This window comes from Sideroxyarcus emersonii (genome assembly GCF_021654335.1).
In the GTDB taxonomy this organism is placed as follows: Bacteria; Pseudomonadota; Gammaproteobacteria; order Burkholderiales; family Gallionellaceae; genus Sideroxyarcus; species Sideroxyarcus emersonii.
Genome location: NZ_AP023423.1, coordinates 172,273 through 228,395, shown reverse-complemented (window position 1 = coordinate 228,395; position 56,123 = coordinate 172,273). Strand labels below are relative to the sequence as shown.

Here is a 56,123-nt window from a genome sequence, read left to right as displayed (position 1 = left end):
TGACCACCACCGGCATGACGGGAAATGCCGCCGGCGTCTCATCCCCGGCCAGCGTCTTTGCCAAGGCGCGGGCGGCATGCATGATCGGCAGCACGAATGGCAGCACGCGGCCGTCGATCTCGGCGCAATCGCCCAGCGCGTAGATGTCGCGTTCGCTGCTGCGCAGTTTCGCATCCACCACGATGCCGCGGTTCACCGCCAGCCCGGCTGCTTTGGCCAGCCCGGTGCGCGGACGCAGGCCGACCGCCGAGAGCACCAGGCCGGTTTGCAGGCGCGAACCGTCGGACAGGGTCAGCGCATAACCTGCTGGCGCTGCGTCCACCCTGCTCACCGATACGCCGAAGCGCCAATCCACACCCAGCGCGGCAAACGGCTGCACTAGCTGCGTTCCCGCCAGCTCCGGCATCAGGCTGGCGAGCGGATAAGCGCCGGGATCGATGACGCTGACGGCAACGCCGGCAGCGGCCAGATCGTTGGCGAACTCACAGCCGATCAGGCCGCCTCCCATGATGGCGATGTGCTTCACGCCCTGCATGGCGGCACGGAAACGCGCGTAGTCGGCGATGTCGTTCACCGACAGCACTGCATCGGCGGCATCGCCCTGCAGCGGGATGCGGATCGGATCGGCGCCCGCTGCCAGCACGAGGCGGTCGTAGGCCAGCACGCCATGGCTGGTGTGCAGGCGCTTGTTCGTCGCGTCGATCGCGTTCACTTCGCAGCGGCTGCGCAATTGGATGCCAAGCTGTCTGGCCATCTGCGCAGCCGGCGTCTGCACCAGCCCGGTCGCATCCTTGCGCTGGGCATAGGCGTTCGACAGCATCGGCTTGGAATAGAAATCGCCGTCATCGCGCGACAGCAGCGTGACCGCGATGTCGCCATCCAGTTTGCGCAGTTCGCGCACCACGGTGTATCCCGCCAATCCGCTGCCCAGCACCACGATTGATTCCATTTCATCTCTCCCTTCAGTGGTTGAAAAACCTGGCGAGCGCCGTGCAACGCCGCAGATGACCACTGCAGCAGTTTTGCTGCCCGCTAAATTTCGACCATCTCGAAATCGGCCTTTGCCACCCCGCAGTCCGGGCATGCCCAGTCCGCCGGTATGTCTGCCCATGCCGTGCCGGGTTTGATGCCCTCTTCCGGCAAGCCGGCCTTCTCGTCGTAGATGAATCCGCACACCACACATTGCCATGTCTTCATTTCATTCTCCTTTTCATTCGTGGATATCAAGCCGTGATCTTCGCCAGGACTGCGCGGTACTGGTTGGCATGGCGCTCTTCCACCCTGGCCAGCGCTGCGAATCGCTTGGCCGCCTTTTCCAGTGTCGTCTTGAACAACTCGGCATGCTCTTTCGATTCGGCGATCTGCTGCACGATCTCCGCGCTTGCCGCCGCATCGCCTTCCTGCTGTGCCGTCTTGAGGAAGCCGGGATACATCTCGGTGTACTCGTAGGTCTCGCCTTCGATCGCCATCTGCAGGCAACGCTGGGGACTCATCTCGGCTTTCGGGTAGAGCAGGTCGAGGTGGCCGAGGGCATGCTGCACTTCCTGGTCGGCGGTTTCCTCGAATACCCTTGCCGTTGCCTCGTCGCCTGCCGCGCGCGCGATCCTGGCGAAATAGCGGTACTTGATATGCGCCATCGATTCGCCGGCAAATGCCGCTTCAAGATTGGCCATGGTTTTGATCTCCGGTCGTTTCATGTTGCTCTCCTGTCGGTTGGTTGATGACGTGGCTGCTGCCCACGGACGCAATGTAGGCTTCGCCAGGCCATCAATCCAATTGATTGTTCAAACCCGGTTGATTTATTATGCAAATCATCAAGGAGGGCGTCATGACACTCAACGAACTGCGCTTCATCGTCGCCGTGGCACAGGAGCTGAACTTCCGCCGCGCGGCAGAGAAGTGCTTCATCAGCCAGCCCGCACTGTCGCTGGCGATACAGAAACTGGAAGAAGAGCTGGGCCTGAAGGTGTTCGAACGCGGCAAGAGCGACGTCACACTCACCCCGGTCGGCACGGCCATCGTGGAACAGGCGCAGCGCGTGCTGGAAGAGGCCGAGCGCATCCGCGAGATCGCCGCTCAGGGCAGGAACCAGCTTGCCGCCCCGTTGCGCGTCGGCATCATCCATAGCGTCGGCCCCTACCTGCTGCCCGATCTCATTCCGGCGCTGAAGAAGGTTGCGCCGCAGATGCCGCTGGAAGTGGAAGAGAACATCACCGAGAACCTGGATACGTTGCTCCGCAACGGCAAGCTGGATGTCATCGTGATCGCATTGCCGTTCGGCGATGCGTCCATCCTCACCCATCCCTTATATGACGAACCGTTCGAGGTGGTGGTCAATTCCGACCACCGCTGGGCGGATCGGCGCAGCATCAAGGCGCCCGAGCTGGCGGAGGAAAAAGTGCTGGTGCTGAATTCCGGACACTGTTTCAGCAACCAGGTTGCCGAAGCCTGCCCCGACCTCAGCCGCAAGGGGGCGGAGGTGCAGCAAGGCACTTCGCTGGAAACCATCCGCAACATGGTCGCTTCCGGCCTGGGCATCACCGTGCTGCCCGCCTCGGCCAACAGCACGCGCTATCGCAGCAAATTGCTGCGCGTCATCCCGTTCGCCAAGCCGGCGCCTTCGCGGCGCATCGCGCTGGCATGGCGCAAGAGTTTTTCCCGCACGCAGGCCATCGAGGCGCTGGCGCAGGCTGTCGGTCAGGCCAAAATCACCGGCATCCACCACTTGCCATGATCGGCTGAAGCTCATGGGGGCAAAAAGAGGACAACAAAAAGCCCGCTTGATTGCAAGCGGGCTTTTCGGGAGATTGCGCTGGCTTATTTGGCCAAGCCCAGGACAAACTCGACCAGCTCCTTGATCTGATCCTGCTTCTTGCCGGCCGGATCGTTCGGCGTCATCGCCATGGAACCCCAATTGCCCGAACCGCCCTGGGAAACCTTCATGACCAGGCCGTCGACCAGCGGATATTCCTTGCCCTTGAAGGTATAGCTGGTGGCGCCCTTGTATTTCTTGGCGACATCCATGAAAGCCGGGCCAACCAGCTTCTTGTCCAAGGCGTGGCAAGCGACGCAGTTATTCTTCTTGGCCAGTTCCGGCATGTCGGCCGCCATTGCGCTGCCTGCGACCATCAAACCTGCTACTGTCATGCTAACGATGATAGATTTCATAATTCCCCTGTTGATTAAGTGATTAAGTTGAAGAAAACGAAGGTTATTTACCTTCTCTTATCCACTTTCGTTCGAAGTGGCGATGCATCCCGGATTCTCTTTTGCCTCCAGGCAACGAACCCGAAAAAACAATGTAACAGAACGTCAAGAAGATGTGAAGTATTGGTCAAGCAAATGTAAATTTTCGCTGCGGCCGCGCCGGGCAAACAGCCTGCGCTTTCAACGGGTTCTGCATCAAAGGATATCGTCCCCCTGCCCCGGGCAGGATAGCTGCAACGAGGTTGCCGTATACTTGGCTTTCGGCGATGATGGAAACAGCCTCGATATGATGATCGCCCGCAAATACCTCTACCTGATCGCCCTCGCCCGCGAAAAACATTTCGGCCGCGCCGCGGCTGCCTGCCACATCTCGCCATCGACGCTCTCGGCCGCGATCAGCGATCTTGAAGCAGAGCTGGGCGTCGCCGTGGTCGAGCGCGGCAAGCATTTCACCGGCCTCACTCCCGAAGGACAATGCGTGGTCGACTACGCCCATCGCATGGCCGCAGCAGAGGAAGGCATGCGGCAAGAACTGGACAGGTTGCGCCACGGCCTCAGCGGACATCTGCGGTTGGGGGTGATCCCGACCGCACTGACCGTGGTCGCTTCCCTCACCTCCGCCCTCTCGCGCCGCTACCCACTGGTGACGATCGAGGTGCTGTCGCTTTCCACCAGCGAGATCCTGGCGCGCATGCAGGATTTCGAACTCGATGCCGGCATCGTCTATGTCGAGTCCGGACAGGCAGTGCGCCAGTTGTTGACGGTGCCGTTGTGGAACGAAAGCCATGTGTTGCTGACGCCATCCGGCAGCCCATTCGAAGGTCGCGACAGCGTAACCTGGCTGGAAGCCGTGAAAGTGCCGCTATGCCTGCTCACGCCCGACATGCAGAACCGCAAGACCATCGATGCGGTTTTCGCCGGGCTCGATTGCAAAGTCCTGCCAACCGTGGAAACCAATTCCATCGTCAGCATGCTGGCGCACGTGTGTTCCGGCGCCTGGTCTTCCATCATGCCGCACAGCGTGCTCGACCTGATCGGTATCCCCGAGGGCGTCAGGGTATTGCCACTGGTCGAACCGGCTGTGGCCTGGACTACCGGACTTGTCGTGCCGCAACGGGAACCCCGGCCGCCGATGATCGAAGCCCTGCTGGCAGAAGCGCATTACCTGAACGATTCGTTCGCCAAAGACGAATAGGCCTTCAGTATTTCCCACTTTCATCTGCAGTTTGGTTGTCGTACCTTGAATTCAGGGGAGATAATCCGTACCGCCACAAATCGTACCAACCTGCCCCGCTTCGCTGGTACGAGGGATTCTTTTAATAACAAACGGAGGAGACTACATGGAAAGCGTCATTGCTTCAGCTGCACCGGCGGCGCCCGGCTTTTTAGACAGAGAGCGCACCATCGCCAAACCCGGTTTCAATCGCTGGCTGGTCCCGCCGGCAGCCCTGGCGATCCACCTGTGCATCGGCATGGCCTATGGTTTCTCGGTGTTCTGGTTGCCGCTTTCCAAAGCGATCGGCATCACACAGCCTGTCGTTTGCCCGCAGGACATGAGTTTTTTTGCGCAGGTGTTCGCCACCACCTGCGACTGGAAGATCTCCATGCTGGGCTGGATGTTCACCCTGTTCTTCGTCTTTCTCGGCTTGTCGGCTGCCCTGTGGGGCGGCTGGCTTGAGCACGCAGGTCCGCGCAAGGCCGGCGTCGTGGCAGCCTTCTGCTGGAGCGGCGGCCTGATGATCTCGGCCGTCGGCGTGATCACCCACCAGATCTGGCTGCTCTGGCTGGGCTCCGGCGTCATCGGCGGCATCGGCCTCGGCCTCGGCTATATCTCGCCGGTATCGACCCTGATCAAATGGTTCCCCGACCGGCGCGGCATGGCCACCGGCATGGCGATCATGGGTTTCGGCGGCGGTGCCATGATCGGCGCGCCGCTGGCGGACAAGCTGATGAAGTATTTCGCCACGCCCACCTCGGTCGGCGTGTGGGAGACCTTCGTGGCCCTGGGCGCGATCTATTTCGTGTTCATGATGGCCGGCGCACTCGGCTATCGCGTGCCCGACCACAACTGGAAGCCCGCCGGCTGGCAGCCGCCGGCCGAACCTTCCGGCAAGAGCATGATCACCGACCGCCACGTGCATCTCGATGTGGCCTGGAGGACCCCGCAGTTCTGGCTGATCTGGTCGGTGCTGACGCTGAACGTGACCGCCGGCATCGGCATCATCGGCATGGCTTCGCCGATGCTGCAGGAGGTCTTCGCCGGCAAACTGATCGGCGTCGACCTTGCCTTCAACGACCTCAATCCTGCCCAGAAAGGCCAGATCGCGGCCATCGCCGCCGGCTTCACGGGCCTGCTATCGCTGTTCAACATCGGCGGCCGGTTCTTCTGGGCATCGCTGTCGGACAAGCTCGGGCGCAAGATGACCTATTCGATCTTCTTCCTGCTCGGCTGTGCGCTGTATGCGTCCATCCCGGGGCTGGCTGCGGCGGGTAGCCTGGCGCTGTTCGTCGCCTTCTTCTGCGTCATCCTGTCCATGTACGGCGGCGGTTTCGCCACGGTGCCGGCCTACCTCGCCGACATGTTCGGTACCAAGATGGTCGGCGCCATCCATGGTCGCCTGCTGACTGCCTGGGCGACCGCCGGCGTGCTTGGCCCGGTGCTGGTGAACTACATCCGCGAATATCAGCTCGATCACGGCGTCGCCCGCGCCGACGCTTATTCCATCACCATGTACATCCTCGCCGGCCTGCTGGTGCTGGGTTTCATCTGCAACTGGCTGGTCAAGTCGGTGGCCGAACATCACTACATGACGGAAGCGCAGCTGCAGGAAGAAAACAGGTTGGCCAACGATACCCACCAGCACTTCGCGGAGGACGTCTCGGCGCTGGCCCATGAAGCGAGCCACAGCTGGAAGGTCGCGCTGGCCTGGCTGGCGGTATGGATCCCGCTCGGCTGGGGGATCTGGATGACGCTGCAGAAAGCGGCCGTCCTGTTCAAGTAGCAAACGGCAGCAACGAGCCTGGAACCGGGCTCGCAGCGGGGAGGACGGGACGGTCCTCCCCGGCCGACCAGCCACCGACTGGCATCCGGCTTTAACGTCACTTGAAGAAATCGCTGCGCATCCAACGCTAGCCAGGAATCACCGCCATGAACACCACTTTGAACACCATCTTTGCCAGGCACCAGCATCGGGATGGCGCACTGCTGCCCATCCTGCACGACATCCAGCATGAGCTCGGTTACGTGCCGGACGAGGCGGTACCGCTGATCGCCCGTGCGCTCAACCTCTCGCGCGCCGAGGTGCACGGCGTGATCACTTATTATCACCACTTCCGCCGGACCCCGCCGGACAGACATGTCGTCCACGTGTGCTGTGCCGAAGCCTGCCAGGCGAACGGCAGTGAAGCCCTCGCCAACCACGCGGCGGCGCGCCTGCAACAGGGCGACATCGCCATGGAGCCGGTCTATTGCCTCGGCCTGTGTTCCATCGGCCCCGCCATCCAGATAGACGAGACGACGTTGCACGCGCGCGTCACGCCGGAGAAATTCGATGCGCTGATAGCCGCGCTGGGAGAACAATCATGAGCGTCACCGTTTACGTCCCCGGCGATGCCGCCGCACTGGCGCTCGGCGCCGATGAAGTCGCCGCCGCCATCGCGACGGCAGCCGCACAGCGCGGCCTGAAGCTGCGCATCGTGCGCAACGGCTCGCGCGGACTGTTCTGGCTGGAGCCGCTGGTGGAGGTTGCCACCGCGCAAGGACGCATCGCCTACGGGCCGGTGACGGCAGCCGATGTGCCCGGCCTGTTCGCCGCAGATTTCACCGCCGGCGGCAAACATCGGCTGCGCCTGGGCGACATCGCTGCCGTGCCCTATCTGGCCCGCCAGCAGCGCGTCACCATGCACCGTGTCGGCGTGATCGACCCGCTCTCGCTGTCCGATTACCGCGCGCACGGTGGCGGCAAGGGGCTCGAGATCGCGCGCAGCCTGGCGCCCGCCGAGATCGTGCGCATGGTCACCGATTCCGGCCTGCGCGGCCGCGGCGGCGCAGCCTTCCCCACCGGCATCAAATGGAAGACCGTGCTCGATACCGCCTCTGCGCAGAAATACATCGTGTGCAATGCCGACGAAGGCGATTCGGGCACCTTCGCCGACCGCATGCTGATGGAAGGCGATCCCTTCTGCCTGATCGAGGGCATGGCGATCGCCGGCCTCGCCGTCGGCGCAGACAAGGGCTACATCTACGTACGCTCCGAATATCCGCATGCCATCGCGGCGCTGAATGCTGCGCTCGACAACGCAGGCGGCTGGCTAGGCGATTTCCGCATCGAGGTGCGCAAGGGTGCCGGCGCCTATGTGTGCGGCGAGGAGACGGCCTTGCTGGAGAGCATCGAGGGCAAGCGCGGCATCGTGCGCAGCAAGCCGCCGCTGCCCGCCATCTCGGGCCTGTTCGGCCGGCCGACGGTAATCAACAACGTCATCACGCTGGCCAGCGTGCCGGACATCCTGGCGCAGGGTGCCGCGTACTATCGCGACTTCGGCGTTGGCCGTTCGCGCGGCACGCTGCCGTTCCAGCTGGCCGGCAACGTCAAGTACGGCGGCCTGATCGAAGTGCCGTTCGGCTGCACCCTGCGCGAACTGCTGTATGACTACGGCGGTGGCTCGCGCTCCGGCCGTCCGTTGCGTGCCGTGCAGGTGGGCGGCCCGCTCGGCGCCTACCTGCCAGAATCCCAGTTCGACACGGTGCTGGACTACGAAGCCTTCGCGGCGGTGGGCGCCGTGCTCGGCCACGGCGGCATCGTTGCCTTCGACGACACGGTGGATATGGCCAGGCAGGCGCGCTACGCCATGAAGTTCTGCGCCATCGAATCGTGCGGCAAATGCACGCCCTGCCGCATCGGCTCCACGCGCGGCGTCGAGGTCATCGACCGCATCCGCGCCGGGGCGACCGAACAGATCCCGCTGCTGCGCGACCTGTGCGACACCATGACTGCGGGCTCGCTGTGCGCGATGGGCGGCATGACACCGTACCCGGTACTGTCCGCACTCAATCATTTCCCGGAGGACTTCCAATGAACGACATCGATTACGGCACCCCTGCGGTCGTCGCCGACCGCAACGTCACTCTGGACATCGACGGTATCGCGGTTACCGTACCCGCGGGCACCTCGCTGATGCGCGCAGCCGTGCAGGCGGGCGCGATGATCCCCAAACTGTGCGCCACCGACTCGCTGGAGCCGTTCGGCTCCTGCCGCCTGTGCCTGGTGGAGATCGAAGGCCGGCGCGGCTATCCGTCCTCCTGCACCACCCCTGCCGAAGCCGGCATGAAGGTGCGCACGCAATCGGCCAAACTCGCCGAGCTGCGGCGCAACGTGATGGAGCTGTACATCTCCGACCATCCGCTCGACTGCCTCACCTGCGCCGCCAACGGCAACTGCGAACTGCAAACCATGGCCGGCACCGTGGGATTGCGCGAGGTGCGCTACGGCATTGCGGGTACCAACCATTTCACCGATGCGCGGAAGGACGAATCCAACCCCTACTTCACCTACGATCCGGGCAAGTGCATCGTGTGCAACCGCTGCGTACGTGCCTGCGAGGAAACGCAGGGCACGTTCGCGCTGACCATCTCCGGCCGCGGTTTCGAATCGCGCGTGTCGGCCGGACAGAGCGAGGACTTCATGGATTCGGAATGCGTCTCCTGCGGCGCCTGCGTCAATGCCTGCCCGACCGCGACGCTGATGGAAAAGACGGTGATCGCCAAAGGCCAGGGCGAACATTCGGTCACCACGACCTGCGCCTACTGCGGCGTCGGCTGCGGCTTCAAGGCCGAAATGCAGGGCAGCGAGGTTGTGCGCATGGTGCCGTGGAAGGACGGCCGCGCCAACGAGGGCCACGCCTGCGTCAAGGGCCGTTTCGCCTGGGGCTACGCGACACACGCGGACCGCATCACCAAACCGATGATACGCGCGAAGATCAGCGACCCCTGGCGCGAAGTATCGTGGGAGGAGGCGATCGCCCATGCGGCCAGCGAGTTCCGCCGCATCCAGGACAAGCATGGCAGGAATTCCATCGGCGCGCTGGTATCCAGCCGCTGCACCAACGAGGAAGACTACCTGGTGCAGAAGCTGGTGCGCGCCGCCTTCGGCAACAACAACGTGGACACCTGCGCCCGCGTCTGCCACTCGCCCACCGGCTACGGACTCAAGCAGACGCTGGGCGAATCCGCCGGCACGCAGACCTTCAAATCGGTCGAGAAAGCCGACGTCATCATGGTGGTCGGCGCCAACCCGACCGACGGCCACCCGGTGTTCGCCTCGCGCATGAAACGGCGCCTGCGCGCAGGCGCGAAACTCATCGTGCTGGACCCGCGCGAGATCGACCTGGTCAAGTCGCCGCACATCCGCGCCGACCACCACCTGAAGCTCCGGCCGGGCACCAACGTCGCGGTGCTCACCGCACTGGCCCACGTCATCGTCACCGAAGGGCTGTTCAACGAACGCTTCATCGCCGAGCGCTGCGAGAAACAAGCGTTCGCCGACTGGCGCGAGTTCGTCGCCCGCCCGGCTAACTCGCCGGAAGCGCTGGAAGCCGACAGCGGCGTGCCCGCCGCTGAAGTGCGCGCCGCCGCCCGCTTGTACGCCACCGGCGGCAATGCCGCCATCTACTACGGCCTCGGCGTCACCGAACATTCGCAGGGCTCGACCGCGGTGATCGCCATCGCCAACCTCGCCATGGCGACCGGCAACGTCGGGCGCGAAGGCGTGGGCGTGAACCCGCTGCGCGGGCAGAACAACGTGCAGGGTTCCTGCGACATGGGCAGCTTCCCGCACGAACTGCCCGGCTACCGCCATGTCTCCGACACCATCTCGCGCGAACTGTTCGAGCATGCCTGGAACGTCAGCATCCAGCCCGAGCCGGGGCTGCGCATCCCCAACATGTTCGAGGCCGCGCTCGACGGCAGCTTCCGCGCGCTCTACTGCCAGGGCGAGGACCCGGTGCAGTCCGACCCCAACACGCAGCATGTGCAGGCTGCGCTCGCCGCGATGGAATGCGTGGTGGTGCAGGACCTGTTCCTCAACGAGACGGCCAAGTTCGCGCATGTCTTCCTGCCCGGCTCGTCCTTCCTGGAGAAGGACGGCACCTTCACCAATGCCGAACGGCGCATCTCGCGCGTGCGCAAGGTGATGCCGCCGCTGGCCGGCAAGGCCGACTGGGAAGTGACGATGGCGCTTTCGAACGCGCTCGGCTACCCGATGCATTACGAGCACCCGTCGCAGATCATGGACGAGATCGCACGCCTGACGCCGACCTTCGCCGGCGTCAGCTTCGACAAGCTCGACCGACTGGGCAGCCTGCAGTGGCCATGCAACGAGCATAGCCCGGAAGGCACGCCGACCATGCATGTGGACGGTTTCGTGCGCGGCAAGGGCCGCTTCATGATCACCCAATACGTGCCGACCGACGAAAAAGTGACGCGCAAATTCCCCTTGCTGCTGACCACCGGCCGCGTGCTGTCGCAATACAACGTCGGCGCGCAGACGCGCCGTACCGAGAACGTGCGTTTCTACGACGAGGACAAGCTGGAGATTCATCCGCACGATGCGGAAGAACGCGGCATCCGCGAAGGCGACTGGGTCGGCATCCAGTCGCGTGCCGGCGACACGGTATTGCGCGCGAAGGTGACCACACGCGTGCAGCCCGGCGTGGTCTACACCACCTTCCACTTCCCCGAGTCCGGCGCGAATGTCATCACCACCGACAATTCCGACTGGGCCACCAACTGCCCTGAATACAAGGTGACGGCAGTCGAACTGGTGCGCGTCGACCAGCCGTCGGAATGGCAGCTGCGCAACGCCCGCGAAGACAGGAAGCAGAAACGACTGCTGGCCGGGGCTGCCACTGCATGATGCCGCAGCTGCAACTTGCGGTGCAGCGTCCGGGCAGCTCGCCCTGCCTGGATACCGTGGCGGAGGAAGTGCCGGTCGCCTTCGAATACAACGGCATCTCGCACACGGTGATGCTGGCCACGCCCGCCGACCTCGAGGACTTCGCGCTGGGCTTCAGCCTTTCCGAAGGCATCGTCGCGCGGCGCAGCGAGGTGTACGACATCGAGATCGAGGAAGCAGCGGCGGGGATCACCCTGCGCCTGCAGATCGCCAACGGCGCATTCGCCCATTTCAAGGAACGCCGGCGCAGCCTGGCCGGGCGCACCGGCTGCGGCTTGTGCGGCGCGGAGAGCCTGACGCAGGTGATGCGCGATCTGCCGCCCGTGGCGGACGGCGCATCATTCCCGCTCGCCGCACTGCACGAGGGCATGCGCCGATTGCCGGCGCTGCAGGCGCTGCAGCAGACCACCGGTGCGGTCCATGCCGCCTGCCTGGTCGACGGCGACGGCAACATCAGCCACGTGCGCGAGGACATCGGCCGCCACAATGCGCTGGACAAGACGCTCGGCGCATTGGCGCGGACCGATGCGGCAGCCGGGGGTGCGCTGATCATCACCAGCCGCGCCAGCTTCGAGATGGTGCAGAAATCTGCCGCGCTGGGTTACGGCATCCTCGCAGCGGTGTCGGCCCCCACCGCTGCGGCGGTGCGCCTGGCGGACCGGCTCAACCTGACGCTGGTCGGTTTCCTGCGCGGCTCCAGCTGCGCCATCTATACCCATACGCAACGTCTGCAAGGAAGTACGACATGAATCCCGATAACCTGATCAAGATGGCCAACCAGATCGGTGCCTTTTTCGAGGCCATGCCCAACCGCGAACAGGCGGTGAAGGATATCGCCGCCCACATCCAGCGCAACTGGGATCCGCGCATGCGCACCGCGATGCTGCAGCACATCGGCAGCAACGGCGGCACCGGGCTGTCGCCGATGGTACGGGATGCGTTTCAGCTGGTGCAGCAGGCTGGCTGAACGTCAGCCTGCTGTGGCATTGCGGAAGGTCAGGAGTTGCCGCTCCAGTTGATGCGCCGGCAGTAGCAATACACGAACTGCTGTACCTTGCCCGACGGCGTGTGGTGCTCTTCCTTCTGGTGCTTCAGCAAGGTGAAGGCATCGCCGAATTCGTCGTGCAGCTCGTCCGCGCGATAGCGCATCACCGGCAGGCCGCTGCATTGCAGCGGACCGTCCTCGGCGAACGTGGCAACGATGACATGCCCTCCCGGCTTGACCGCATTGAACACGGTGCGCACGTAAGCATTGCGCTGCTGTTGGCTGGTCAGGAAATGGAACACGGCGCGGTCGTGCCAGACATCGTAGCGCCTGGCAGGCAGGTCGACCTCGGTGATATCCGCCTCGATCCAGCGCACCTTGGCCTCTTCCTTCCCCAGACGCTGGCGCGCCGCATTCAGGGCCGCAGCGGAGAGATCGAGCACCGTCAGGTCGCGATAGCCTTCTGCCAGCAGGTCGTCCACCAGCGTCGACGCACCTCCGCCGACATCGATGATGCCTGCATCCTTGTCGGCAGTGGCTGCCTTGATCAGGTCGAGTGATAACTGCGCGTGCGGCTGGAACCAGCTCACCGTATCGGTAGGCTTGGTCGCATATACCGTTTCCCAATGATCTTTAGGTTGCATACCGGCCTCCCGTTTAATAGTCACACCCAATCCCTGGGCACCAGATACTTGTCGTACAACTCCGCTTCCGGCGTCCCCTTCTCCGGGTGCCAGTCGTAGCGCCATTTCACCAGCGGCGGCATGGACAGCAGGATGGATTCGGTGCGGCCGTTCGACTGCAGGCCGAAGATGGTGCCGCGGTCGATGACCAGGTTGAACTCGACATAGCGGCCGCGGCGATAGAGCTGGAAGTCGCGCTCGCGTTCGCCGTAGGGCATGTCCTTGCGCTTCTCCAGCAGCGGCACGTAGGCAGACAGGTAATGGTCGCCGACGCTTTGCTGGATGGCAAAGGCGGTGTCGAAATCCGGCTCGCTCATGTCGTCGAAGAAGATGCCGCCCACACCGCGCGGTTCGCCGCGGTGCTTGAGGAAGAAGTACTCGTCGCACCATTTCTTGAAGCGCGGATGCAGCGATGGATCGAATGGGGCCAGCGAGTTCTTGCAGATCTGGTGGAAATGTTTCGCATCTTCCTCGAAGCCGTAGTAAGGCGTTAGGTCCATGCCGCCGCCGAACCAGAACACTTTATCGCCATTGGGTTTGTGCGCCATGAACATGCGCACGTTGGCATGCGAGGTCGGTGCGTAGGGATTGCGCGGATGCATCACCAGCGACACGCCCATCGCCTCCCAGCTGCAGCCCGCCAGTTCCGGGCGGTGCGCCGTGGCGGAGGCAGGCATCTTGTCGCCCTGCACATGCGAGAACGCCACGCCGCCGCGCTCCAGCACATTGCCCTCTTCTATGATGCAGCTGATACCCTCTCCCTTGCCGATGCCGCCGCTGCCGGTGGCGCGCTCCCATTTGTCGCGCAGGAATTTCTTGCCGTCCACCTGCTCCAGACGGTCGACGATGAGCTCTTGCAGCTCCAGCAGGTATTCTTTGACGGCGGCGGAATTGACGTTGCTCATGACCCTACTCTCCCTTGGTTCTGTTTTAATTTCTGACGATTCTACCATCCATCCAAGTGCGTATCGTCGATGGCCGCTTGCGCTTGCCCACCTTGCCGCGCAGCACCCAGACCTGCTTTCCGAACAGGCGCCGGCATTCGGCATAGGTCTTGACCGGACGTTGCCCGCTCAGGTTGGCACTGGTGGAGACCAGTGCGCTGCCCGCGCTGCGGCACAGCTGCCTGGCCAGCGGGTGCGCGGTCAGCCGCACCGCCAGCGTGTCATGCTCACCGCGCAGCCAGCGCGGGCAGGAAGGCCGGACCGGCATCAGGTAGGTGACGGCCTGCGCACCATCGTGCTGCAGCCTGGCCTGTTCGGCAGGTGCAAGCGGCTGCAGATAGCGAGCCACCTGGCGATAATGTGAAGCGATGAGGATCAGGCCCTTGCGTTGCGGACGCTGCTTGAGTTTGAGCAAACGCTGCACCGCCCGACGGTTGTCCGGATCGCAGCCGAAGCCGTAGCAGGATTCGGTGGGATAGGCGATGAGACCACCGCGCTTGAGGTGGGAAGCAAGCCGACGGGATGAGAAGGTTGCGCGTCGCAATCGCTGCCCCAAAGTTCAGACCGGCAGGCCTGGATCTTATTTCCGGCCGATGGCGCGATAGCCGATATCCCGCCGCATCTGACAACCATCGAAGCGGATGGTATCGGCGACTTCGTAAGCGCGCTTCTGCGCCTGCTTCACCATATCGCCCAGCGCTACCACGCACAGCACGCGTCCGCCGTTGGTGACGACCTTGCCGTCCTGCATGGCGGTGCCGGCATGGAACACATGCGCGTCTTCCAGCTTCTTCGGCAAGCCCGCGATGATGTCGCCCTTGCGCGGCGTATCGGGATAGTTGGCCGCGGCCATCACCACGCCCAGCGCAGTGCGTCGATCCCATTCCGCCTCGACCTTGTCCAAGGTGCCGTTGATGGCATGTTCGACGATGGCGGCGAAGTCGCTCTTCAGGCGCAGCATGATGGGCTGCGTCTCCGGGTCGCCCATGCGGCAGTTGAATTCCAGCACCTTGATGCCGCCTTGCGGATCGATCATCAGGCCAGCGTACAGGAAGCCGGTATAGGTGATGCCTTCGCTTTCCATGCCGCGCACCACCGGCTGGATGACTTCGCGCAGCACCTTGGCATGGATCGTCGGCGTGACCACCGGCGCCGGGGAGTACGCACCCATGCCGCCGGTGTTGGGGCCGTTGTCACCATCGAGCAAACGTTTGTGGTCCTGGCTGGTCGCCATCGCCAGCACGTTTTTGCCGTCGGCCATGACGATGAAGCTGGCTTCTTCGCCTTCGAGGAATTCTTCGATCACCACGCGCGCTCCGGCATCGCCGAATTCATTGTCCGCCAGCATCATCTTGATTGCAGATTTGGCTTCTGGCTGTGATTCCGCTACTACCACACCTTTACCCGCCGCCAATCCATCTGCTTTGACCACAATGCGACCGTTCTTGTGGTGCTTTTCAACATAAGCAAACGCTTCTTCGACATCGGTGAAGGTTTCGAAGAACGCAGTGGGGATGTTGTGGCGCGTCATGAAGCGCTTGGCGAAATCCTTGGAGGATTCGAGCTGCGCCGCCGCCTTGGTGGGTCCGAATATCTTCAGTCCCGCCGCGCGGAATGCGTCGACCACGCCGGCCGCCAGCGGCGCTTCCGGGCCGACCACGGTGAGTTCGATGCTCTCGCGTTTCACGAATTCGATGAGTTCAGGGATGGCAGTGATGGCGACGTTCTCCACGCCCTCTTCCAGCGCCGTACCCGCATTGCCCGGCGCGACATACACTTTCTGCACCTTGGCGCCCTGCGCCAGACGCCAGGCCAGCGCGTGCTCGCGACCGCCGGAACCGATGACTAATATTTTCATTTCAACCTCAAAGTGGCGAATAACTCAAATTCCTTCCCCTTACAGAGGGAAGGTTAGGATGGGGGTAGAAATGCGAAATGGAAGCAAACGCTTCTACCCCCTCCCTAGCCCTCCGCCTGCAAAGGGAGGGGACGTTATACGTTAGTGGCGGAAGTGCCTGTAGCCGGTAACCACCATGGCGATGCCATGCTCGTCCGCCGCCGCGATGACTTCCTCGTCACGCATCGAACCGCCGGGCTGGATGACCGCCTTTGCGCCGGCTTCCGCCAACACATCGACGCCGTCGCGGAACGGGAAGAAGGCATCCGACGCGACAACTGAGCCCGTCAGGCTGAGGCCTGCGTTCTGTGCCTTGATGCTGGCGATGCGAGTGGAATCCACCCGGCTCATCTGGCCCGCGCCGACACCCAGTGTCTGGCCGCCCTTGCAGAACACGATGGCGTTGGACTTGACGTACTTTGCCACGCGCCACGCGAACAGCAGGTCGACCAATTGTTCCCTGGTGGGCTGCGCCTTGGTGACGACCTTGAGCTGCGAAGCCTGCACATTGAGCGCATCCGGCGTCTGCACCAGCAGGCCGCCGCTCACGCGCTTGAAGTCGAACTGGTTATGCGCGTTCGACAGCGGCACGGAAAGCACTCGCACGTTCTGCTTGGCGGCGGTGACCTTTAATGCGGCTTCGGTGGCGGAGGGCGCAATGATGACTTCGACAAACTGGTTGGTGGTGATCTGCGTGGCAGTCTCGGCATCCAGTTCGCGGTTGAAGGCGATGATGCCGCCGAACGCGGAGGTGGTGTCGGTCGCATAGGCCAGCTTGTAGGCGTTCAGCGCGGTGTCGGCGATGGCGACGCCGCAGGGGTTGGCGTGCTTGACGATGACGCAGGCCGGTTCGTCGAAGGTCTTCACCAGCTCCCATGCCGCATCGGAATCGCCGATGTTGTTGTAGCTGAGTTCCTTGCCCTGCAGCTGGGTGTAGCCGGCGATGCCGCCGGGCAGGGTGATGAGGTCGCGGTAGAACGCGGCCTTCTGGTGCGGGTTCTCGCCGTAGCGCATCTCCTGCACCTTGGCAAAGTTGAAGTTGATCTGCGCCGGAAAGTCGCTCTTGCTGCCGTCGCCGTTGATGGCGGTGAGGTAGTTGCTGATCATGCTGTCGTAGGCAGCGGTGTGCGAGAACGCCTTCTTGGCCAGGTCGAAACGCGTTGCATCGCTGACGGTGCACTTGTTGGTCTGCATCTCGGCCAGCACGTCGGCGTAATCGGCCGGGTCGGTGACGATGGCGACATGCGCGTGGTTCTTGGCGGCGGAGCGCACCATGGTCGGGCCGCCGATGTCGATGTTCTCGATGGCGTCTTCCAGCGTGCAGCCGGGCTTGGCGATGGTCGCCGCGAACGGGTACAGGTTCACTACCACCAGGTCGATGGTCGGGATGTCGTGCTTCTTCAGCGTGGCGACATGTTCCGGCAGGTCGCGGCGCGCCAGGATGCCGGCGTGCACTTTCGGCTGCAGCGTCTTCACGCGCCCGTCCAGCATCTCGGGGAAGCCGGTGTAGTCCGCCACTTCGGTGACCGGGATCTTGTTGTCGGCCAGCAGTTTGGCCGTGCCGCCGGTGGACAGGATCTTCACGCCAAGCGCATGCAGCCCCTGGGCGAATTCGAGAACGCCGGATTTGTCCGACACGCTGATGAGAGCTTGAGTGATGGCCATGTGGATTTTTTCCTTAAATTTGGATCTTTATTTGATGCGATGGTCCTGCATCTTCTTGCGCAGGGTGTTGCGATTGATGCCGAGCAATTCGGCGGCGCGCGTCTGGTTGCCGCCGGCATGGTGCAACACGGTCTCGATCAGCGGCTTTTCCGCGCAACAGATCACCATGTCGTATATCCCGCACGACGGCTCTTCGCCGTCGAGGTCCTTGAAATAGTCGTTCACCGCCTTGCGCACGTGCTTGGCGATATCGTTCTCGTTGATGCCGCAATCTTCGGTCATGCTGCCCCCTTGTTATCCACTACCCCGGCTCTGCATGCAGCAAATCGGGACGCGCCATGCCTGTGGATGCATGCGCGCCCAGTCTGCCGGCTATGCCGCCATCTCCCCTTCATAAAGCAGTCGTTCGCTGCCCGTTTTTTGTTCTTCAAAAAATTCCGTGACGGCCTGCATCTGTTCGTCCACGCTCTCCAGCTGGTTCATGCGATGGCGGAACACGGCCGAACCGGGCAGGCCTTTGGTATACCAGGAGATGTGCTTGCGCGCCACGCGCAGCCCGGTGTGTTCGCCGTAGAAATCGTACAGGTCGTGCATATGGGCGATCAGCACGTCCTGTATCTCGCCGACGTGCGGCGCAAGCAGGTGCGTACCGGTCTGCAGGAAATGCTCGATCTCGCGGAACAGCCAGGGCCGCCCCTGTGCGGCGCGGCCGATCATCACCGCATCGGCACCGGTGTGCTGCAGCACGAAGCGCGCTTTTTCCGGGGTGGTGATGTCACCGTTGGCGATGATAGGGATGTTCACTTCCGCCTTCACCGCACGGATGGTGTCGTATTCGGCATCGCCGGTGTAAGCGCAGGCTCGCGTGCGGCCATGGATGGCCAGTGCCTGGATGCCGCTGGATTGGGCGATGCGCGCGATGTTCACCGCATTGCGGTTGGCCTTGTCCCAGCCGGTGCGAATTTTCAGGGTGACCGGCACGTCCACCGCGCCAACCACCGCCTCAAGGATCTCGGCCACCAGCTTTTCGTTCTGCATCAGCGCAGAACCGGCCATTACATTGCAGATCTTCTTGGCCGGACAGCCCATGTTGATATCGATGATCTGTGCGCCATGATCGACGTTGTAGCGGGCAGCCTGCGCCAGCATGGCAGGATCGGCGCCGACGATCTGTACCGAGATCGGGTCGACCTCGCCTTCGTGGTTAGCGCGGCGCTTGGTCTTCTCGGAGCCGTACAGCAGCGAATTGGAGGCCACCATCTCGGACACCGCCATGCCAGCGCCCATGCGCTTGCACAGCATGCGGAACGGCCTGTCGGTCACACCCGCCATGGGGGCAACGACAAGATTGTTTTTCAGTTTATAGCGTCCGATCTGCATGGCGATTTCCGAAGGGGGCGGCGATTATAAATTAATCAATCCGCCCATGCTATGATGCACAGAGATTTTTCTGCGAACGGGCATCGACATGGACTTCGATATCGTTATCATCGGCGGCGGACTGGTGGGGGCCAGCTTGGCCTGCGCGCTCCGCAACAGCGGCCTGCGCTTGGCCTTGATCGAAGGCCAGCCCTTGCCCAGGCTCGATTCCGGCTGGGATAGCCGGATCTACGCATTCACCCCCGGCAACGTGGATTTTCTGCACGAATGCGGTGCATGGCAACGCCTGGATGCATCACGCATACAACAGGTGGAAGAAATGCGCGTGTTCGGCGATACCGGCTCCAGGCTGAATTTCAGCGCCTATGAGATCGGCGCGCCTGAGCTGGCCTTCATCCTGGAAAGCCGCCTGTTGCAGCACGCGCTGTGGCAAGGCCTCGAAACACAGGACAACCTCACGTTGCTGCACCCTGCGCAATGTGCCGATCTGACCGTACAGGAAGATGCCGCCCGCCTGCGTCTGCAGGACGGTCGTGAGATCCGCGCCAGGCTCGTTGTTGGTGCGGACGGCCGCGATTCCTGGGTGCGCCATCAGGCAGTCATGCCGGAAGCACCCACGCCGTATCATCAGCACGGAGTGGTCGCCAACTTCAGCATCTCCAAGGCACATCGCGGCATCGCATATCAATGGTTCCAGCCTGACGGCATCCTTGCCCTGCTGCCGCTGCCGGGCAAGCGCATTTCCATCGTATGGTCGGTCAGCCCGGAGCAATCAGCCGAATTGCTGGCGCTCACTCACGAAGCATTCTGTGCACGCGTATCCGAGGCCTCGAACCACACGCTGGGAGAATTGCAAGTCATCACTCCGCCGGCCGCTTTTGCCTTGCGTGTGCTGAACCTGGCGCACCTGGCCAAGCCGCGCCTGGCGCTGATCGGCGATGCCGCCCATAACGTGCATCCGCTCTCTGGACAGGGCGTGAACCTTGGCCTGCGCGATGTGCGTGAACTGGCAAAGGTATTGTCGCAACGCGGTGCACTGGATTGCGGCGATATCAGCCTGTTGCGGCGCTACGAAAAAGCACGCCAGGGCGATATCATGTCCATGCAGCTCACCACCGACACCCTGAAGAACCTGTTCGTCAACGACAACCCGCTGCTGCGCACCTTGCGCAATGCAGGCCTCGACGCAACCAACCGGATCGTGCCGCTGAAGAAAATGCTGGTGCGCCACGCGCTCAATTGATTCTTTCCTCAAGGATGTAACAAATGCTCAGAACCCTGCTGTTATTGCTGCTTTCCGTCTCTTTCGCCCACGCAGCCGAGACCGACAAGACTGCCGCCGCCATCAAGGACACGCTGCTCAAGAACTACGAACAGCTGATCGGCCCGGTCGACCAGGTCAACAAGTCGCCGATCCCCGGCTTATACGAAGTGGTGACGGGAGATCACATCTTCTATACCGACAAGACCGCGCAATACCTCATCGATGGCAGCATGTTCGACCTGAAGGCAAGGCAGAACATCACCCAGGCGCGTGCGCAGAAATTGTTCGCGATCGATTTCAGCAAGCTGCCGCTGGAACTCGCCGTGAAGAAGGTCAAGGGTAACGGCAGCCGCAAGATGGCCTATTTCGCCGATCCGAACTGCGGTTTCTGCAAGAAGCTGGAGCACGAACTGGAAAGCGTGAACAACGTCACGCTATACCTGTTCCTCTACCCCATCTTCCCGGGCTCACCGGAAAAAGTGCAGGCGATCTGGTGCAGCCCGGATCCGGCCAAGGCCTGGGACGACCTGATGCTGAAGGGCATACAACCGGCGGCCGCCAAGTGTGACGCCCCTACCGAGAAAGTAATGGCGCTGGGCAGGAACCTCAAGGTGAACGGCACGCCGGCGCTGGTCTTCGCCAATGGGGTCGTCAATCCCGGTTACCTACCTGCCGCCGAGCTGGAAAAGGCGCTGGATAACAACAAATAAGCGGCAACGGCAGGCAATCTTGCGCAACCTGTTCCGGCACCTCGCCACACTGAGTGCCACCTTGTGGGTGGGCGGCATGTGGATGCTCGGCTACGTGGCCGTACCCGTGCTGTTCAGGTGGCTGCCCGACCGCCAGATGGCCGGCATGGTGGCAGGCCAGATGTTCACCCTGCTGGCTTACATCGGCATCGGTTGTGCACTGTACCTGCTCGCCTTTCAGTTGCGGCAATCCGGCCAAGCTGCGCCAAGAAGCCGCCCCTTCCTCGTCACCCTCGCGATGTTGCTGCTCGTCCTCGTCGGGCAATTCGGACTGCAGCCCATCCTCGCCAGCCTCAAGGCACAGGCCTTGCCGCTGGAAGTGATGCAGAGTGCCTTCGCGGCACAGTTCAGGACCTGGCACGCCGTATCCGGCATTCTCTACCTGATACAGAGCTTGCTCGGCATCGTACTGGTGCTGGATACAAGGGGCAAATGACCGCCCCGCTTCGCGCATCGGGAAGATAGCAGTCAATACTGATGCGCAGGGAAGCCGAACGTCAGGCTGCCTGCGCCGCGGCCTGATGGGAATGCAGGAACCAGCGATCCAGTACCACATGGCGGGTGAACCACCTGTTGCCCAGCAGCACCCCGCCAAGCAGCGTGCGCATGAACGCCGGCCCCATGCCCTCAGTCGTCACGGTTGGCCCAAAACGCGCGATCAGGCCGTCGCGGTAGGGGCGCAATTGTTGTTCGCGGTAATCTTCGCGCGCCTCCAGGATGCTGGCGGCGGCCATGAGACCGGACTCGACGGCCGGCCGGATTCCCTCGCCGCTTTGCGGATAGGCCAACCCGGCCGCATCGCCGACGAGCAGTACGCCGTCGCCGATCTGGCTGCGGACGGCATGTCCATAGAGCAGGTAAGCATGCCCATGAAAACGGTCCGGGATATCCTGCGGGATCCTGCCGCGCTGCTTCAGGAAATTGCAAAAATGGGCCAGATGATCGGAAAGGTGATGACTCCCCTCGCGTCCCAGCCCGATATTGAGATAGCTGCCCTTGCGGAAGCACCATCCATACCCTTTCAGGTCGCGGCAAAAATATAGTTCAGGCATATTCCCCTGCACGCGGCAGTCTTCGCTCTGCGCCATGTTCAGCCTGAATTCGATTTCTTTTGCGGCGATCACGGGTTCGTCGGCCCCCAGCTTGGCCCCCATGTGGCGGGCCACGGGGCAGAAATGCCCGCCGGCACCGACGAGCATCGGGGTCGAGATGGCTTCGTTGACGATCCAGAACCTGCCATCCCGACGCAAGGAGTTCAGGCCCTGGCCAAGCAGCAGACGGGCTGCCGAACGGCGCAGCAGATAGTCGTCGAATTCGTAGCGGCGAATACCGTAACTCACCGTGTCCGCATAGCGGGTCTCCAGATTGCCGCCATCGATCAGGCCGGTGCGGAAGGCCGTGATCGGCTGCAACACATGTTGCCCGGCGTACTCCGCCATATCGAGTTGCAAGGCCTCCAGCACCGCCGGGGTGACCCAGCCGGCGCACACCTTGTCGCGCGGGAATAATGCCTTGTCCATGACCATCACATCCATGCCATGCCGACGCAGTTGCCAGGCACAGCTCGATCCCGCCGGGCCGCCGCCCACAATGAGCACATCACAGTTTTGCATGATCTGCTCCAGTGGAAGGATGTGCCGTTTCATACAGGTATTGCCGGGTCCAGGGAATCTGGTTGTTCCCTGCACGCGCAAAGGAAACCTGGAACAGTTGCATGTCGCCGGTCTTGAAGGTGGTCAGGGAGCCGGCCAGGTACAGCCGCCACGCACGCACGAACCTTTCATCGAACATCTCCTGCACGCGCTCGACGTTATCCTCGTACCGCTGCAGCCAGTGTTCGAGCGTCCTGGCATAGTGCATGCGCAGGTTCTCCACATCCAGAACGGAAAAATCGAACGGTTCGAAGATCTGCATCATCTGCGCAAGACTCGGCGGACTGGCGCCGGGGAAAATATGGCGTTCCGCCCAGGCATCCATCGGGCGGGGATAGTTCAGCCCTATGGTGTGGATCAGGCCCCGTCCCTCCGGTTTGAGGCACCGGTCTAAGACCGCTCCCAGCTCCTGGTAATGCTCCGTCCCCACATGTTCCAGCATGCCGACCGAAACGAAAGCGTCGAACTTGCCGCGCACGTTGCGGTAGTCGTCTTCGACGAATTCGACCATGCCATCCAGCCCTTCGGCGGCAGCGCGCTGCCGGGCAAAGGCGATCTGCTCCGTGGAGATGTTGTAGGCACGCACCTTCGCCCCGTAGTGCCTCGCCATGTGCATGGCCAGGGCACCCCAGCCGCAGCCGGCCTCCACTACGGCATCGCCGGGCTGCAGGCGCAGCTTGCGGCAAACGTGATCCATTTTGGCGAGCTGCGCCTCCTCCAGGCTGGCGGCACCATGCGAAAAATACGCACAGGTATAGACCATCCGCTCCTCCAGCCAGAGCTTGTAGAAACTGTTGCCGATGTCGTAGTGGTGCCGGATGTTGCGCCGCGCGCCGATGATGGTGTTGCGCCGCACATCGTAGATGGGCGCCAGCAGTTTTTTCACCACCTTGTCCTGGCTGCGCAACGGCCAGACCCTGAATACCGCCTCGAGGAATTCCAGCAGGTTGCCCTGCACCTCGATGCGTCCCTCGGAGTACAGTTCGCCGAAATAAAGCTCATGGTCGATGAACAGTTTCACCAGCGCACCAGGATCGCGGATGACCACGCGCGCTACGCTGCTGCCATGGTTGGCCTCTATCACCAGGCCGTTCCACAGCACCACCTGTACCGGCGGATTGCCAAGAGCATTCATGATCTTCGCCAGCAGCAACCGCGCGCCGGCAGACAGCATGCCGCCAAAGGTCATTGGCGGCTCGGCAGCAGATGCCAGGTAGTTGTATTCACCGCGAATCGTTTTGCTGGAAGGTTCTTCTGCTCGTTCTGACCTCATGTCCGCTCCCTGGCTTGTTTTCGACCGGTCTATTTCATTGCAGGACGCCTGCTTCAGGCATTCGGACGGGGAGCGCCATCCGAAGGCCGAACGATCACGCGCAAAATGGGATGCGCCCCATATTCCAGCTGGGAGAAGAACAGCTCGCTGAAGAATGCCTCGCCGTCCCTGTCCATTGCCCAGAAAAGATGCCCGCAATGGGACAGGAAGAGCAAACGCGAATTGATCAGTCCGTTGCTCAACAACGCGGTATCGGACAGCTGCGGAAACAGCAGCGAGATATGATGCTGCGCCAGCTCGTTGCGGCTGAAGCCGAACAGCTCTTCGCCGGCATCGGTGCAATCCTGGATCATCCCGCCTTGGTCCAGCGTAAGCGCAGCCGGCTCGCTCATCCCCGACCGATATTGCATCGAGCCGAAAACCTGTGTTTGTAACGCGTCCATGGTCAGTGATCCTTTCTTCCGCTGGAGCTGATTTCGGCCTCGGCCGCCAACCAGTCGTCGAGCTCGTACCCCGGGGCAAAACCTCTGGCCGCGGATTTGTAATAGGCGCTTATCTCGATTTTTTCTCGCAAGTCCGGGGGGATCGGGGGGGGAATATCGGCAATCTGGCGACTCGATTTGCTTTGTTTGCTCGGTCTCATGTCACGCTCCCTGATCAAGATATTGATAAATGGGTGTGCTGGGACGATTAAATGTACGCCGCTATTCTGGCCGGATAAATACGGGAATATACGTAGGTGTTATTGGAAGCTGTCCTCCAGTTGGCTAGAATAGCGGGCATATAGCCTAGATGAACTTCCTCCGAACTCAGACCAACTACTTAGAAGGAACGATATTGCTGATACGCATCGGCGTTTTCATCTTCTGGCTGATCCATTTCCTGCCTTTCCGGGTGATCGTCGCCATCGGCAATGGGCTCGGCACACTGCTTTACCCATTGGCCGGCGAGCGCCGCAAGGTCGGCATGATCAATCTGGCGTTGTGCTTCCCCGACATGAGCGATGCAGTGCGCAGGAAGCTGGTGCGCGAGCACTTCAAGGTGTTCTGCCGCAGCCTGATCGAGCGCAGCATCCTGTGGTGGTCCAGTGCCGATCGGATACTCGGCCTGATCCGGGTCGAAGGCGTCGAACATTTCGAGGCAATCAAGGACAAGCCTTCCATCTTGCTGATGCCGCATTTCGTCGGCATGGATATCGGCGGACAGTGGGTCGCGCTGCACACCGACGGCGTCAGCATGTATGCGAACCAGAAGAACAGGTATCTGACCGAACTGTTGCTGAAAAAGCGCGGGCGTTTCCGCCATCAACACCTTTATTCGCGCCAGCAAGGACTGCGCCCCATCCTGAAATGCATCCGGGCAGGCAGACCCTTCTTTTATCTCCCGGATCAGGACCAGGGTGTGAAGGATGGTGCATTCATCCCCTTCTTCGGCGTGCCCGCAGCAACCATGACTTCGGTGCCGCGCATCGCACAAATGACCGGCGCCAGGGTCGTGCCCTGCGTCACCCGCCTGCTGCCCGGCGGGGAAGGATACGTGCTGACCTTCTATCCGGCCTGGGAGAACTATCCTAGCGGGGATGACATCGCCGATACGCGACGCGTGAACGAATTCATCGAACAAAGGGTGCAGGAAATCCCGGAACAATATTTCTGGTTGCACAAGCGCTTCAAGACCCGCCCCGAGGGAGCGCCCCCGCTCTATCCGAAGTGATGCGGCCGCATCAATTCAATGCCGGTTCGCCGCCCCGCGGGAACAGCACCCACATGCGCCCGGGCTGTTTCATGCTGCCGGCACGCACCGCTGCATAGTCACCGAAGCCCCAGAAGAAGTCGGCACGTACCGCGCCCTTGATCGCACCGCCGGTATCCTGCGCGAACATGAGGCGGTTGAGGGGATTGCCGCTGTTCGGATAAGTAGTGGACAGGAACACCGGCACGCCCAGCGGGATGGTGCGCGGATCGACAGCGATGCTGTATTCATTGGTCAGCGGCACGCCCAGTGCACCGAGCGGCGCGGAAAGCGAATCCGGCAGCACGCGGAAGAAGACATAGCTGGGGTTCTGTCCCAGCAGCACAAATAGCCGCTCTGGATTCTTCACGGCCCAATTCTTGATGCCCTGCATGGAGGCTTCTTCCGGCTTGAGCTCGCCCATGTCGATGAGTTTCTTGCCGATCGAGGCATAGCCATGCCCGTTCTGGTCGGCATACCCCACCTTCACGCGCGTACCGTCTTCAAGTTCGATCCGCCCGGAACCCTGTATCTGCAGGAAGAACAGCTCGACCGGATCCTCCACCCAGAACAGCTCGCGTCCTTTCAGCGACTGATCGAGGCCGGCATCGATCTCGGCACGGTTGAAATAAGGCACGACGCGCTTCCCTTCCAGTCGGCCGCGCACCCGCTGCCCCCTGAATTGCGGATAAAGCTCGCCCATGTCCACTTCAAGCATGTCATCCGGCGGCGCATAGAGGGGATAGGCGAAGCGCTTGCTGCGCGTGCGGCTGCCCTTCAGCAGCGGTTCGTAATAGCCGGTGATGAGACCGGTGTCGGTTCCGTCGGGATTGAACACCTGGTAGGGCGTGAACCAGGTCTCGTAGAAAGCGCGTTGCGCCGCGACATCGTCGCTGCCTATCTTCGCCGCCGCAGCGCAAATGGGCAACCACACCGGCTTCAGGCGGAGCGCGCGGCAGCTTTGCTGCATTGCCGGCCACGAGGCGGACAAGTCCGGCGCAGGCCAATCCGGCAACATCTCCCACTTGCTGACCATGAAGTCGGGGGCGACCTTGCCGACCGGCACCTTGACCTCCACCGGTACCGGCTTCGGCGCCTGACAGGCTGCAAGCAACAACCCCAAAGCCAGTGCCAGCCAGATCGACCTGTCCCGGATCATGATTGCCTTCATCGCCTAGTGAAGTACGCGCGGGACGCTCAGCACGAATTGGGGGATGGGAACTGAGAATTCCCCACCGTCCTCGACCTGCATCTGGTAGCTGCCCGACATGGTGCCGACCTGCGTGGCCAGCACGGTGCCGCTGGTGTATTCGAAACTCTGCCCCGGCTTGATGACCGGCTGCTCGCCCACCACGCCCTTCCCCCTGACTTCCTGCACATGGTTGTTGGCGTCATTGATGATCCAGTGGCGACTCAGCAATTGCACGGCGCGCTCGCCCTCGTTGGTGAGCGTGATGGTATATGCGAACACATAACGGTTGTCGGCTTCGTCGGATTGGTCGGCAAGGTAACGCACTTGCACGGAGACCTGGATGCGGTAGCGGGAGGAATCTTCCATCGCGGCATTTCACCGTATTTTGCACGCCATGACAAGCGGCGTTTCGCTGCGCGCCGACAATCGCCCGGATTGCGCACCGGCTAATGCTGCCGGATCAGCCCGAGCCTTCTCAGGATATTGACGGCGGTGGTGGAAACGCGGAATTTCTCCGGCATCTCGACTTTATGCGCCTTCACCAGCTCCGGCACCTCGGCATACGCGAGGTGGCGCTGCAACGCGGCGTGCAGCTGCACCTTCAGGGTCGGGACGCTGATCGGCTTGTGCAGGATGCGGAACACCTGCGCCTGGTTGATGAGGTCGATCACCAGTTCGGCATCCTTGGCCTTGGTTGCGATGATGGAAAGGATCTGCGGATATTCCTGTTTCAACAGCTTGAGCATCGAAGTCAGCCGCTCCTGGCTCGATTCGACATCCGCGATGACGACGGCGATTTCATGTTTCTTCAGCAGGCTCAACGCAGTATCGGTATCCTCCGCGTAAAACACCGGGCACAGGCTTCCGATCAGCTCCCGAACCACGCGGAAGACCTCCTCGTCTTCGTCGATCACCAGCACGCCTGCCGCCATCTTTTCCGGCAAGGGCACGGCGGCGGACTTCGTGTTGGCCAGTTCGAACGCGATCGTCGCCGCCTCTCCCACCAGCGTCTGCAGCGCCTGGTTGTCCCAGGGCTTGTTGATGAACCGGTACACTTCGCCGTCGTTGATCGAGCCCACGATGGAGGCCAGGTCGGAATAGCCGGTCAACAGGATGCGCACGCTGCGCGGCGAGATCTCGCGCGACCGGCGCAGCATCTCCACTCCCGTCATGACCGGCATGCGCTGGTCGCTGATGATGACGTGCATCTGGTAGCGGGTCAGGAAATCCAGCGCCTTGTTGCCGTCGGTCGTGGTGAACACATGGTAACGCTGGCGGAACAGCGATTTCAGCGCCGTCAGGATGCGCTCCTCGTCATCCACGATCAGCAGGTTGGCTTTCTTCAGGCCCGGCTCCAGCGTGATCGGACTGTCCCCGAAAGCTTCCTGCGGCGCGTCTGCATTGTGTCCGTTCACCGCATCGAACCTGAGCCCGCGAGCGGCATCCAGCAACTTCGACGCATCGGGGAGGCTCGCTGCGGTCTTCGGCTTGCCCTGATCGATCAGCGCGTCGATCGCATCCCGGAAGGCATCGGCGAATTCCTGCGCCGTCTGGTAACGGTCGGCAGGCTTCTTTGCCAGGACCTTGCCCAGCACCTGGTCGATCTCGGGCGACAGCGCGGGGTTCAGCGCAGAGGGTTTTTCGGGCACGGCATTGACCACTTGCTGCATGATGGCAGCGACCGTACCGGTGAACGGTTTCCTGCCGGTCAGCAGCTCATAGGCCAGGATGCCGATCGAGTACAGGTCCGTGGTCCGGTCGATTTTGGCCCCGGTGAATTGTTCGGGTGACATGTACGACGGCGTGCCGACCAGTTCGCCGGCCCTGGTCAGTTCGGACGAATCGATGCGCGCGATGCCGAAGTCGTTGATCTTGATGCGCCCGTCATTGTTGATCATGACGTTGGCCGCCTTCAGGTCGCGGTGGATCACGCCTTGCGCATGGGCATAGCCGATGCCGTCCAGGGTCTGCAAGATGATCTGCGCCACTTCCTGCAGGCCGAACTTCTCGTTGGCCGCCAGGTGGTGTGCAAGCGTCTTGCCGTTGACCAGCTCCATGATGATGTAGGCCGCCTGCTCATCCTCGATGTAATCGTAGATCTGCACGATGCGCGGATGCACCAGCCGGCCCACCGCCTGTGCCTCGTGGCGGAAGCGCTGCAACACATGCTCGCGATCCCCCTCCGGCAAGGCGCTCTTGTTGACGCCCTTGATCGCCACCTCCCGCGAGATGGCTGGATCCCAGCCCTTGTAGACGATGCCCATGCCTCCGCTGCCGAGTTCGCCCTGGATCTGGTACTTGCCGATTTTTTTCACGGGTTCGTTCATGGACCGGACTAGCCCTCCAGTTGCGCTTCGTCAGGCGGCGTCAGCGGCAGCCACACGGTGAACTTCGTCCCCACATTGGGCTTCGAGTCGACGCTGATCCTGCCGCCATGCTGCTGGATGATCTTGTAGGAGATGGACAGTCCCAGGCCGGTGCCTTTGCCGACCTCCTTGGTCGTGAAGAACGGATCGAATATCTTGGACATGACCTCGGCCGGAATGCCGGATCCGTCATCCTCCACATCGACCGCGACACCTTCACCGTCGGCACGGGAGGTCAGGGTGAGCGTCCCATGCTCGCCCGGCATGGCCTGTATGGCGTTGGTGACCAGGTTCAGGAACACCTGGTTGATTTGCGAGGGGGCACAGGTGATCTCCGGGATGGCGCCGAAATTCTTGACCACCTTGACGGACTTGAGCTGGTGCTTGGCCAGCAGCAGGGTATTGTTCAGGCTTTCGTTCAGGTTGGTGTGCGCGACCTTGCTGCGATCAAGCCGGCTGAAGTTCTTCAGGTTGCCGACGATCTCCGACACCTGGCCGGTGCCGAACAGGCCGTCCTTGACCAGCTTGCTCAATTCCTCGATGACATGCTGCTGCTTCAGCGTACCGAGCAGCATGCTCGTTTGCTGGAACTCGCGCGACAGCCCTTCCGCATCGTCGCCTGCCCGCAGGAATTCGAGCAGCTTGTCGCAGTGATCCAGCGTATCGCCGATAGCCGGCAGCTGCTCGGAGACCTGCCCCAGACTGTTCTTCACGTAGGCCAGCGGCGTGTTGATCTCGTGCGCGACTCCCGCCACCATTTGCCCGAGCGAGGACATCTTTTCCGACTGAATCAATTGCGTCTCGGATTCCTTCAGATGCTTCAGGGCATCCGACAACTCGCGCGTGCGCGCCTCGACCCGATGCTCCAGGGTCTGGTTCGCTGCCCTCAACCTGGCCCCGAAATAGATCAGCAATACCAGCAGGGCCGATGCGTAATACACCAGATAAATGCGGTAACGCTCTTTTTCCTGCAGCGCATCTTCCAGCTCGCTATTGAACGACAATGTCAGGTTGATCAGTCGCGGCCCCGTGCTCAATCCTTCCAGCCGGGTGAAATGCCCCAGTTCCACCGGAACATGTTCCAGCAGCGACTGCACCGCAGTTGCGATCCGCGCCTGCTCGTTCGAGCCTGGCAACAGGGTACCCAGTTGCGCCACCGAATCCTGCAGGATGAGCTGCCGGGATTCTTCCCCGTGCAGGAAATATTGCGGGGCGGTCTCGCCCAGCCGGCTCAATACCTGCAACAAGGATGGCGATGATTTTTGCGTCCGCTGCTGTGCCGTCAATTCGGCTACCGCACCCATCAGGTCCTGCAGCATCGCCTTGTTGGCCCGGTTTTCGGACAGGAATTGCTGCACCAGTTCGGACTTCAGCTGTATGGCGCTTCTGAGTTCGGGCAGGCCGCTCCTGAGTGCCTTGCTGGAAGTCAGCCCGGCGAAACGGGTAATGTCGCGCAGCGCTTTTTCGCCGGAATCGGTACGGACTGCCGGCATATCCTGCCCGCCCAGATCGATGCGCGCGCGCTGCACTTCCATATCCCAGCGGCCATCGATCTCCTTGACCTCGTTCAGCAGGCTCATCACCTCGTTCTGCTCGCGCAGATCGACCGCCTGGGTCTTATCGTAAAAAAACCACAGGGCACCCAGCATGATCGAGACCACCAGCCCCATCAGAATGTTCTGCTCGATCTCAGATCTGTTCATATCAACCCTGTTGTTGTTCTGCGATACCGTTTCTTCAAAAGCTCGCCTGGCAGATCGTGCGGCGCACCGCACGCAGAACCTCGCAGCCGATTCTGCTGGAATCAGCCGTGTGGCGCCATGCCTGCCCGACACCTGCGGAAATTTGCGTTTCGGATATGCCGTAGCCGATCTGGCGTCAACCAAACAGCAAGCTGTTTATTCCGCACGATGGCTTTGCGAGCACTTAATTCCCCTATCGGATGCCATCTTATACTTAATATGCGACCATTTACATACTCCGGACTGCCTATATAACGGCATAGTACTGCCTATGCCATCAACCATTTCTTCGATATGGTCTTGTGTGCCGCCCGTAAGAAGCGGCTTGCCCTGCTCGCCGCGCAACCACCTCGCGCATCCGCTGGGCCTGCCTGCCCGCCCCGCGCTGGCCGGGCGTTCGCAGCCATGGAAACGGGCTGATGTGCCTGGAGGAGTTTCGGGTAAAATGGCCGTCTCGAATTCAAATCACCCTGAGGACCAACATGTACCAGATCGCACCCAGCATCCTTTCCGCCAACTTCGCCAGGCTAGGCGAGGAGGTCGACAACGTGCTCGCCTCCGGCGCGGACATCGTGCACTTCGACGTGATGGACAACCATTACGTGCCCAACCTGACCATCGGCCCGCTGGTGTGCGAAGCGCTGCGCAAGCACGGCGTGACCGCCCCGATCGACGTGCACCTGATGGTCAAGCCGGTGGATCGCATCATTCCCGATTTCGCCAAGGCCGGTGCGACCTACATCACCTTCCACCCGGAAGCGTCCGAGCACATCGACCGCACCATCGGCCTGATCAAGGAAAGCGGCTGCAAGGCAGGCCTGGTGTTCAACCCCGCCACGCCGCTGGACGTGCTGGAATATACCCTGCCCAAGCTGGACATGGTATTGCTGATGTCGGTCAATCCCGGATTCGGCGGCCAGAAATTCATTCCCTACGTGCTGGACAAGGCACGCAAGGTGCGCCAGATGATCGATGCCGGCAAGTACAACTGCCGCCTGGAGATCGACGGCGGCGTCGGCCCGGCCAACATCAGGGAAGTGGCGGAAGCGGGCGTGGATACCTTCGTGGCAGGCTCCGCCGTTTTCGGCAAGCGCAACGAACAGGACAAGAACCGTTACGACACCATCATCGGTGAAATGCGCGCCGAACTGGCGAAAGTGAAGAAGTAATGGGTTTCAGGAATTTCCCCCTGGCCATCTCGGCCGTGGTCATCGACCTCGACGGAACACTTTTGCATACCGCACCGGAACTGGCCGAATCGGCCAACCGCATGCTGCGCGACATGGGCCGTCCGCCCGTGTCGCAGGATCTGCTGATGAGCTACATCGGCAACGGCATCTCCTGGCTGGTGAAGCGTGCGCTGACCGGCGACATGCACGCCGAACCGGATGCCGCCCTGTACGACAAGGCGCTGCCGATCTTCGAGAAGCATTACACCGAGTTGCTGCTGCAAAGCAAACCGTTCGCCGGCGTAGTGCAGGGACTGGATGCAATGAAGGCAGCCGGTTTCCGGCTGGGCTGCATTACCAACAAGGTGGCGCGCTACACCGAACCGCTGCTGCAAGGGATCGGCCTCGCGCATTACTTCGACATCGTGCTGTCCGGCGATACGCTGCCGGAGAAAAAACCGCACCCGCTGCCGCTGCTGCACAGTGCCAAATTTTTCGGGATACCGGTCGACAGAATGCTGCTGATCGGCGATTCGCTGAACGATGCCGTGGCCGCACGCGCTGCAGGCTGTCCGGTGTTCTGCGTACCTTATGGTTATAATCACGGCGAGCCTGTGGACGGGCTGGATCTGGATGCCGTGATCGCCGACCTGCCAGCCGCACTGAAATTGATAGAACGCGTTTGACCCATGACACATAACGACCTCTCTGCAAAGACGACCGCCCGGCGATGGTGATTCCGCATCGCCAGATGCTGCGCCACCCATCGTCTTCGCAATCCATTTAGAGAGGCTCTTATGCTGTCCCCTGTCACCGAACAAGAATTCAATGCACTTGCCAGGCAAGGCTACAACCGCATCCCGCTGGTTGCGGAAACCTTCGCCGACCTCGATACGCCGCTGTCGCTGTACCTCAAGCTCGCCAATCGCCCTTTCTCCTACCTGCTGGAGTCGGTGCAGGGCGGCGAACGCTTCGGGCGCTACTCCTTCATCGGCCTGCCTGCCGACACGCGCATCACCGTGCGCGGCAGGCAGGTCACGCTGACCACGCCCGCCGGCGAGACCACCCAGGAAGCCGCCGATCCGCTCGCCTACATCGAGGAATACCGGACCCGCTTCAAGGTCGCACCGCTGTCCGGCCTGCCTCGTTTCACCGGCGGACTGGCCGGTTATTTCGGCTACGACACGGTGCGCTATATCGAACACAAGCTGGCCGGCACGCAAAAGCCGGATGTACTCGGCACCCCCGACATCCTGCTGATGCTCACCGAACAGCTCGCGGTGATCGACAACCTGTCGGGCAAGCTCACGTTCATCGTATATGCCGACCCCGCGCATGCCGACGCCTACCGTACGGCGCTGCAGCGCCTGGACGAATTGCAGCGCGCCCTGCGCCAACCGGTGCAGATCCCCGACGCGCCGCAGATGCGCCGCTACGAGGCGAAATCCGAGTTCGGCGAAGCCGCGTTCAAGGCGGCGGTGGAGCGTTCCAAACAATACATCTTCGACGGCGACATCATGCAGGTGGTGCTGTCGCAGCGCATGTCGCAGCATTTCCCGGCATCGCCGCTGTCGCTGTATCGCGCATTGCGCAGCATCAACCCGTCGCCCTACATGTTCTACTACGACATGGGCGACCACCACGTGGTCGGCTCATCGCCTGAAATTCTGGCACGACTGGAAGGCGACACGGTGACCGTGCGCCCCATCGCCGGCACGCGCCCGCGCGGCAAGACGCCGCAAAAGGACACGGAACTCGCGCAAGAACTGCTGGCCGACCCGAAGGAACTGGCCGAACACCTGATGCTGATCGACCTCGGCCGCAACGACATCGGCCGCGTGGCGCAGAACGGCACTGTCCGGCTCACCGACAAGATGGTGATCGAGCGCTACTCGCACGTGATGCACATCGTCTCCAACGTCGAGGCAAAACTCAAGCAGGGCCTGGGTGCGATGGATGTGCTGAAGGCCACCTTCCCCGCCGGCACCGTATCCGGCGCCGCCAAGGTGCGCGCGATGGAGATCATCGACGAACTGGAGCCGAGCAAGCGCGGCATCTATGCCGGGGCGGTCGGCTATCTCGCATTCAACGGCGACATGGATGTCGCCATCGCGCTGCGCACCGCCGTGGTGAAGGACGACACGCTCTATGTGCAGGCAGGGGCCGGCATCGTCGCCGACTCGGTGCCGGACAGCGAATGGATGGAAACGCAGAACAAGGCGCGTGCGGTGCTGCGCGCAGCCGAGATGGTGCTGGACGGGCTCGATGCGCGGACGCACCGCTAGGGAGAAGCAGACATGTTACTGATGATCGACAACTACGACTCCTTCACCTATAACCTGGTGCAGTATTTCGCCGAGCTCGGCGCGGACGTGCAGGTTTACCGCAACGACGAGATCACGGTGGAGCAGATCGAGAAGCTGAACCCGCAGCACCTGGTCGTGTCGCCCGGTCCGTGCACGCCGAACGAAGCAGGCATCTCGGTCGCCGCGATCAGACATTTTGCCGGCAAGATCCCGCTGCTCGGTGTCTGCCTCGGCCACCAGAGTATCGGCCAGGCCTTCGGCGGCAGGATCATCCACGCCAAGACGCTGATGCACGGCAAGACCTCGCTGATCCGCCACAACGGCAACAGCGTATTCACCGGCCTGCCCAACCCGTTCACCGCGACGCGCTACCATTCGCTGGTGATCGAGCGCGAGACGCTGCCGGACTGCCTGGAAATCACCGCCTGGACCGACGACGGCGAGATCATGGGCGTGCGCCACAAGACGCTGGCGGTGCACGGCGTGCAGTTCCACCCCGAGTCCATCCTCACCGAACACGGGCATGACATGCTGAGGAATTTTCTGGAAGGGAAGCGATAGCCATGATCACTCCACAACAAGCGCTGGTGCGCCTGATCGAGCAGCGCGAGATCTTTTACGACGAGATGCTGTCGCTGATGCGGCAGATCATGGGCGGCGGAGTTTCGCCGGTGCAGATCGCCGGCATCCTGATCGGCTTGCGCGTCAAGAAGGAAACCATCGGCGAGATCTCCGCCGCCGCGTTCGTGATGCGCGAGTTCGCCACCCAGGTTCCGGTCTCGCAGCGCGAGCATCTGGTGGACACCTGCGGCACCGGCGGCGACGCCGCGCACACATTCAACATCTCGACCGCCAGCGCGTTCGTCGCGGCAGCGGCAGGCGCGCGGGTCGCCAAACATGGCGGGCGCTCGGTGTCTTCCACCTGCGGCTCGGCCGACGTGCTGGAAGCGCTGGGCGTCAACCTCAACCTGACGCCGGAACAGGTGGGCCGCAGCATCGACCAGATCGGCATCGGCTTCATGTTCGCGCCCAATTTCCACGGCGCGATGAAACATGCGGCGCCGGTGCGCAAGGAACTGGGCGTGCGCACGCTGTTCAACGTCCTCGGCCCGCTGACCAACCCCGCCGGCGCGGAGAACCAGGTGCTGGGCGTGTTCCATCCCGACCTCGTCGGCATCCAGGCGCGCGTGCTGCAGCGTCTGGGCAGCCGTCATGTACTGGTGGTGAACGGCGCGGATGGCCTGGACGAGATCACCATCAGCGGACCGACGTCCATCGCGGAACTCAAGGACGGCCAGGTGAACGAATATACCGTCACGCCGGAAGCGTTCGGCCTGAGGTCCGCGCCGCTGGACGAGATTCGCGTCACCCATATCGACCAGGCCAAGGCCATGTTGCTGGGCGTGCTGGACAACCGGCCGGGTGCTGCGCGCGACATCGTCCTGCTCAACGCGGGGGCCGCGATCTACGCTGCCGGCCTGAGCGTCACGCTGGCAGAGGGCGTGAAACTGGCGGCCGGGACGATCGCCTCCGGCGCGGCAAAGAACAAGCTGGCACAGCTGATCCAGGTCAGCAACGCCTGATCGTCCCGCCCGCACACGTGGTCTCCATCCAGCACCAGTTTCCGCCGCTCGCCGGACAGGACAGCGCCGACATCCAGGATTGGCTGGGCGCGCTGTCCGGCATCTTTGCGCCCGCCGAAATCGAAGTGATCCGCCGCGCATGCGAATTCGCCGCACCGCTCTATCACGACAAATGCGAAGTCACCGGCACGCCGCTGTTGCAGCATGCGCTCGGCTCGGCTTCCATCCTGATCGGCCTGCACATGGACCACGAGACCATCGCCGCCGCCGCGCTGCACGCCGTGCCCGAGTATCTCGACGACTGGAACGAAGTCCTGAACGAGCGCTTCGGGCGCAACGTCACCGTACTGGTCGACGGCATCTCCAGGATGGAGCAGATCCGCCAGTTCAGCGAGATGCGCGGCCCGAACGCGAAGGACAGGGACGATACCGCCGAACAGACCGAAAGCCTGCGCAAGATGCTGCTGGCGATGGTGGAAGACATCCGCGTGGTGCTCATCAAGCTGGCCGAACGCACGCAGACGCTGCGCAGCCTTTCCGGCGCGGCGCCCGAACAGCAGAGGCAGATCGCGCAGGAAACGCAAAGCATCTTCGCGCCGCTGGCCAACCGGCTTGGCGTATGGCAGATCAAATGGGAACTGGAAGACCTGTCGACACGCTACCTGGAGCCAGTGCTCTACAAGCAGGTCGCCAGGCTGCTCGACGAGCGGCGCGTGGACCGGGAGCGCTACATCGCCGATGTCATCGCGCGGCTGCAGCAGGCCTTGACGCAGGCCGACATCAGGGCCGAAGTGAGCGGACGCCCGAAACACATCTACAGCATCATCAACAAGATGAAGCGCAAGCATCTCGATTTCGACCAGCTGTACGATGTGCGCGCAGTGCGGGTACTGGTAGACGACCTTGAGCAATGCTACGCGGCGCTCTCCATCGTGCACGAGCTGTGGCAACCGATCCAGAGCGAATTCGACGACTACATCGCCCGTCCCAAACCCAACGGCTATCGCTCGCTGCACACTGCGGTGCTCGGCCCGCGCCAGCTCTCGGTGGAAGTGCAGATACGCACCCGGCAGATGCATCACGATTCCGAACTCGGCGTGGCCGCGCACTGGCGCTACAAGGAGAACCGGAAATCCGAGAGCGGCGTGGACGAGAAGATATCCTGGCTGCGCCAGATCCTGGCGTGGAAGGATGAACTGGCCGACAGCGGGCAATTGCAGGCACAGTTCAAGAACCAGTTGCTGCAGGACCGCGTGTATGTGCTGACGCCCCAAGGCAAGGTGATCGACCTGCCGAAAGGCGCAACGCCGGTGGATTTCGCCTATGTGGTGCACACCGACCTCGGCCACCGTACGCGGGGTGCCAAGATCGACGGCAGCATCGTGCCGCTCAACACCAAGCTGCAGACCGGCCAGCGCGTGGAGATCCTCGCCGCCAAGCAGGGCGGGCCGAGCCGCGACTGGCTCAGTCCGAGGCTGGGCTTCCTGCAAAGCGCGCGGTCACGCGCCAAGGTGCGCCACTGGTTCTCCGAGCAGAATCTCGACGACAGCGTCGCGCAAGGGCGCACCCTGCTCGACCGCGAGCTGCACCGCATCGGCGTGACCGACATCAACCAGGAGAAGCTGGCGCAGAAACTGCGTTTCAACAAGCTGGACGAACTGCTCGCCGCATTGGGCCGCGGCGACATCACGCCGCGCCGCGTCGGGCTCGCCATCGCGCAGGACGCGCCGGCGCCGGCACCGCGCAGCACCGCCAGCCAGGCACTACCAACCGCCAGCGGCAATGTGCTGATCGAAGGTGTGGGCAACCTGATGATCCGCACCGCCCGCTGCTGCCATCCGGTCAAGCCGGATGCCATCGTCGGCTATGTCACGCGCGACCGCGGCATCGCGATCCACCGCCGCGATTGCCCGTTCATGCAGCGGGTGCCGGAAGAGCGCGAGGACAGGCTGCTGGATGCACGCTGGGCACCGTGACGCCCTTTCCTGCGGCGGGGTCGGCGCCCGCCCGGAAGAGGTGATCGCGGCGTTCCCTCCATCTCACTTCGCCGCCGATCCGGCCGCGAACGACTGCAACGCAACCGCCACCGTCGGGTAGCGCAGCACCACCTTCAATTCGCGTTTCATGCGTTCGTTGGTCAGGCGGCGCGACTCGTTCATGAACGACAGCAGCGATTCCGGCAGCACCCGCTGCGCCTCGGCGCGGGAAATGCGCGACGGGCGCGGCAGCCCGTGCGCATCCGCCACCGCATCGAAGTAGTCGCCCATCTTCAGTTCGCTGTCGTCGCTGGCGTGATACACGCGGTTCGCCCTTCCCCGGCGCAGTGCCGCAACGACGATGCGCGCGAGGTCATCGGCATGGATGTGGTTGGTATAGCCGTCTTCTGCCGCAACGAATGCGGGTGTGCCGGCGCGAAGGCGCTCCAGCGGCAGGCGTTCCGCCGCGTAAATGCCGGGCACGCGCAGGATGCTGGCCTCGACGCCGTTGCGCCGGGCCCAGCGGCGGATCTGCCGTTCCGCATCGGCGCGGCGCTGCGCACGGGCGTTCTGCGGGTGGATGGCGCGCGTTTCGCCGACCGCGGCACCGCCGCAATCGCCGTACACACCGCTGGTGCTGATGTAGACGAACCGTTCCGGCGGCCTGCCCCCGGACAAGGCCGCCAGCAGATGCCGGGTACGTGTGTCGAAGGTGCCCGCATTGGGCGGCGGCGCCAGATGCAGCACAATGTCCGCCAGACCGGCCAGCCGCGCCAGGCTGGCACGTTCGTCCAGGTCGCCGAGTATCGGCATAATGCCCTGAGTACGCAGTTCTTTCCCCCGCGCTCCGGTTCTGATCAGCGCGCAGGTGCGATACCGCCCGGCAAGCAGCGGGATGACGCGGCGCGCGATGTCGCCGCAGCCTATGATGAGCAATCGTTTCATGTGGGACATAATCAGAGCGTGCCCATTATGCGTTAAAATCGCCGCCTTTATTCAGCGGACAGAACCATGAGTTTCAAGACCACCATACAGCCGAGCAACCACACTTTCCCCATCGAGAAGGACGAGACCATCCTTGAGGCGGCGCTGGATCACGGCTTGACGCTGCCATACAGCTGCCGCAACGGTGCTTGCGGGGTGTGCAAGGGCAAGGTGCTGCAGGGTTCGGTGGATTACGGCAAGGCGCAGTCGTTCGCGCTGACCGAGGATGAAAAGGCGGCCGGGATGGCGCTGTTCTGCTGCGCCAGGCCGCTCTCCGACCTGGTGCTCGAAAGCCATGAAGTGACCAGCGAACAGGAGATCGTGGTGAAGACGCTGCCTTGCCGCGTCGAGAAGATGGTCAGGCTGGCCGACGATGTGATGGTGCTGTATCTCAAGCTGCCGAGCAACGAACGCCTGCAGTTCCTCGCCGGACAGTATATCGACATCCTGCAGAAGGAAGGCAAGCCGCGCAGCTTCTCGCTCGCCAATGCCCCGCACGACGACGACCTGCTGGAACTGCATGTGCGCAACATCGCCGGCGGCGCCTTCACCAATCACGTCTTCAACGGGATGAAGGAACGCGACATCCTGCGCATCAAGGGCCCGCTCGGCGGCTTCTACCTGCGCGAAGATTCGCCCAGGCCGATCGTCTTCGTCGCCAGCGGAACCGGTTTTGCGCCGGTGAAAGCGATCATCGAACATGCGCTGCATATCGGCTTCAAGCGCGAGATGCATTTCTACTGGGGCGTGCGCAAGCAGTCCGACCTCTACATGCTGGACAAGGTGAAGCACTGGGAAGAAAGCGGCGTCAAGTTCACGCCGGTCGTGTCGGACGAACAGTGGCCCGGCCGCACCGGATTCGTGCACCAGGCCGTGCTGGACGATTTCAAGGATCTGTCGGCTTATGCGGTATACGCGTGCGGCGCACCGGTGGTGGTGGAAGCGGCACACCGCGAGTTCACTGCCCAGCGCGGCCTGCCCAGCGATGCGTTCTACTCGGACGCCTTCACCTTCGTGGCCAAGAGCTGACGGACAGCTCAGAATTTCTTCGACAAGCGCATCTCGCCGTTGTCCTGCTCGACGCGGAACTGCTTCAGCACGTTCATGCCGAGCAGCGGCTGGCTCAGGTTGGGCATCACCACCGCCTGCACGTAGCGCAGCGTGAAATGCCCGAACCTGAGTTTCTGTATCGTCGTGGTGCAGACCAGCGCGTCGCCGTTGCCGGTCTTCATCATACCCCGGCCCTGGCAGGTCAGCCCGGCCGAGGTCGCCACCGATAGCGGCAAGGCCACCAGCGTCGCGCCGGTATCGACGACAAAATTCAGGTAACTGTCATTGACGGCGCCGTCGATGAAGTAATGTCCGCCGCGCCCCTGGCCGATGACCAGCGGCTTGCCCTCGGCTGCGGGAGAATCGGCATCGGTCTCCACCGGCGAGGTGGAAGCGGAGGCCCAGGAGGAGACAGCCTGCACCTCTTTCTCGCAGGGTTTCTCCTGGTAAAGCATCTCGCCGGACGCGTTCTTGCACTTGTAGATCGTGCCTGCATTTGCTTGCAGGCTCGCGGCAATCAGGCCCGCCAGGGATAGCAGCCATATCGTGCGTTTCATATCGGTCCTTTTCTGCCCTGTCCGGGGTGGGATGCAACGCGCCGTTTCCGGCTGGCTCAGCGGTAATCCCACTGAATGAGATTGGGCTGAATCACCCTGATGCGCGCCTCTTTGCTGGCCTGCGCCGCCATCTCCTGCGGGCCGGGATCATCGAACACGACCAGCAGGAAAGTATCCTCTTCCAGCAAATGCAGGTATTTGATTCCGTAGCGGCTGTAATACTGGGAGATGATGCCCTCGTTCTCATTGGGGGCCAGCGTGACGAGATATTCGTTTGGTACGCGCGCCTGCGGCTGTGCGGGCGCGTGTTCTGCGGCCGGCTCAGACACCATGGAAGTCTGGGCGCATGCAGGGAACGCCATCGCCTGGCAGGCGATCATGCCGATCAAGAGGAAATGTCGTACACCGCGTTTCATCCGGGTCTCCTGCCCCGCCGTGACCGGGCACGGATCGGGACGCGAACGTCCGCAGGCCGGATAGCCTGCAAGCAAACTTTAGCAGCACTATCGGCGTTCGGCTATAGACCAAAAGATATAGAACTTCGCTTATGCCCGCCGGGCAGCAGGGGATGAACCGGCTCCGGTTCAATCACTTACATGGCTTTCTGGAAATAAGCCAGCGCTTCCTCGTGTTTGCCCAGTTTTTCGGCCAGCTGACCGAGCGCCGCATAGGCCGCCTGGCTCGTCTCCAGGCTGAGACTGGCGTCCAGGTAACTTTGCGCCTTGCCCCACAACTGCTGATGCATGCAGAGCTTGCCCAGGGCGAGCAACAGTCCCGCATCGTCGGTATGCTGCTTCAACCACCGTTCGGCCTGCTCGATCTGGGCGATGTTGTCGTCGTTGTGGCATTCTCCGTACAGGGCGACCAGTTCGCTGTCCCATTGCGCATTGAGGCTGTCGGCAAGCAACTGCTGCGCGCTCTTGCAGTCGCCCAGCTTGCTGAACGCCTCTGCCGCCGCGGCGGCGATCTTGGCGCGATGCCGGAATTCGCCCGGGATCGATTTCCACACGGCGCGCAGCGTGGCGATGTCGAGCGCCTGGCTGCGCAGCTTCTCCAGCCAGGCCTGCTGGCGCATCTGCGTGGCCACCGTCTTGTCGATCGCGTTGCGTTTCTCCAGCTGCGCCATCACCTCCAGCACGGCATCCCAGTTGCGCGCCTGCTGCTGCGCCTTCAGTTCCAGGCTGAGCGCGCCGATGTGCTTGTGCATGCCGGAATCGCTCAGTTCTTTCAGGGAATTGAGCGCCGATTGCGGCTGCTTCTGGTCGAGCAGGAACTCGGTCTTTGCCATCAGCCGCATGGTCGACTCGCCCACAGTCTTGCCTTCGGCACCCGCCAGGTAGGCATCGCGCCGGTCGAACTCGCGCAGCTCATGCGCGGCACGCGCCGCGACGATGGAGTTCAGCCCCGATTTCTCGCCCAGCTCCATCGCCCGCACCGCGGCTTTCTCCGCTGCGGTAAAACGCCCTTCGAAATAGGCCTTCAGCGCCTCGATCATCGCGGCGCGACCCTTGCTGGTGGCGCGTTCCTCGCGGAAGGTGCGCACATATTCGGGCAGGCGCAGCGTCACCACGGCCAGGCGCACCAGCAGATAGCACAACGCGAACCCCGCCAGCAGTGCGAACACGAATAGCGTCAGCGACATCTCGATCTTGTATGGCGGATAGACGAACTGGACATAGCCGGGGTTGCGTGCCGCCAGCATGACTGCGACAGCGGCGGCGAACAGGCCGAGCAGCCAGAGCAGGTGTTTCATCGCGCGCCCCGTTCGTGCGATATGCGGTAGTTGCGCACCGCCTCCAGACTGCCGCTGATATCCGGCATGTCGATGACGATGTTGGATGCAGCCAGCTTCTGCAGCGTTGCGAACGCCTGCGCACTGTCGGCCGCCTTGACGTCGAAATAGCGCTTGAGCCATTCCTGCGAAGTCTTCAGGTCGCGGCGGAAGCTCACCTCATCGCGGGTCAGCAGGGCCATGCGCGCGGAAAGCAGGCGCAGCTTCAGGTTCTCGCGCAGGAAGAAGGTCTGCGTCGGCGACAGCAGGGGCATCTCCTGCCGCTCGGTATTCTCGATGCGCACCAGGTATTTCGCTTCCTGCCACACCTCGCTCCAGAAGCGCTTCCATACCCCTTCCACCGGCTCGGCCACCGCTGCGGATTTCTGCGCCTGGATATGCGCATCCTGCGCCAACGGCAGGCTGTCGATCATGCCGATCACTCCATCCAGCCGCAGATTGATGGCCGGCACATCGATATTGGGCAGGGCACGCAGCTTGTCGATGTCCTGGTCTATGCGCTTCTTCAGGCCGGCGAAAGCCGGCCGCTGCAGCCGGCTCTCCGCCTGCTGCATGGCAATCAATGCCGCTTTCACGTTGGAAGACAACTGCAACTGCTGGCCGGCGATGAGCAACATCTGTTCGACTTCCGCCAATGCCGTCTGGTCGCGGCTGCTCGACATCTCCTGATACAGGGCCTCCAGCGCGGCTCGCTGGTTCTGCGTCTCCGCATACTTGCTTTCCACCAGGCCGAGCTTGCCGCCAAGTTCGCGCACCAGTTCCTGGTTCTGCGCCAGCAGCATCTGGTTGGCCTTGTTCGCCGCTTCCACCTCGGACAGGCGACGCGCCACTTCCTGTTGCGTCTGGTTGAGCTGGGTGTGCGCATCCAGCCATTGCCAGATGAAGATCACCACCAGCACCAGCAGGGTGAGCTGCGTCAGGGTCAGGCGCGAAAACAGATCGGCCAGGCGGTGGCCTCCCGCAGGTTGCTGCGGCGTGCCTGCCGTTTCCGGCAATGCACCCGTCTTGTCGGCAGATGGTGGTGGCTGTACTGATTCGCTCATGGTTTCATTTCCGTCTGTCATGCGCCCATGCTACCAAACCCGACAACAGTCCGTCATCTCCGGCCCCGGTGACGTATATATGCTGCCAGCCTTGTTGCCGCGCCGCTTCGGCGATGCGCTCATGCCCCAGGAACAGCGGCATCGCCATCAGACCGGCTCGGCCCGACGGCCCGAGCAGTTCCCGCAAGTGCGCCAATGCCTCGCTGCTCGACACGGCAACCGCATGCGGCTGCCTTGCCAGCAGTGCAGCCACGTCCAGCTCGGGTTTGCTGCGCCGGTAACACTCGATATATTCCACCGTCGCTCCTCTGGCCCTGAGCGTATCGCCCAGCAGTTCGCGCCCGCCGTTGCCGCGGAAGATCATCACCCTCCGTCCTGCAACCTGCTGCAGCTCGGGCAGTGCCAGCAGTGCCTCGCTGTCGGAACGACCGGATGGCGCCAGGACCTGGGCGACGCCCTGTTCGTGCAGCGCCCTTGCGCTGCCCTGTCCTACGGTTGCGACCTGCAGCGAGCGAGGCAGCCCGCCTGCCGCGCGTATTGCCTCCATACCGTAATGCACGGCATTCGGGCTGACGAAGATCGCGAGGTCGGTCTGCTGCAGGCGGGATAGCTGTTCGTGCAATGCTTGCGGGTCGCCGACCGGCTCGATCTCCAGCAGGGGGAAAGACAACGGCGTGCCGCCCAGCTGTTCGATCCGCCGAGCCAGGTCGACGGCTTGTGCACGCGGTCGCGTGATGACGATATTCAGTCCGCTTAGCGGAAGGTCAGCCATTCAGTGCGGCCAGGATCTCGCCAGCTCCCTGCCTGAGCAGGTCGCGGGCGACCAGGTCACCCAGCGCCTCCGGCTGCGCGATCTCGCCGCTGTACTCGGCGCGCAGCAGCCGTTTGCCGTCGGGCGTGGCGACGAAACCGCGCATGCGCAGCTTGCCGCCCTGCACTTCGGCAAAGCCGCCCAGCGGCACCTGGCAACTGCCGGCCAGCGCACGGCTCATCGCGCGCTCCGCCAGCACGCAGGCGGCCGTGTCGGCGTGATGCAGCGGCGCCAGCACCGCCTTGAGGTCGGTGCGGTCGGCACGCGTTTCGATGCCGAGCGCGCCCTGCCCCACGGCGGGCAGGCTGTCGTCGGAGGAGATGATGTTGCGGATGCGATTCGCCAGTCCCAGGCGCTTCAACCCTGCCGCGGCCAGGATGATGGCAGCGTATTGGCCTTCGTCCAGCTTGCGCAGGCGGGTCTGCACGTTGCCGCGCAACGGCTCGATCTTCAGGTGCGGGAAACGCGCACGCAACTGGCTTTCGCGGCGCAGGCTGGAGGTGCCGACCACGCTGCCCGCAGGCAGGGCGGCAAGGCTGTCGAAGTTGTTGGAAACGAAGGCGTCGCGCGGATCCTCGCGCTCGCCGATGCAGGCCAGCGCAAAACCCTGCGGCAGGTTCATCGGCACATCCTTGAGCGAATGCACCGCGATATCCGCGCTGCCGTTCTCCAGCGCAGTCTCCAGTTCCTTGACGAACAGTCCCTTGCCGCCGATCTTGGACAGGGTCACATCGAGGATCTGGTCGCCCTGCGTGGTCATGCCCAATATGCTAACCGTCGTTTGCGGGTATAATGCCCGCAGCCTGTCTCGTATGTGTTCTGCTTGCCACATGGCCAATGCGCTTTCGCGCGAAGCGATCACCAGCCGGGCTGGGGGAACAAGAGAAGCCTGATTCATCGGGTTTTCCTAATATTTGTGGCTAATTATTTGCGGTAAATGCGCGGCGCATTCTAACAGGTGCGCCGCGCTTTTGCGCCGACGACACATAGAAGAAAATGAACCTGATCTCCGCACCTGCCGATATCTCCAGCAAAGACCTGCCTCTGCGCGATGACGTGCGCCTGTTGGGTCGCATCTTGGGAGACACTTTGCGCGAGCAGGAAGGCGAAGAGACCTTCCAGCTGGTCGAGAACGTGCGCCGCGCCGCGGTGCGTTTCCGCAAGACCCAGGACGAGCGCGACGGCGAAGTGCTGGAGAAGATGCTGGACGCGCTCTCGCCCACCGAGACGCTTGCCGTGGTGCGTGCCTTCAGCTATTTCTCGCAGCTCACCAACATCGCCGAAGACCTGCACCACAATCGCCGCCACCGCGCCCATCTCAAGGCCGGCACCGCCCCCAAGGACGGTTCCCTGCAGCTGGCACTGGACCGGCTGGAAGAAAAGAAGATCGACAAGGATACGCTGCAGGCATTCCTGGACAATGCGCTGGTCTCTCCCGTGCTGACCGCCCATCCTACCGAAGTGCAGCGCAAGAGCATCCTCGACTGCCAGCTGATCATTTCCAGCCTGCTCTCCAGCCGCGACCGCGTCGACATGACCCCGGACGACCTGGCCGAGAACGAGGAAGCCCTGCACCGCTTCGTGCTGATCCTGTGGCAGACGCGCATGCTGCGCACCTCCAAGCTGAACGTGCGCGACGAGATCCGCAACGGACTGGAGTATTACCGCTACACCTTCCTGGCCGAGATCCCCAAGCTGTATGCGAACCTGGAAAAGCAGCTGGAGTCGCGCTTCGACAAGGACATCAAGGTTCCGCCCATTCTGCGCGTGGGCAGCTGGATCGGCGGCGACCGCGACGGCAACCCGTTCGTGACACACGACGTGATGTCGGACGCAGTGCAACAGCATTCCGCACTGGCGTTCGAGTACTACCTGAACGAGACCCACCTGCTCGGCACCCGCCTGAGCCTGACCGACCGCCTGGTCGAGGTCACTCCCGAACTGCGCAAGCTTTCGGATGCCTCGCCGGACAAATCCCCCGCGCGCGCCGATGAACCCTACCGGCGTGCACTGATCCTGATCTATTCCCGCCTGTCGGCCACCGCCCGGCACCTTGGCCACGAGCTGTCGCGCCTGCGCCCGGTTGATCCGCACGCCAAGCCTTATGCGTCCTCGCAGGAATTCATCGCCGATCTGGATGTGCTGATCGAATCGCTGTTCAAGCATGGCGCGGTCTACCTGGCGCGCGGCCGTCTGGCCAACCTGCGTCGCGCCGCCGAGCTGTTCGGTTTCTATCTGGCACCGCTGGACATGCGCCAGCACAGCGCCATCCTCGAACAAACCGTGGCGGAACTGTTCTCGCACAGTTCCGGCAAGGCGAACTACGCCGACCTGGATGAATCTGCAAAGCGCGAGGTTCTGCTGGATGCCTTGCAGGCAGGCAAACTCTTGCTGACCGACATCGAGCGCTATTCCGCCGTTCCGCAAAGCGAGCTGCGCATCATGCAGGCCGCCGCCGATATCCACCGCCGCTACGGCCACGGCGCCCTGCCCAACCACATCATCTCCAAGGCCGATGCGGTGAGCGACGTGCTGGAAGTCGCGCTGATGCTGCAGCAGGTCGGTTTGCTGCAGGATGGCGAGACCCTGCACGTCAACATCATCCCGCTGTTCGAGACCATCGAAGACCTGCGCGGCGGCGCTGCCATCATGGACGCACTGTTCTCCATCCCGTGGTACCGCAAGCTGCTGGCCAGCCGCAACAGCACGCAGGAAGTGATGCTCGGCTACTCCGACAGCAACAAGGACGGCGGCTACCTCACCGCCAACTGGGAACTGTACAAGGCGGAAGTGGAACTGGTGAAAGTGTTCGAGAAGCACGGCATCGAACTGCGCCTGTTCCATGGCCGCGGCGGCACCGTCGGGCGCGGCGGCGGCCCCAGCTACGACGCGATCCTGGCGCAACCGCCCGGCAGCGTGAACGGCCAGATCCGCATCACCGAGCAGGGTGAAGTGATCGCCAGCAAATATTCCAACCCGGAGATCGGCCGCCGCAATCTGGAGACGCTGATCGCCGCGACGCTCGAAGCCACCCTGCTGCACCATCACGGCGCCGACAGCACCATGCCGGAATATCACCGCATCATGGAGGCGCTGAGCCTCGATGCCTTCGCCGCTTATCGCAAGCTGGTGTACGAAACCCCGGGTTTCAACGATTACTTCTTTACCGCCACGCCGATCCGCGAGATCGCCGAACTCAATATCGGCAGCCGCCCCTCGTCGCGCAAGGCCTCCGACCGCATCGAGGATCTGCGCGCCATTCCCTGGGTGTTCAGCTGGGGCTTGAGCCGCGCCATGCTGCCGGGCTGGTTCGGCTTCGGCAGCGCGGTCAGGCAGTTCATCGAACGCGAAGGCGATGCCGGCCTGCAGCAATTGCAGGCAATGTACAAAAACTGGGCGTTCTTCCGCGGCATGCTGTCGAACATGGACATGGTGCTGTCGAAGAGCGACATGGGTATCGCCTCACGTTACGCGGAACTGGTTGAAGACGTCGAATTGCGCGAGCGCATCTTCGGCGCCATCAACCGCGAGTGGGAGACCACCATCGAGATGCTGTTTGCCATCACCGGCGCCAGCACCCTGCTGCAGGACAACCCCGCATTTGCGCGCAGCCTGCTGACCCGCACGCCTTACATCGACCCGCTCAACCACCTGCAGGTGGCTTTGCTGCAGCGCCATCGTGCCGGCGACAACGATGAAAAGGTCAAGCGCGCCATCCACCTCAGCATCAACGGCATCGCCACCGGATTGCGCAACAGCGGCTGATCGTCAATCTACCGTGGCAAAAAAGAAAGGGAGACTGGTGTCTCCCTTTCTTTTTCACGGTAGCGAAACAGCAGCCGAACCTTTGTTTTTGCCCGGCCCGGACTGCCTTTCCCGCTGCTTACCAGGCCGCTTCCAGCATCAGCAGATACATGTTCTTCAGCGGATTGGCCACGTTCGTCGCACTGCCGCTGTACTTGACGTAGTTCGCATGCAGCGCCACGTTCTGGAACAGATCGTACACCGCCGACACGTTGACCGCATTGTCGCCTTCGAAGCCGCGCACACCGCCATTGTCAGCCTTGCGGTATGCGATACCCAATGACAGCGCATGCGGGATCACGCCGAACTCCGCACCCAGCGTTGTCGCCTTGCGGTCGAATGCACCGGTATTGTGTACGCAGTTCGCAGCGAGAACGGCTGCACTGCAAACTGGCGCTTTGGCGTTCTGGAAGTAGATGCCCGTTTCCATTCCGGCGATCTCGCCCTGCGCTTGCAGGTCGATGAAGGTCTGCCTTGCTTCGACTTGCGCCTGGGCCAGGTTGCCATATGAAGTACCGCTTTCCTTGCCCACGCCGGCCACGAAATCAAAACCGCCGAAGCTGGGAGTCATGGCTGCGCGGATATAGCGCTGCCCGTAGTTGGTGGAAGCTACCGCACCGCCGTTCGCACCGGGCGCGAACGAAGAGGACCACAGGGTGTAATTGACGAAGAACAGGTCGTTCTGCACCACGAATGCGTGGCCGGATGCCGCGCCGGCACCGTAGCCTGTAGCCGAACCGAACATCGCGCCGCCGCGGTCCGCGTTATATTGCACAGCCGAGGTTTCCCGGCGGTTCTCCGACCAGCGGTTTGCGCGCGCCAGGCCGCCGCTGGACAGTTCGAAGCCGTAGGTCACGCCCAGAGTGTCGGTCGTAAACGGGATCGCCAGGAACTTCATTGCACCTTCGTCTACCACGATGGGGATGCGCAGGCCGGCAACCAGGTTGCCTGCACTGCCGACGTTCGCCACGTTGTTTTCCATCAGGAAGCCGATCTTGATATGGTCTCCTTCAGCCATGCGGCCGCCGAAGAACAGGCTGAACTCGTCGCCCATCTGCCACATGCCGTTAGAATTGGTGGTCGGCGCTGTCTTGCCGGCACCCGCGACGCCTGTCGTGTTGTCCTTCTGGTAACGGTACTTCAGCAGCACGGCCGCGTTCAGCGTATCGGGGAGCGACAGGTTGTCGCCCTCGACCTTGCCTTGTGCGCCCATCATGGTATAGCCGGACGCCTTGAATGCGCGTCCGAAGCTGTTCAGCACCGGGAAGTGCATCGCGTGGCAGGCGTTGCAAGCCATGCCGGTTTGCCGGGCAAATGCCGGCAGTGCCGATGCTTCAGGTGCGAAAATGGATGCTGCCATCACGCCTGTCAGCGACAGTACGATTTTCTTCATTGCGGTTCTCCCCTATCGGATAATTGAGTTGAATGTTTCCAAACCGACACCCTTGTGCTGCTTGGTTTTGATTTCCTGGGTGTACAAATTTAGGGGGCGCATGCTAGCAATCGCACTTTCTCAAAGTCAAGAAAGCGTTAAGCAACAGTTAAATATAAGTTAATTATAAATTGCCAATTTAGCCAGACTGGCAAACAAATCTTGTTGGATGTTGGATATCAATAATTTGTTTTTATTGATTGTTTTATTTTTTCCTGCAAAAAAACAGGGAGGCCGCGGCCTCCCTGAGTGTTGCATTTGCGCAACAGCGAACTCTCTTCCAAATTTACCCGAGTCCAGCTGCCTTGCAGTTACGCATGCTGCATATTGCTCGGACTTCCGCCATCAGAACAGGATCTCCGCCAGCAGCGATGTCGTCGCCTTGCCAAGACCGGTCGCAGCCGCATTCATGGCAGGATTGTAGTGATCGCCGTAGTTGTTGGTGCGGGTCAGGTGCAGTTCGACGTTCTGGGCATATTCATAGATCACGCCGATCATCACCGCATTGTCGGCCAATCCGTCCTGGCCGTTGGTAGCGCGGCGCAACGCAGCGCGTGCGATCAGGTCGAAGCCGACATTCATGTCCATCGCCATGTTCAGGGATTTAGCCTTGAACGCGTTGGCGGCAATCGGCAAGGTACCTTGTCCGAACATGGAACCCACTGGCGCCACACCGTACGACGCATACAGACCGGTGGACATGCCCGCGATCTCGCCCTGTGCCTGCACGTCGAACACGGTGGCGTCATACTTGCCTGCCAGCATGGCCGCCTGTGCCACGTTGAACTGGATCGCGTTGGTATTGCCGTACCAGCGCTGCACGCCCGCTCCCATATCGAAGCCGGCCACGTCGAACAGACCGGCCAGACGGCCGTAGTGCAGCGGCATGTTGCTTGCACCCGCGCCCATCGATTGCGGTGCAACGTCGTAGGCGGAGAAGTTGAAGAAGCCCGTCTCATGCGAGCCGACCAAGGACACCCCGGTCGTGGCATTGTTGGTACCCATCCACTGCGCGGCGGAGTAGGCATTGATATGCGTCTGGCCGATGGCGATCTTGTGTACGTTGACCGCGCCGGTGTTCAGGACCTCGAAGCCGTGTGCCACGCCCTGGCCGTTATTGGTATCCAGCACCAGGCCGACCTTGGCACCTGCCACTTCCGGCATCCACAACAGCTTGGCTGCGCCGGTTGCCGCAGCCGCGCCAACCGTGCTCAGCTCGGACAAGAAGCCCATGTTGTCGGTGATGCGGCCGCCGTAGAACAGCGACAGTTCGCCGCCCGAGGAAGGCAACGACCACTTGCCCTGGGTATTCTGGACTTTTTCATAACCCGCAGTGGTCAACACGCCCATGTTGAGCGTATCGGGGATCGAGACGTTCTCGCCTTCGATCTTGCCCTGCGCGCCCATCAATGTGTAGCCGGAAGACTTGAACGAGCGTCCGAATGCATTCAGCAACGGCGCATGGTTGAAGTGACACCCGCTACAGGCCATGCCGGTTTGACGGGCAAACACGGGCAAGGCCGATGCTTCCGGTGCAAATGCGCCTGCTGCCAACACCCCCGCCAGTGACAGTACGACTTTCTTCATTACGTTTTCTCCTCTTTCGAATAATTGGTTGAACGACACGCTAATTCCCTCGAACCAAAAGGGTATAACCCTTCGATTAACAGGGAGTCGCATGCTATCAACGCGAAAGTTAAGAAAACGTCAAAAGGACGTTAAGCAAAAGTCAATTTGGTGTTTTGGATACACCAATTTATTAATTTATGGTTATTTATTTGTCATATAAGCGTTAACTTATAAGATTGGTATGGTAAAAATATCTGCGGCCAGCCGATATCTCCGCGCAGCAGATTCGGCATTCTAACGCAGAAAGAGCGATTTACTGAGCAATGGATTACCTGCCGTGCAGGATCATCGTCGGGTACGCCCCCAGCCGAAAGACAAGCAGCAAAAAAAATAGGGAGACCGAAGTCTCCCTATGTATTGCTACCACTCATCGCTTTGATGCATCGATCAGCCTCATGTTGCAACCCGCTTCAGGCTCCCCACCTGGCAACAGCTTGCAGGCCTGTTTCGATTCACCTGCACGACGGCAGTTTTATATTTTGTCGTTCTTGTTCGAACACCTTGCAGCAACGATGTACGACTGTTTCCTTGCGCCATCCGCTACGTACTTGCATACGCAGCGGACGAACGGCAATTTAGAACAGGGTGTACAGGTTGATGGCAGTGGTTTGGCTGCCGGTTGCACCGGTAGCGGCTGCAGTCCAGACATCGCCACTCTGCTTCACGTACGACAGACGAGCCAGCATGTTCTGTGCGATCTTGTAGGTCGCGGTCAGATAGATCGCGTTGTCGGATGCATTACCACCAGCCGCAGTTGCAACGCCGGAATTGGCGCGACGGATCGCAGCACCAACCGTGGCGACTTCAGGAATCACACCGATCTCTGCATCGACGTTGAAGGAACTCTTAGTCAGAGTACCTGCGTTGAATGCATTTCCACCAGCGACTGCGGTATCAACCGGAGCTGTTGCGTAGCTGAAGTAGAAACCGGTGGGCATGCCGCCCAGATCGCCTTGCATCTGACCATCAATTGCTGTCGCTTTGGAGCTCTGCATAATAGAAGTACCTGCCGTCACAACGCCAGTGATTGGGTCAGCAGCAGCACCAGTATTATTCAAAGAAGAACCGCTCCAGCTCTGCACACCGATCGCCGAATCCCAGCCAGCCACGTCAAACACAGCAGCCAAGCGAGCATAGGTGGAACCCAGAGATGCACCCTGACCAGTTGCAATGCCGGTCATGTTGAATTTGGTCAGGTTGATGAAACCATGATCGCTGTTGGCCACCAAGGCAATACCGTCAGCAGCCGTTGCGGTGCCGATATATTGCTGCGCAGACACGGCGTTGATGAACTCGTTGCCGCCAGGTGCGGCGCCCAGCGGGTTACCCACGGTGTTGGTGATGGAGTGGATGGCGTTGGCGCCGGTATTCAGGTACTCGAAGCCATAGGATGCGCCCTGACCGTTGGTTGCGAACGGAACCAGACCGGCGCGGATCCCGTCAGCCACTTCCGGCAAGATTGCTGTCTTGGCGGAATCGATTGCAGCGCCCGGTGCCAAGGTGATCTCGGACAGGAAGCCGGCAAAATCGCTGATGCGGCCACCAACGAACAGGGAAGCCTCGCCAGCCACGCCGGGCAGGTAGAACGCGCCATTACCAGCATTATGGCCAGTAGTAGGAGCGGCAACAGGAGTGGAATTGTCCTTCACATAGCCCAGGCTGGTCAGCATGGCCATGTTCAGTTCAGCCGGGATGGACAGGCGGTCGCCTTCGACCTTGGCCTGTGCGCCCATCATGGTGAAGCCGGCGGACTTGAATGCACGACCGAAGCTGTTCAACAGCGGGAAGTGCTGGAAGTGACATGCGGAACAGGCCATGCCGGTTTGACGTGCGAAAACGGGAAGGGCAGATGCTTCTGGTGCAAATGCGGCGGCAGCCATGACGCCTGCCAGTGTCAGTACGACTTTCTTCATTGCGTTTCTCCTCCAGAGATTAAAATGCAGGGATCGAAAACTCCCCGAGCCGGATGCTCACCATGCGCGATTAATGCGAATTACTCGCACAGGTTGCCGTGAATACTAGCAATGGCTTTGTAAAGTCCTTGTAAATCAATAGTTAAATAAGCGTTAATTTGTGTTTATTGCAACAGAATTGTTTTGTCAAGCATTCGGGCCTGGATTGACAGGCGATCCACCCGCCTTTTATCCGCCCGATTGAAGTTCAAGTCTGTTCGCCCTGACCCTTCAGCTATGCCAGGGACAATGATCCGGCACTGACCTGCCGTTACCCACTACACACATCCGTCGTCATTCCGGCGAAGGCCGGAATCCAGTGTGCTTTTGCTGGATACCGACCTTCGCCGGTATGACGCGCCTTTTTAAAATGCGTGCCCGATCAACTTTGAAGGATTATCCGCTCAGGTCGGTGAAAACGCGATTTCGGCCGACGTGCCCTGCCCTTCCTTGCTGTCCAGGGAGATGCGCCAGCCGTAGCGATCGCAGATGCGCTTGACCAGCGACAGGCCGACCCCCGCCCCGGCGCTGGTCGCCCCCTTGTAATAGCGCTCGAGCGCGCGTTCCAGCTCCTCGGGGCGCATGCCGGCGCCGGTGTCGATCACCGTCAGCTTGCCGGATTCGAGCCGCAGCAGCACGGAACCTGTCTCGGTATGGAACAGGGCATTGCGGATCAGGTTGCCGATGACGATTTCGAGCAGCGGGCGTTCGACGATCAGGCTGGGCTGGTCGATCAACTCCACCTCCATGCGGATCGGCCGACCGCCGATCAGGTGCCGGTGTTTCTCGACGCAGGACAGCGCGACATCGGCAACATTGCAGGGTTGTTCATCCCCGCCGTTTTGGTGTTCGCGCGCCATCAGCAGCAGCGCCGAGGTGAGGTCGATCATGTCCTGCGCGGCGCGGCGAATGCGCGAAACGCGTTCTTTCTGCTTGGCCGTCAACGTTCCGTCCTGTTCCAGCAACTCGACCGTGCCCAGCATGATGGCGAGCGGCGTGCGCAACTCGTGGCTGACGTCGGCGGTGAAGTAATTCTCGCGCTCGATGAATTCGCGCAAGCGGCGCAGGTAGCGGTCGAAAGCTCGTGCCAGTTCGCCCACTTCGTCGTTGCTGGTCAGCTTGATCAGCGACAGCTCCAGGTCGCGCGGGCCGGCCTGCCCGACCTGCTTGGCCAGGCGGGTGACCGAGGCGGTGACCCGGCTGGCCAGCCAGAAGCCGCCCGCCGAGGAACTGACGATCATGAACACGGCGAAGATCGCCACGTAGCGGAAGAACTCGGCTTCGTGCAGGTGCTGGTTCTCGGTGTCGAACATCATGAAATAGCGCACGTTGTTCTTGTCGGCGACCAGCACGCGGTAGTCGATCTCGCCGATGCTCAGGTTGTAGCTGCCCGGCTCCAGATTCTCGATCTCGGGCGGGATGTTCTGGCTGTGCGAGGTCCGGGAAACATAGTAGCCCTTGATGGAGACGGTGTTCGGCTCGATGAACACCGGACGCTCGGCGGTCTCGTTGACCTCCTTGCGCATCGCCTCGTCCATGAGGCGATGCCCGATCTCCTCCACCGCCAGGAACACCCAGCCCGACAGCAGGATACTGATGCCCGCGCCGAAGACCGCGTAAAAATACGCGACGCGGAAGCGCAGGCTATTGGTCTGCAGCATCCGGGCTGACCAGCTGGTAACCGAAACCGCGCATCGTCCGCAGCAGCTTGCGCTCGAACGGCTTGTCGATGAGTTCCCTCAGCAGGTGCACGTGGGCACGCAGCGAGTCGCTGTCGGGACGGCCCTCGCCCCACACGACATGCTCGATGTCCTCGCGGTTGACCACCTGGGGGGAGCGCGCCATCAGGATCTCCAGGATCTTGTACGGGATCGGGGGCAGTTCGATGGCCTTGCTGCCGCGCTTCACCGAACAGGTGAAGGGGTCGAGGGTCAGGTCGTCCACCGTCATCTTCTTCTGCTTCTGCGTGTGGTCGCCGCCGCGCCGGAACAGGACGCGCAAGCGCAGTTCCACTTCGCGCAATTCGGCAGGCTTGACCAGGTAGTCGTCCGCGCCCGCCTCCAGCCCGGCGATCTTGTCGTCCAGCGAATCGCGCGCGGTAATCATCAGGATCGGCGTGTCCTTGCCGCCTTCCTCGCGCAGTTTGCGGCACAGCGTGATGCCGTCCATGCCGGGCAGCATCAGGTCGAGCACGATCGCATCGTACTGGTTGACCAGCGCCAGGTGCATGCCGGAGATGCCATCCCCGGCCGCATCGACCACATGCCCTTTCGACTCCAGGAAGTCGAACATGTTGGAAGCAAGGTCACGATTGTCTTCAATGATTAATACGCGCATAAGTTTATTTCCCATATTCTTTAACGACACCCGACTGCCGCCGACTGATCGGCAGTCGCTCCTCCAGCCCCTTTATCTTCATCAACCAGCCGCTTTCGCCTTCTTCGCCGCCTTTCTCGAATCCCGCAATCGCGTTCTTCGCCACCAGGCAGTTGCGGTGGATGCGCACGAAGCGCGCACTGTATTCTTTTTCCAGTGCGGTGAGCGATTCTTCGATGAGATATTCCCGCTCGGCAGTTCGCACTGTAACGTATTTCAATTCGGCACGCAGGTACAGGACCTGGTCGATGGGGATGAGCAATACCCTGCCGCGCTCATGGGCGGACAGGTTGCTGCGCGGTTCCGGCGTGAGTTCCTGCAGCACCTCGGTGCGGATCGGCACCGCATCGCGCGCCCTGGAGATCGCCTCGAACAGGCGTCCCAGGCGGATCGGCTTGAGCAGGTAATCGATGGCGCGCTGCTCGAAAGCCTGGATGGCATAGCTGTCGTAGGCGGTGGTGAAGATGATGACCGGGGGATGGTCGAGCTTGTTCAGGTGGCGCGCCAGCTCGATGCCGTCCATCTGCGGCATGCGGATATCCACCAGCACGACTTCGGCGGGCGTCTCGGCCAGCATCTCCAGCGCGTCGCGCCCGTTGCCCGCTTCGCCCACCAGCTGCAGCGGAAATTGCGACTCGCAGTCGGCCAGCAGTTCCTTGAGGCGGCTGCGCGCCGGCGCCTCGTCATCCACGATGAAGACGGTGAGCGGCAGGGTGACGGTGTCGTTCATGTTGCCTACCCTTTCACGTAGGGAAAAAGAATGTGGACCTGGTAGCGGTTCTCGTCGCGCTCCACCCGGTATTGCGCTTCGACATCGAACAGCAGGGCCAGCCGCTCGCGGATGTTGGACAGCGCCATCTTGTTGCCCGCAATGCGGGGCGGCAACTGTCCTTGCACCGGATTGACCACTTCCAGATGCAGGTGCCCGTCGTCCCGGTACAGCCTGACCTCGATGGTGCCGCCTTCGGTGAGCGGTTCGA

General features: G+C 62.0%; 53 protein-coding genes (2 of these 53 only partly in view). 20 read left to right on the top strand and 33 right to left on the bottom strand.

Features of this window, described 5'->3' with window-relative positions:
- From L6418_RS01045 to L6418_RS01035, 3 genes are all read right to left on the bottom strand, one after another.
- Positions 1–949, bottom strand: partial view of an NAD(P)/FAD-dependent oxidoreductase gene (locus tag L6418_RS01045; protein WP_237247635.1) — the 5' portion only. It extends 200 nt beyond the left edge of the window; only the first 949 of its 1,149 coding nucleotides appear in the window; the start codon lies at positions 947–949; its stop codon lies beyond the left edge, outside the window.
- Positions 950–1,032: 83 nt separating this feature from the next.
- Positions 1,033–1,197 (bottom strand): rubredoxin, encoded by a 165-nt coding sequence (locus tag L6418_RS01040; RefSeq protein ID WP_237247634.1) that lies wholly within the window; start codon positions 1,195–1,197, stop codon positions 1,033–1,035.
- Positions 1,198–1,223: 26 nt separating this feature from the next.
- Positions 1,224–1,697 (bottom strand): rubrerythrin family protein, encoded by a 474-nt coding sequence (locus tag L6418_RS01035; RefSeq protein WP_237247633.1) that lies wholly within the window; start codon positions 1,695–1,697, stop codon positions 1,224–1,226.
- 131 nt (positions 1,698–1,828) lie between these two features.
- On the opposite strand from L6418_RS01035, the gene L6418_RS01030 reads away from it, so the two are divergent.
- Positions 1,829–2,734 carry a hydrogen peroxide-inducible genes activator gene (locus L6418_RS01030; protein WP_237247632.1) on the top strand — a complete coding sequence of 302 codons (906 nt, stop codon included), beginning with the start codon at positions 1,829–1,831 and terminating at the stop codon, positions 2,732–2,734.
- Between the two features lie 83 nt (positions 2,735–2,817).
- Here L6418_RS01030 and L6418_RS01025 read toward each other — a convergent pair whose 3' ends face one another.
- Positions 2,818–3,168, bottom strand: a complete 351-nt coding sequence (locus L6418_RS01025; RefSeq protein WP_237247631.1) for a c-type cytochrome — start codon at positions 3,166–3,168, stop codon at positions 2,818–2,820.
- 325 nt (positions 3,169–3,493) lie between these two features.
- On the opposite strand from L6418_RS01025, the gene L6418_RS01020 reads away from it, so the two are divergent.
- The 7 genes from L6418_RS01020 to L6418_RS00990 all read left to right on the top strand — a co-directional run bounded on the left by L6418_RS01020 (position 3,494) and on the right by L6418_RS00990 (position 12,123).
- Positions 3,494–4,402 carry a LysR family transcriptional regulator gene (locus tag L6418_RS01020; RefSeq protein ID WP_237247630.1) on the top strand — a complete coding sequence of 303 codons (909 nt, stop codon included), beginning with the start codon at positions 3,494–3,496 and terminating at the stop codon, positions 4,400–4,402.
- A gap of 145 nt (positions 4,403–4,547) precedes the next feature.
- Positions 4,548–6,209 carry an OFA family MFS transporter gene (locus tag L6418_RS01015; protein WP_237247629.1) on the top strand — a complete coding sequence of 554 codons (1,662 nt, stop codon included), beginning with the start codon at positions 4,548–4,550 and terminating at the stop codon, positions 6,207–6,209.
- Between the two features lie 146 nt (positions 6,210–6,355).
- Positions 6,356–6,793 carry an NAD(P)H-dependent oxidoreductase subunit E gene (locus tag L6418_RS01010; protein WP_237247628.1) on the top strand — a complete coding sequence of 146 codons (438 nt, stop codon included), beginning with the start codon at positions 6,356–6,358 and terminating at the stop codon, positions 6,791–6,793.
- Positions 6,790–8,283 (top strand): NADH-quinone oxidoreductase subunit NuoF, encoded by a 1,494-nt coding sequence (locus L6418_RS01005; protein ID WP_237247627.1) that lies wholly within the window; start codon positions 6,790–6,792, stop codon positions 8,281–8,283. The genes L6418_RS01010 and L6418_RS01005 overlap by 4 nt, the downstream gene beginning before the upstream one ends.
- The gene (gene fdhF, locus L6418_RS01000; protein ID WP_237247626.1) at positions 8,280–11,117 is read left to right on the top strand and encodes a formate dehydrogenase subunit alpha; all 2,838 of its coding nucleotides are present in this window, start codon (positions 8,280–8,282) and stop codon (positions 11,115–11,117) included. Before L6418_RS01005 ends, fdhF begins: the two co-directional genes overlap by 4 nt.
- Complete coding sequence (gene fdhD / locus L6418_RS00995) at positions 11,114–11,905, top strand: formate dehydrogenase accessory sulfurtransferase FdhD (RefSeq protein ID WP_237247625.1); 792 nt, start codon at positions 11,114–11,116, stop codon at positions 11,903–11,905. The genes fdhF and fdhD overlap by 4 nt, the downstream gene beginning before the upstream one ends.
- Positions 11,902–12,123, top strand: a complete 222-nt coding sequence (locus L6418_RS00990) for a formate dehydrogenase subunit delta (RefSeq protein WP_237247624.1) — start codon at positions 11,902–11,904, stop codon at positions 12,121–12,123. The genes fdhD and L6418_RS00990 overlap by 4 nt, the downstream gene beginning before the upstream one ends.
- A gap of 29 nt (positions 12,124–12,152) precedes the next feature.
- On the opposite strand, the gene L6418_RS00985 is transcribed toward L6418_RS00990, so the two are convergent.
- The 7 genes from L6418_RS00985 to dusB all read right to left on the bottom strand — a co-directional run bounded on the left by L6418_RS00985 (position 12,153) and on the right by dusB (position 18,710).
- Positions 12,153–12,785 carry a class I SAM-dependent methyltransferase gene (locus L6418_RS00985; protein ID WP_237247623.1) on the bottom strand — a complete coding sequence of 211 codons (633 nt, stop codon included), beginning with the start codon at positions 12,783–12,785 and terminating at the stop codon, positions 12,153–12,155.
- 20 nt (positions 12,786–12,805) lie between these two features.
- Positions 12,806–13,729, bottom strand: coding sequence for an oxygen-dependent coproporphyrinogen oxidase (gene hemF, locus L6418_RS00980; protein ID WP_237247622.1), 924 nt, complete (start codon positions 13,727–13,729; stop codon positions 12,806–12,808).
- Between the two features lie 25 nt (positions 13,730–13,754).
- Entirely contained in the window at positions 13,755–14,312 is a 558-nt protein-coding gene (locus tag L6418_RS00975; protein WP_237247621.1) for an L-threonylcarbamoyladenylate synthase, read from the bottom strand.
- A gap of 36 nt (positions 14,313–14,348) precedes the next feature.
- A complete protein-coding gene (gene purD, locus L6418_RS00970; protein ID WP_237247620.1) occupies positions 14,349–15,626 on the bottom strand; it encodes a phosphoribosylamine--glycine ligase in 1,278 nt (425 codons plus the stop codon).
- A gap of 141 nt (positions 15,627–15,767) precedes the next feature.
- Positions 15,768–17,330: a bifunctional phosphoribosylaminoimidazolecarboxamide formyltransferase/IMP cyclohydrolase gene (gene purH / locus L6418_RS00965; RefSeq protein ID WP_237247619.1), complete on the bottom strand. Its 1,563-nt coding sequence runs from the start codon at positions 17,328–17,330 to the stop codon at positions 15,768–15,770.
- Between the two features lie 27 nt (positions 17,331–17,357).
- Complete coding sequence (locus L6418_RS00960) at positions 17,358–17,612, bottom strand: helix-turn-helix domain-containing protein (protein WP_237247618.1); 255 nt, start codon at positions 17,610–17,612, stop codon at positions 17,358–17,360.
- Between the two features lie 90 nt (positions 17,613–17,702).
- Positions 17,703–18,710 (bottom strand): tRNA dihydrouridine synthase DusB, encoded by a 1,008-nt coding sequence (gene dusB / locus L6418_RS00955; RefSeq protein ID WP_237247617.1) that lies wholly within the window; start codon positions 18,708–18,710, stop codon positions 17,703–17,705.
- Between the two features lie 88 nt (positions 18,711–18,798).
- Between dusB and L6418_RS00950 the strand changes: the two genes are divergently transcribed.
- The 3 genes from L6418_RS00950 to L6418_RS00940 are packed head-to-tail and all read left to right on the top strand — an operon-like array spanning position 18,799 to position 21,159.
- Positions 18,799–19,953: a UbiH/UbiF family hydroxylase gene (locus tag L6418_RS00950; RefSeq protein WP_237247616.1), complete on the top strand. Its 1,155-nt coding sequence runs from the start codon at positions 18,799–18,801 to the stop codon at positions 19,951–19,953.
- Between the two features lie 23 nt (positions 19,954–19,976).
- The gene (locus L6418_RS00945) at positions 19,977–20,684 is read left to right on the top strand and encodes a DsbC family protein (protein ID WP_237247615.1); all 708 of its coding nucleotides are present in this window, start codon (positions 19,977–19,979) and stop codon (positions 20,682–20,684) included.
- Positions 20,685–20,703: 19 nt separating this feature from the next.
- A complete protein-coding gene (locus tag L6418_RS00940; protein WP_237247614.1) occupies positions 20,704–21,159 on the top strand; it encodes a DUF4149 domain-containing protein in 456 nt (151 codons plus the stop codon).
- A gap of 61 nt (positions 21,160–21,220) precedes the next feature.
- Here L6418_RS00940 and L6418_RS00935 read toward each other — a convergent pair whose 3' ends face one another.
- The 4 genes from L6418_RS00935 to L6418_RS00920 are packed head-to-tail and all read right to left on the bottom strand — an operon-like array spanning position 21,221 to position 24,291.
- Complete coding sequence (locus L6418_RS00935; RefSeq protein WP_237247613.1) at positions 21,221–22,336, bottom strand: NAD(P)/FAD-dependent oxidoreductase; 1,116 nt, start codon at positions 22,334–22,336, stop codon at positions 21,221–21,223.
- A complete protein-coding gene (locus L6418_RS00930) occupies positions 22,323–23,648 on the bottom strand; it encodes a cyclopropane-fatty-acyl-phospholipid synthase family protein (protein ID WP_237247612.1) in 1,326 nt (441 codons plus the stop codon). Before L6418_RS00930 ends, L6418_RS00935 begins: the two co-directional genes overlap by 14 nt.
- Before the next feature lie 53 nt (positions 23,649–23,701).
- The gene (locus L6418_RS00925; RefSeq protein ID WP_237247611.1) at positions 23,702–24,091 is read right to left on the bottom strand and encodes a PAS domain-containing protein; all 390 of its coding nucleotides are present in this window, start codon (positions 24,089–24,091) and stop codon (positions 23,702–23,704) included.
- Positions 24,092–24,093: 2 nt separating this feature from the next.
- On the bottom strand, positions 24,094–24,291 hold the full coding sequence (locus L6418_RS00920) for a DUF2934 domain-containing protein (protein WP_237247610.1): 198 nt from the start codon (positions 24,289–24,291) through the stop codon (positions 24,094–24,096).
- Between the two features lie 194 nt (positions 24,292–24,485).
- Between L6418_RS00920 and L6418_RS00915 the strand changes: the two genes are divergently transcribed.
- Entirely contained in the window at positions 24,486–25,361 is an 876-nt protein-coding gene (locus L6418_RS00915; protein WP_237247609.1) for a lysophospholipid acyltransferase family protein, read from the top strand.
- A 10-nt stretch (positions 25,362–25,371) separates the two neighbouring features.
- Here L6418_RS00915 and L6418_RS00910 read toward each other — a convergent pair whose 3' ends face one another.
- The 4 genes from L6418_RS00910 to L6418_RS00895 form a co-directional block, all read right to left on the bottom strand.
- Complete coding sequence (locus L6418_RS00910; RefSeq protein ID WP_237247608.1) at positions 25,372–26,538, bottom strand: murein transglycosylase A; 1,167 nt, start codon at positions 26,536–26,538, stop codon at positions 25,372–25,374.
- Between the two features lie 15 nt (positions 26,539–26,553).
- Positions 26,554–26,937 (bottom strand): Co2+/Mg2+ efflux protein ApaG, encoded by a 384-nt coding sequence (apaG, locus tag L6418_RS00905; RefSeq protein WP_237247607.1) that lies wholly within the window; start codon positions 26,935–26,937, stop codon positions 26,554–26,556.
- 80 nt (positions 26,938–27,017) lie between these two features.
- Positions 27,018–28,898, bottom strand: a complete 1,881-nt coding sequence (locus L6418_RS00900; RefSeq protein ID WP_237247606.1) for a protein kinase domain-containing protein — start codon at positions 28,896–28,898, stop codon at positions 27,018–27,020.
- A gap of 8 nt (positions 28,899–28,906) precedes the next feature.
- On the bottom strand, positions 28,907–30,640 hold the full coding sequence (locus tag L6418_RS00895) for an ATP-binding protein (protein WP_237247605.1): 1,734 nt from the start codon (positions 30,638–30,640) through the stop codon (positions 28,907–28,909).
- A gap of 521 nt (positions 30,641–31,161) precedes the next feature.
- Here L6418_RS00895 and rpe point away from each other — a divergent pair.
- The 6 genes from rpe to L6418_RS00865 all read left to right on the top strand — a co-directional run bounded on the left by rpe (position 31,162) and on the right by L6418_RS00865 (position 37,713).
- Positions 31,162–31,848, top strand: a complete 687-nt coding sequence (gene rpe, locus L6418_RS00890) for a ribulose-phosphate 3-epimerase (RefSeq protein WP_237247604.1) — start codon at positions 31,162–31,164, stop codon at positions 31,846–31,848.
- Complete coding sequence (locus L6418_RS00885) at positions 31,848–32,534, top strand: phosphoglycolate phosphatase (RefSeq protein WP_237247603.1); 687 nt, start codon at positions 31,848–31,850, stop codon at positions 32,532–32,534. The genes rpe and L6418_RS00885 overlap by 1 nt, the downstream gene beginning before the upstream one ends.
- A gap of 111 nt (positions 32,535–32,645) precedes the next feature.
- A complete protein-coding gene (trpE, locus tag L6418_RS00880) occupies positions 32,646–34,133 on the top strand; it encodes an anthranilate synthase component I (RefSeq protein WP_237247602.1) in 1,488 nt (495 codons plus the stop codon).
- Between the two features lie 12 nt (positions 34,134–34,145).
- Entirely contained in the window at positions 34,146–34,715 is a 570-nt protein-coding gene (locus L6418_RS00875; RefSeq protein WP_237247601.1) for an aminodeoxychorismate/anthranilate synthase component II, read from the top strand.
- Positions 34,716–34,717: 2 nt separating this feature from the next.
- The gene (gene trpD / locus L6418_RS00870; protein WP_237247600.1) at positions 34,718–35,737 is read left to right on the top strand and encodes an anthranilate phosphoribosyltransferase; all 1,020 of its coding nucleotides are present in this window, start codon (positions 34,718–34,720) and stop codon (positions 35,735–35,737) included.
- Positions 35,738–35,754: 17 nt separating this feature from the next.
- Entirely contained in the window at positions 35,755–37,713 is a 1,959-nt protein-coding gene (locus L6418_RS00865) for a bifunctional (p)ppGpp synthetase/guanosine-3',5'-bis(diphosphate) 3'-pyrophosphohydrolase (protein WP_237247599.1), read from the top strand.
- Positions 37,714–37,776: 63 nt separating this feature from the next.
- On the opposite strand, the gene L6418_RS00860 is transcribed toward L6418_RS00865, so the two are convergent.
- On the bottom strand, positions 37,777–38,658 hold the full coding sequence (locus L6418_RS00860) for an SDR family oxidoreductase (protein WP_237247598.1): 882 nt from the start codon (positions 38,656–38,658) through the stop codon (positions 37,777–37,779).
- 66 nt (positions 38,659–38,724) lie between these two features.
- Here L6418_RS00860 and L6418_RS00855 point away from each other — a divergent pair, with 66 nt between their 5' ends.
- Positions 38,725–39,726 carry a CDP-6-deoxy-delta-3,4-glucoseen reductase gene (locus L6418_RS00855; protein ID WP_237247597.1) on the top strand — a complete coding sequence of 334 codons (1,002 nt, stop codon included), beginning with the start codon at positions 38,725–38,727 and terminating at the stop codon, positions 39,724–39,726.
- A gap of 8 nt (positions 39,727–39,734) precedes the next feature.
- On the opposite strand, the gene L6418_RS00850 is transcribed toward L6418_RS00855, so the two are convergent.
- From L6418_RS00850 to hemC, 6 genes are all read right to left on the bottom strand, one after another.
- Entirely contained in the window at positions 39,735–40,304 is a 570-nt protein-coding gene (locus L6418_RS00850; RefSeq protein ID WP_237247596.1) for a TIGR02281 family clan AA aspartic protease, read from the bottom strand.
- 56 nt (positions 40,305–40,360) lie between these two features.
- On the bottom strand, positions 40,361–40,720 hold the full coding sequence (locus tag L6418_RS00845) for a hypothetical protein (protein WP_237247595.1): 360 nt from the start codon (positions 40,718–40,720) through the stop codon (positions 40,361–40,363).
- 176 nt (positions 40,721–40,896) lie between these two features.
- Entirely contained in the window at positions 40,897–42,057 is a 1,161-nt protein-coding gene (locus L6418_RS00840) for a heme biosynthesis HemY N-terminal domain-containing protein (RefSeq protein WP_237247594.1), read from the bottom strand.
- Positions 42,054–43,139 carry a uroporphyrinogen-III C-methyltransferase gene (locus L6418_RS00835; RefSeq protein WP_237247593.1) on the bottom strand — a complete coding sequence of 362 codons (1,086 nt, stop codon included), beginning with the start codon at positions 43,137–43,139 and terminating at the stop codon, positions 42,054–42,056. The genes L6418_RS00840 and L6418_RS00835 overlap by 4 nt, the downstream gene beginning before the upstream one ends.
- A 4-nt stretch (positions 43,140–43,143) precedes the next feature.
- Entirely contained in the window at positions 43,144–43,911 is a 768-nt protein-coding gene (locus tag L6418_RS00830) for a uroporphyrinogen-III synthase (protein WP_237247592.1), read from the bottom strand.
- On the bottom strand, positions 43,904–44,848 hold the full coding sequence (hemC, locus tag L6418_RS00825) for a hydroxymethylbilane synthase (protein ID WP_237247591.1): 945 nt from the start codon (positions 44,846–44,848) through the stop codon (positions 43,904–43,906). The genes L6418_RS00830 and hemC overlap by 8 nt, the downstream gene beginning before the upstream one ends.
- A gap of 98 nt (positions 44,849–44,946) precedes the next feature.
- On the opposite strand from hemC, the gene ppc reads away from it, so the two are divergent.
- Entirely contained in the window at positions 44,947–47,715 is a 2,769-nt protein-coding gene (gene ppc, locus L6418_RS00820) for a phosphoenolpyruvate carboxylase (RefSeq protein ID WP_237247590.1), read from the top strand.
- Between the two features lie 118 nt (positions 47,716–47,833).
- On the opposite strand, the gene L6418_RS00815 is transcribed toward ppc, so the two are convergent.
- The 7 genes from L6418_RS00815 to L6418_RS00785 form a co-directional block, all read right to left on the bottom strand.
- Positions 47,834–49,147, bottom strand: coding sequence for a hypothetical protein (locus L6418_RS00815; protein WP_237247589.1), 1,314 nt, complete (start codon positions 49,145–49,147; stop codon positions 47,834–47,836).
- Positions 49,148–49,531: 384 nt separating this feature from the next.
- On the bottom strand, positions 49,532–50,773 hold the full coding sequence (locus L6418_RS00810) for a hypothetical protein (protein ID WP_237247588.1): 1,242 nt from the start codon (positions 50,771–50,773) through the stop codon (positions 49,532–49,534).
- 617 nt (positions 50,774–51,390) lie between these two features.
- A complete protein-coding gene (locus L6418_RS00805; RefSeq protein ID WP_237247587.1) occupies positions 51,391–52,728 on the bottom strand; it encodes a hypothetical protein in 1,338 nt (445 codons plus the stop codon).
- 443 nt (positions 52,729–53,171) lie between these two features.
- Positions 53,172–54,428, bottom strand: coding sequence for a HAMP domain-containing sensor histidine kinase (locus L6418_RS00800; RefSeq protein WP_237247586.1), 1,257 nt, complete (start codon positions 54,426–54,428; stop codon positions 53,172–53,174).
- Complete coding sequence (locus L6418_RS00795) at positions 54,412–55,104, bottom strand: response regulator transcription factor (RefSeq protein ID WP_237247585.1); 693 nt, start codon at positions 55,102–55,104, stop codon at positions 54,412–54,414. Before L6418_RS00795 ends, L6418_RS00800 begins: the two co-directional genes overlap by 17 nt.
- 4 nt (positions 55,105–55,108) lie before the next feature.
- Positions 55,109–55,873: a LytTR family DNA-binding domain-containing protein gene (locus L6418_RS00790; protein WP_237247584.1), complete on the bottom strand. Its 765-nt coding sequence runs from the start codon at positions 55,871–55,873 to the stop codon at positions 55,109–55,111.
- A 5-nt stretch (positions 55,874–55,878) separates the two neighbouring features.
- Positions 55,879–56,123: the final stretch of a sensor histidine kinase gene (locus L6418_RS00785; RefSeq protein WP_237247583.1), read on the bottom strand. 787 nt of this gene lie beyond the right edge of the window; the window shows 245 of its 1,032 coding nt (coding positions 788–1,032); its start codon lies off the right edge, out of view; its stop codon occupies positions 55,879–55,881.

What these genes read in the sequence shown, in the direction of transcription:
- L6418_RS01040 (WP_237247634.1), bottom strand. Translation starts at nt 1,197, where the DNA reads ATGAAGACATGGCAATGTGTGGTGTGCGGATTCATCTACGACGAGAAG.
- L6418_RS01035 (WP_237247633.1), bottom strand. Translation starts at nt 1,697, where the DNA reads ATGAAACGACCGGAGATCAAAACCATGGCCAATCTTGAAGCGGCATTT.
- L6418_RS01030 (WP_237247632.1), top strand. Translation starts at nt 1,829, where the DNA reads ATGACACTCAACGAACTGCGCTTCATCGTCGCCGTGGCACAGGAGCTG.
- L6418_RS01025 (WP_237247631.1), bottom strand. Translation starts at nt 3,168, where the DNA reads ATGAAATCTATCATCGTTAGCATGACAGTAGCAGGTTTGATGGTCGCA.
- L6418_RS01020 (WP_237247630.1), top strand. Translation starts at nt 3,494, where the DNA reads ATGATGATCGCCCGCAAATACCTCTACCTGATCGCCCTCGCCCGCGAA.
- L6418_RS01015 (WP_237247629.1), top strand. Translation starts at nt 4,548, where the DNA reads ATGGAAAGCGTCATTGCTTCAGCTGCACCGGCGGCGCCCGGCTTTTTA.
- L6418_RS01010 (WP_237247628.1), top strand. Translation starts at nt 6,356, where the DNA reads ATGAACACCACTTTGAACACCATCTTTGCCAGGCACCAGCATCGGGAT.
- L6418_RS01005 (WP_237247627.1), top strand. Translation starts at nt 6,790, where the DNA reads ATGAGCGTCACCGTTTACGTCCCCGGCGATGCCGCCGCACTGGCGCTC.
- fdhF (WP_237247626.1), top strand. Translation starts at nt 8,280, where the DNA reads ATGAACGACATCGATTACGGCACCCCTGCGGTCGTCGCCGACCGCAAC.
- fdhD (WP_237247625.1), top strand. Translation starts at nt 11,114, where the DNA reads ATGATGCCGCAGCTGCAACTTGCGGTGCAGCGTCCGGGCAGCTCGCCC.
- L6418_RS00990 (WP_237247624.1), top strand. Translation starts at nt 11,902, where the DNA reads ATGAATCCCGATAACCTGATCAAGATGGCCAACCAGATCGGTGCCTTT.
- L6418_RS00985 (WP_237247623.1), bottom strand. Translation starts at nt 12,785, where the DNA reads ATGCAACCTAAAGATCATTGGGAAACGGTATATGCGACCAAGCCTACC.
- hemF (WP_237247622.1), bottom strand. Translation starts at nt 13,729, where the DNA reads ATGAGCAACGTCAATTCCGCCGCCGTCAAAGAATACCTGCTGGAGCTG.
- purD (WP_237247620.1), bottom strand. Translation starts at nt 15,626, where the DNA reads ATGAAAATATTAGTCATCGGTTCCGGCGGTCGCGAGCACGCGCTGGCC.
- purH (WP_237247619.1), bottom strand. Translation starts at nt 17,330, where the DNA reads ATGGCCATCACTCAAGCTCTCATCAGCGTGTCGGACAAATCCGGCGTT.
- L6418_RS00960 (WP_237247618.1), bottom strand. Translation starts at nt 17,612, where the DNA reads ATGACCGAAGATTGCGGCATCAACGAGAACGATATCGCCAAGCACGTG.
- dusB (WP_237247617.1), bottom strand. Translation starts at nt 18,710, where the DNA reads ATGCAGATCGGACGCTATAAACTGAAAAACAATCTTGTCGTTGCCCCC.
- L6418_RS00950 (WP_237247616.1), top strand. Translation starts at nt 18,799, where the DNA reads ATGGACTTCGATATCGTTATCATCGGCGGCGGACTGGTGGGGGCCAGC.
- L6418_RS00945 (WP_237247615.1), top strand. Translation starts at nt 19,977, where the DNA reads ATGCTCAGAACCCTGCTGTTATTGCTGCTTTCCGTCTCTTTCGCCCAC.
- L6418_RS00935 (WP_237247613.1), bottom strand. Translation starts at nt 22,336, where the DNA reads ATGCAAAACTGTGATGTGCTCATTGTGGGCGGCGGCCCGGCGGGATCG.
- L6418_RS00930 (WP_237247612.1), bottom strand. Translation starts at nt 23,648, where the DNA reads ATGAGGTCAGAACGAGCAGAAGAACCTTCCAGCAAAACGATTCGCGGT.
- L6418_RS00925 (WP_237247611.1), bottom strand. Translation starts at nt 24,091, where the DNA reads ATGGACGCGTTACAAACACAGGTTTTCGGCTCGATGCAATATCGGTCG.
- L6418_RS00920 (WP_237247610.1), bottom strand. Translation starts at nt 24,291, where the DNA reads ATGAGACCGAGCAAACAAAGCAAATCGAGTCGCCAGATTGCCGATATT.
- L6418_RS00910 (WP_237247608.1), bottom strand. Translation starts at nt 26,538, where the DNA reads ATGATCCGGGACAGGTCGATCTGGCTGGCACTGGCTTTGGGGTTGTTG.
- apaG (WP_237247607.1), bottom strand. Translation starts at nt 26,937, where the DNA reads ATGGAAGATTCCTCCCGCTACCGCATCCAGGTCTCCGTGCAAGTGCGT.
- L6418_RS00900 (WP_237247606.1), bottom strand. Translation starts at nt 28,898, where the DNA reads ATGAACGAACCCGTGAAAAAAATCGGCAAGTACCAGATCCAGGGCGAA.
- L6418_RS00895 (WP_237247605.1), bottom strand. Translation starts at nt 30,640, where the DNA reads ATGAACAGATCTGAGATCGAGCAGAACATTCTGATGGGGCTGGTGGTC.
- rpe (WP_237247604.1), top strand. Translation starts at nt 31,162, where the DNA reads ATGTACCAGATCGCACCCAGCATCCTTTCCGCCAACTTCGCCAGGCTA.
- L6418_RS00885 (WP_237247603.1), top strand. Translation starts at nt 31,848, where the DNA reads ATGGGTTTCAGGAATTTCCCCCTGGCCATCTCGGCCGTGGTCATCGAC.
- trpE (WP_237247602.1), top strand. Translation starts at nt 32,646, where the DNA reads ATGCTGTCCCCTGTCACCGAACAAGAATTCAATGCACTTGCCAGGCAA.
- L6418_RS00875 (WP_237247601.1), top strand. Translation starts at nt 34,146, where the DNA reads ATGTTACTGATGATCGACAACTACGACTCCTTCACCTATAACCTGGTG.
- trpD (WP_237247600.1), top strand. Translation starts at nt 34,718, where the DNA reads ATGATCACTCCACAACAAGCGCTGGTGCGCCTGATCGAGCAGCGCGAG.
- L6418_RS00860 (WP_237247598.1), bottom strand. Translation starts at nt 38,658, where the DNA reads ATGAAACGATTGCTCATCATAGGCTGCGGCGACATCGCGCGCCGCGTC.
- L6418_RS00855 (WP_237247597.1), top strand. Translation starts at nt 38,725, where the DNA reads ATGAGTTTCAAGACCACCATACAGCCGAGCAACCACACTTTCCCCATC.
- L6418_RS00850 (WP_237247596.1), bottom strand. Translation starts at nt 40,304, where the DNA reads ATGAAACGCACGATATGGCTGCTATCCCTGGCGGGCCTGATTGCCGCG.
- L6418_RS00845 (WP_237247595.1), bottom strand. Translation starts at nt 40,720, where the DNA reads ATGAAACGCGGTGTACGACATTTCCTCTTGATCGGCATGATCGCCTGC.
- L6418_RS00840 (WP_237247594.1), bottom strand. Translation starts at nt 42,057, where the DNA reads ATGAAACACCTGCTCTGGCTGCTCGGCCTGTTCGCCGCCGCTGTCGCA.
- L6418_RS00835 (WP_237247593.1), bottom strand. Translation starts at nt 43,139, where the DNA reads ATGAGCGAATCAGTACAGCCACCACCATCTGCCGACAAGACGGGTGCA.
- L6418_RS00830 (WP_237247592.1), bottom strand. Translation starts at nt 43,911, where the DNA reads ATGGCTGACCTTCCGCTAAGCGGACTGAATATCGTCATCACGCGACCG.
- hemC (WP_237247591.1), bottom strand. Translation starts at nt 44,848, where the DNA reads ATGAATCAGGCTTCTCTTGTTCCCCCAGCCCGGCTGGTGATCGCTTCG.
- ppc (WP_237247590.1), top strand. Translation starts at nt 44,947, where the DNA reads ATGAACCTGATCTCCGCACCTGCCGATATCTCCAGCAAAGACCTGCCT.
- L6418_RS00815 (WP_237247589.1), bottom strand. Translation starts at nt 49,147, where the DNA reads ATGAAGAAAATCGTACTGTCGCTGACAGGCGTGATGGCAGCATCCATT.
- L6418_RS00810 (WP_237247588.1), bottom strand. Translation starts at nt 50,773, where the DNA reads ATGAAGAAAGTCGTACTGTCACTGGCGGGGGTGTTGGCAGCAGGCGCA.
- L6418_RS00805 (WP_237247587.1), bottom strand. Translation starts at nt 52,728, where the DNA reads ATGAAGAAAGTCGTACTGACACTGGCAGGCGTCATGGCTGCCGCCGCA.
- L6418_RS00800 (WP_237247586.1), bottom strand. Translation starts at nt 54,428, where the DNA reads ATGCTGCAGACCAATAGCCTGCGCTTCCGCGTCGCGTATTTTTACGCG.
- L6418_RS00795 (WP_237247585.1), bottom strand. Translation starts at nt 55,104, where the DNA reads ATGCGCGTATTAATCATTGAAGACAATCGTGACCTTGCTTCCAACATG.
- L6418_RS00790 (WP_237247584.1), bottom strand. Translation starts at nt 55,873, where the DNA reads ATGAACGACACCGTCACCCTGCCGCTCACCGTCTTCATCGTGGATGAC.